Raw genomic sequence first — 57,034 nt, 5'->3', positions numbered from 1 at the left:
CGATACAGTGAATCAGATCGCCGAGATTCTGCGCGAATGCGGCCCCATCCGGATCGAAATTCAAGGCCATACAGACAGTCAGGGCCGCGAAGAGATGAACCAGCAGCTTAGCCAGGCGCGGGCTCAGTCGATCCTGAACGAGCTGCGCGGACGCCGCATTCCGACCTCAAGCTATTCGGCCGTGGGATATGGCGAAACGGAACCGATCGCAGACAACGATACCGAGGCTGGCCGAGAAGAAAACCGTCGCATTGAATTCCGCCTGATCCGGCCCGAGCCCATTGCCAATTCCGAGACCGGGCTTGAGGCGCTGGAGGCCGAGACAGAGACGCCAGAAGACGCCGCAGATACCGGCGCAGAGGATCAGTAAGTTGAACAGAATAGAATTCATCATTGCCACCGCCATCATCCTGTTCGCAGCCTTCTGCATGGGGTGGTTCGCCAACTGGCTGGCCCATCGTCTGTCTCGTGTTCGCCAAAGCGACGTCGCCGATCTGGATCGCATGAGCCAGGAATTGCATGAGGCCGAAGAAACCCGCGATCAGGCCATCACCTATCTGCAACAGCGCGAGGCCGAGCTAACCAATCAGCTCACCCAGACCGAGGCGGAACTGGGCGCTGCCATGGACGGGTTGCGCGCTGCGCGGCAGGAGGCCGAAGAATTACGCGGCCGGATCAACAACGCGGACTAAGAGAACTAGAGGAATCGGCAACTTGCGACACCCGCAAATATGGGGCGCCGTTGTGTGTTTCAGACACCTGCCAAACCGGGCCCGAAAATCCCCTCAGCTTGATGCAGCTTGGGCACAGTTCAATTCATGATCATGTCTCAGAGGTTGTTTCTGCCTCGTCCAGAACCTTGCGCGCGACACGAAAGCATTCCAGCGCCTGCGGCACGCCACAATAGATGCCGATCACGTGAATAATGGCCCGGATTTCTTCTTTGCTGACGCCGTTGCTGATGGCGCCGCGACAGTGGAGTTCCCATTCGTGCATCTTGCCCAGCGCGCCGATCATGGACAGGTTCATCATTGACCGGGTCTTGGCGTCAATCACATCGTCGCCCCAGCCGAAACCCCAGCACCAAGCGGTCATTGCCTCTTGAAACGGTCGGGTAAAATCGTCGGCGGCGGCCAGGTTTTTCTCAACATATTCCGCGCCCAGGGTGCTTTTGCGTTGCTCCAGCCCTCTGAGGAACAGATCTTCGTCGAAAGTATCGGCCATCTTGGTCTCCGGTAATCGTCACAATGAAGCGGTGCGCTGATGCACTCTACGCCTCTTACAGGTACTATCAACGCTTGCACTTTACGCCGGTTAAGAAAATGTGACGAATTTTCTAGCCCCTTGGCACGAGGATCATTCCACTGCCCCGCGCATCCAGTCTTGAAGCCAGGCAATTATATGTACTGACATCGCTTCACCAGCGGGCTGCGATTGTGCAAGCGGTTCAAGACGTCGCGGCGATTTAAGACACCCAAAAGTAAACGGGCCGCCGTCTTAATGAGACAGCGGCCCTTACTGACTGAATGTCGGGGTTTGGTCTCGCCCCCTCGAATACCACTTAAAAATGGACAGACTAACAAAAACTTTCGACTTCTTCGAGACCAACCCGATTTCTCAATCGGTGTGCATCCTTAATGCCTGATCTTTGGAAGCGCGACAGTGAACTAGTTCACATTAAATAAATTTTTCTTCAATTCTTCCAATCAAAGAACCCGGGGCCGGCCTTTGTCAGTAGTTTTTCGGCCATTGCGCGCGCCATTTCTGCACCATCACCAATCACGCCAGTGGCGTCTTCGGCGATAGAATCAGACCCGTCCGGGCGCAGGACTTCTCCGCGCAGGCGCAGAATGCCACCGCTGATATCAGCCAGCCCGGCAATCGGAGTCTCGCAGGACCCGTCAAGCGCGGCCAGCAAGGCGCGCTCGGCCAAAAGTCGATACCCGGTTTCGCTATGATGAATTGCCTCCAACATCCCTGCAGCACGGGGATCGTCACTGCGGCGTTCGATACCGATTGTACCTTGTGCAATAGCGGGCAGCATATCCTCGGGCGAGATAGCAGTTGCGGGAACGTCGTCCATATTCAGGCGCCGGATACCTGCCATCGCCAGAAACGTGCAATCCGCTACGCCATCGGTCAGTTTCTTCAGGCGCGTTTGCACGTTGCCTCGGAACTCGACCACATTCAGGTCAGGGCGCCGGTTCAACAGCTGAGCCCGGCGGCGCAAAGACGAGGTGCCAACCACCGCGCCATTGGGCAGGTCATGAATAGAGTTCAGGCTGGGCGAAATAAAAGCGTCGCGCACATCTTCGCGCGGCAGGAACGTGTCCAACACAAGACCCGCGGGCTGTTCGACCGGCATGTCCTTGGTCGAATGCACAGCGATGTCGATATCACCTCGCAGCATCGCTTCTTCGATTTCCTTGGTGAACAGGCCTTTGTTGCCGATCTCTTTCAGCGGGCGGTCGGCGTCGATCATCGCGCGATTGTCGCCGGTGGTCTTGATCACCACGATTTCGAATGCATCTTCGGGCAGATCAAAGGCTGTGCCTAACCGCTGCCGGGTTTCATAGGCTTGCGCCAGCGCCAGGGGCGAACCACGGGTGCCGATTTTCAGCGGTGAGGCGGGTGAAGGCAGGGTCAATGTCATGGACACAGCTTTAGTCGCGTCACATTGCCCTGACAATGGGGGCAGAGCTTGACAAATTGCCGCCGAAGGAAGACCCGTTGCCACAAACCAGACGATTGGGGGCACAGATGGCCGAAACAAAGAAACTGCTGCGGGCATTGGCAGGACAGGTGCAGGATGTGCCTCCGATCTGGATGATGCGCCAGGCCGGGCGGTATCTGCCAGAATATCGTGCAACGCGCGCGCAGGCCGGGGATTTCCTGTCTCTGTGCTACAATCCCGAGCTTGCGGCCGAGGTCACATTGCAGCCGATCCGTCGCTATGGGTTCGATGCAGCTATCCTGTTTGCGGATATCCTGCTGGTACCACAGGCGCTGGGTGCGGACCTTTGGTTTGTCACCGGTGAAGGCCCGCGTTTGTCGACCATCACGCAGCAATCCGAGTTCGATGCGCTGAAATCGGTCGAGGATATCCACGAAACACTCTCGCCAGTCTATGAGACAGTGCGCATCCTGTCACGGGAATTGCCATCCGAGACAACCTTGATCGGTTTTGCTGGCGCGCCGTGGACAGTGGCGACCTACATGATCGCCGGACGCGGCACCCCGGATCAAGGCCCCGCCCATGCGCTGCGCGAGGGGAATACTGCGCTGTTCGAAGCGCTGCTGGACCGGATCACGCTGGCCACGATCGAATATCTTTCAGCCCAGATCGAGGCCGGCGCCGAGGTAGTCAAGATATTCGACAGCTGGGCCGGATCGCTGAAGGGTGAGGCGTTCCGCAAATATGCGGTCGAGCCGTGCCGCGTAATCACCCAGGCCATCAAGGAACGTCACCCCGGCATCCCGGTGATCGGATTCCCGCGAGAGGCCGGAGATGGCTATATCGGGTTCGCCAAAACCACGGGGGTTGATTGCGTCGCGCTGGACAATTCGGTCTCGCCGGAATGGGGCGCCGAGCATGTCCAGGTGGATGGTTGCGTACAGGGCAATCTGGCGTCGTCGCATATGGTGACCGGCGGTCAAGCGCTGGTGGACGAGACCCGGCGGATTGTCGATGCATTCTCCAAAGGGCCGCATATCTTCAATCTGGGTCATGGCATCACGCCCGATGCCGATCCCGACAATGTTCAGCGTATGATCGACGCAGTGCGCAACCGCTAGGCTTTGGGTCGGGCGTCCAGCTCGGCCAGTATGTCTTGTGTATGATCTCCGCGGCGCGGGCTGGGTCTGGGCTTCCACTCCCGCTCGGAAAACCGCGGCGCGGCGGCGGCCTGTAGCATACCGTCGGGGGCAAGCCAGGTCTGGCGTGCAGTGTTCATGGCATGGTTCTGCGCCTCGGACGGGTTGAGCACCGGTGCAACACAGGCGTCACTTGCTGCAAACAGCGCCGCCCAATGATCACGTGGTTTGCCAGCAAAGATTTCAGCCAGTCGCCGGGTCAGCGCGGACCAGGTGGAAGCATCATATTGCTGCCGAAATTCGGGATCGCCAGACAGGTCCAATATCTGCAGGAACTCGGCATAGAATTTCGGCTCCAGGCACTGCACCGCCACAAATCCACCATCAGAGCAGGCATAGGTTCGGCTCCAATGGGGACCGTCCAGAAGGCTGTGTCCGCGAGTATCTGACAGGTTTCCGGTTTGGCGCAGGCTCATCAGCAGGTTCATCATATGGGCCGAGCCGTCATAAATAGCGGCGTCCACGACCTTGCCCTTTCCTGTGCGTGCCGCATTCAGCAATCCGGCCAGAATGCCCGCGACCAGATACATGGCACCGCCACCGATATCACCCACCAAAGTGGCCGGGGTTTGCGGCGGTTGGTCCGGTTGCGACGCATACCAAAGCGCCCCGGACAGTGCGATATAGTTCAGATCGTGCCCGGCATTCTTGGACAAGGGGCCGTCCTGTCCCCAACCCGTCATACGGCCATAAATCAGCTTTGGGTTCAGATCGCGACAGATATCAGGGCCAAGGCCCAGCTTTTCCATCACACCGGGTCGAAACCCTTCGATCAGTGCATCAGCCGTGGCGATCAGGCGCCGGGCCACATCCAGATCGGCCGGGTCTTTGAGGTTCAGGCTGATCGACCGCTTGCCCCGATCCAGAACTGACTGTTCGGGCATGCCCGGAGTCGCGGCCTGCCCCTTGCGGTGGATGGTGATCACATCTGCACCAAGATCGGCCAACAGCATGGCGGCAAAGGGACCGGGGCCCAAGCCCTCGATTTCGATGATCCGAATTCCACTTAACATACCAGTCCTCCTGCCCGCGCAGGGTTTCGAGGCCAGCCAGGAAATGCAAGCCCGGACTGGGACGGCCTTTTGGAAAGCTGAGCAAAATGTGTGAATTGGGCCTGTTCTGTGGCTAACTCGCAGGGTAGTGTCGCCGCCAGAACGGGGGAGGCGCATGACAACAATTCTGTCCATCAGGGATTTGCGAAAGTCCTATGCCGGAGGTTTTGAGGCGCTAAAGGGCGTGTCTCTGGACATCGAGCAGGGAGAAATCCTGGCTCTTCTGGGTCCCAACGGTGCAGGCAAGACCACGCTGATTTCGACGGTGTGTGGAATAACGACGCCAACCTCAGGAAACGTGACCGTCGGCGGCCACGATATCCAGACTGATTTTCGCGCAGCCCGCCGGATGATCGGTTTGGTTCCGCAGGAAATCGCGCTCGAACCCTTTGAAAAGGTCTGGAACACTGTGCGATTGTCGCGCGGGCTGTTCGGGCTTGGGCAGAACAACGCACGTATCGAAGAAATTCTGCGAAAATTGTCTTTGTGGGAAAAACGCAAAAACGCAATCAAAGAACTATCGGGCGGTATGAAACGTCGGGTTCTGATCGCAAAAGCGCTGGCACACGAGCCACGTGTTCTGTTTCTGGACGAGCCGACCGCAGGTGTTGATGTCGAACTGCGCAAAGACATGTGGGAAATCGTGGCCGAGTTGAAGCAGGCCGGTGTCACCATCATTCTAACCACCCACTACATCGAAGAGGCCGAGGCCATTGCCGACCGTGTCGGTGTCATCGACAAGGGTGAACTGCTACTGGTTCAGGACAAGGACACTTTGATGGCGCAGATGGGAAAGAAGCAGATCGAAGTCATGCTGACCCAGCCCATTCAAACCGTCCCCGACAGTCTGGCCGCACACAATCTCAAACTGAATGGCAAGGGTGACGCGCTGGTTTATACCTACGACACAAACGCCGACCGCACTGGCATCACCACCCTGTTGAACGATGTGGCCGAGGCCGGACTGATTCTACGCGATGTACAAACGCGTCAGTCCAGCCTTGAAGAGATCTTTGTCAATATGGTGTCGGGAGAAGCCACATGAACTGGTCCGCCATTACTGCCATCTACCGGTTCGAAATGGCCCGGTTCTTCCGCACCCTTGCGCAAAGCTTCATATCTCCGGTCCTGTCGACATCGCTGTATTTCGTTGTCTTTGGCACGGCGATTGGCAGCCGGATACAAGAGGTCGAAGGCGTATCCTATGGTGCGTTCATCGTTCCGGGGCTGGTCATGTTATCTGTTGTGACGCTGTCGATCTCGAACGCCTCTTTCGGGATCTATTTCCCAAAGTTTCTGGGAACGATATATGAGCTTCTTTCGGCGCCGGTGAATTTCATCGAGATCGTCATCGGCTATGTCGGAGCAGCGGCGACAAAGTCGCTGTTTGTGGGTGTCGTGATCCTTGTGACCTCTGCATTCTTTGTGGATTTGCGTATTGAACACCCGCTTGCCATGGTGACATTTCTGGTCCTGACCTGCCTCAGCTTTTCCTTGCTGGGCTTCATCATCGGCATCTGGGCCAGCAATTTCGAGCAGATGTCTTTGGTTCCGCAACTCGTGGTGACACCGCTGATCTTTCTGGGCGGTACCTTTTATTCGATTTCGATGCTGCCCCCGCTGTGGCAGACCATCACCCTGTTCAACCCGGTCGTCTATCTGATCTCGGGCTTTCGCTGGTCGTTTTACGGCCTGGCCGATGTGCCGATCATGTTCAGCCTTTTGGCCATACTGGCGTTTACCGGCGTGTGTCTGGGCATCATCGGATGGATCTTCAAAACTGGCTGGCGCATCCGGAGTTAGGCCATGCACGGCGTTGCATTTTTGCCCATCACCTTCAGTAAATACGTTCACGCGACCGATAACGGTCAGCCGCTCCCTTGTTTACCGCGTGGGCGCACTCTACATCGGCACCCATGAAGGTCAGCCTGCCGTTTCTCAAAAAACAGCCAACCGTTTCGGTCGTGCGCTTGTCGGGTGCAATCGGCATGTCCGGGCGCGGGTCGATGTCTGACACAACTCTGGCACCGGTTCTCGAAAAAGCATTTCGCAAAGGCAAACCTGCCGCCGTCGCGCTTGAGGTCAACTCGCCCGGCGGATCCCCGGTCCAAAGTTCATTGATCGGTGCGCGCATTCAGCGTCTGTCGAAGGAATTGGATGTTCCCGTCTTCGCATTTGTCGAGGATGTGGCAGCTTCGGGTGGCTATTGGTTGGCAGCGGCAGCTGATGAGATTTACGCCGATGACAGTTCGGTACTGGGTTCGATTGGCGTGATCTCTTCGGGGTTCGGCGCACATCTTTTCCTTGAGAGGCAGGGTTTCGAACGGCGAGTGCACACGGCGGGCCATTCGAAATCCATGTTGGATCCCTTTGCCCCGGAAAAACCCGAAGATGTCGCAAGGCTTGAAGGCCTGCTACGCGATATCCACGAAAACTTCACTGCTCATGTCAAAGCACGACGCGGGGCAAAGCTTGAAACGGGTGCTGATCTGTTCACTGGCGAAGTCTGGCTGGCACGCCGCGCGCATGAACTTGGCCTGATCGACGGCATCGCTCATCTCAAACCCAAAATGCAGGACCGGTTTGGCGATAAAGTAAAATTCCGCCGTTACGGGCTGCGCAAGCCATTCTGGTCACGGTTCGGCGCCTCCTTGGCACAGGACGCGGTTGCCGGACTTGAGGAGCGTGCCGCATACGCACGTTTCGGTTTGTAACGTGATTATCAAGATCGTGACCCTCTTTTTGATTGCCATGGGCGTCCTGGCAATGTTCGGCAAACTGCGGTTCCCGGGGCAGAAAAAACTGCAATCCGCAAGATGCCCGCGCTGTCATCGGTTCAGGATCGGCAAAGGTCCCTGTGCCTGCGAAAAAGGAGGCCGCGCATGACGGCATGGCTGTTATCCGGTCTCGGTTTGTTGATCCTGTTGCTGGCGGGGGATGCGCTGGTACGCGGTGCCGTAAACCTCAGCCTGCGGATTGGAGTACCGGCGTTGATCGTTAGTTTGACGATCGTGGCATTCGGCACCTCGGCGCCAGAACTTCTGATTGCAATCAGTGCAATTAAGGAAAACGCACCGGGCATCGCCCTGGGTAACGTTGTGGGGTCGAACACGGCCAATATCCTGCTGGTGCTGGGCCTGCCTGCGCTGCTTGCCACGTTGCACACCAGCGAATGTGACAGCCGCAAGAACTATGTGTTCATGTTGCTGGCAACCGTTCTGTTCATCGGCCTTGCCTTCTGCGGCGTGTTCAACCTGTTCAGCGGCGCGATTTTGCTGGCTGCTCTCAGCTTTGTTCTATGGACCGCCTTCCGAGAAGCCCATGCCCATCGCAAGGCCTGTGGCAAAGCCTGCGCCGAGGATGACGATTTTGATGGCCTGGAAGAAGCCGATCCAGACATGCCCTATTGGAAGATTTCAGTCTACCTGGTGCTCGGACTGATAGGCCTGCCGATGGGCGCACATCTTCTGGTCGACAACGCTACAATCATTGCCCGCACTTACGGCGTCAGCGAGACTGTAATCGGACTGACACTTATAGCGGTGGGAACTTCTCTGCCGGAACTGGCGACCACTGTTATGGCTGCACTGCGCCGACAAGCCGATGTCGCATTGGGCAATGTTATCGGGTCCAACATGTTCAATCTGTTGGCCATCGTCGGCATTGCAACCCTGTTTGGGCGCATTCCTGTTGATCCAGAATTCCTGCGATTTGATCTTTGGGTCATGCTGGGCGCATCACTCCTTTTGGTCCCCTTTGTATTTTTCAAACGGGATATCACCCGCGGATGGGGAATTCTGTTGACAAGTCTTTACGCGGTTTACGTTATTTCCTTGTTGGTGTGACACAAAGAGAGGCCGCATGACCCGAGCCCTAGTTACCGGTGCCGGAATTCGCCTTGGTAGGGCAATGGCCCTTTATCTGGCCGGGCGTGGGTACGACGTGGCGGTCCATTACGCCTCCTCTGAACAAGAGGCATCTAAGGTTGTCGCTGAAATCAGGGCCCTAGGCCGCAATGCGGTAGCTCTGCAGGCCGACCTGTTAGAAGAAGCAAGCGTGGCTGCCCTGCTGCCACGCGCATCCGAGGCGCTGGGCGGACCCATTACCTGCCTGGTCAACAACGCTTCGATATTTGAATACGACAACATCCACACGGCCACCCGGCAAAGCTGGGACCGCCACATGAACAGCAACCTGCGGGCGCCATTCGTTTTGACTCAGGCGATGGCTGAACAGGGTCTGGAACCTGAAACCGATGATGCAGGAGAGCCGCTGGCAACGGGCCTGATCGTAAATATGGTCGACATGCGAGTCCGCAAACTGACGCCCGAATTCATGTCCTACACCGTAGCCAAAATGGGGCTATGGGCGTTGACCCGTACTGCAGCTCAGGCGCTAACCCCGGCGATCCGCGTCAATGCCATCGGACCGGGACCGACGATGCAGGGTCACAGGCAATCCGAAGATCACTTCAAAGCACAGCGCGCCAACACCATTCTGGAACGTGGGTCAAACCCCTCTGACATCACCGCTGCACTTGGGTATTTCCTGGATGCTCATGCGGTCACCGGCCAGATTCTCTGCGTGGATGGCGGACAGCATTTGGGATGGCAGACACCGGATGTTCTGGGCGTGGAATAACGTTTGGTGCTGGAAGTTTTGCACCGCTCTCATTTCTGTTATCAATCCGTTACAAAAATGTCTTTTTTTTCATACACTTGTCATGTGTAGAAATTTTTACTGTTTAAATTCAATAGATTACATATGTGCCTATTTTTTAAGCAAATCAAGGAATCCTTAATGAAACAAGGGAAAATTCAAGCCCCACAAAAGTTATCTGCACAGTTATCCACAGAATACGTGGATTTGTTTTCCCTTGATCTGAAGCGCTCAAGATTGCAGCCATGGTCAAAGAATCACATATTTTGGCCATGACCTCTCAAGACGACACCAACAGCTCTCAGAATGACGCCCATTCGACGGCCCAGTCGACAGGATACGCCTGCATCCAGCGATATGCGAAAACGCTCGACAGTTCACCTGGCGTGTACAGGATGCTGGATGCGGACAGCCGGGTTCTCTACGTCGGCAAGGCGCGCAATCTGAAGGCACGGGTGTCGAACTATACAAGACCGGGACACTCTGGCCGGATCGAGCGGATGATTGCGGCCACGGCCTCGATGATGTTCCTGACGACCCGGACCGAGACCGAGGCGCTGCTGCTTGAACAGAACCTGATCAAGCAGCTCAAACCGAAATACAACGTGCTGCTGCGCGACGACAAAAGCTTTCCCAATATTCTGGTGGCAAAGGACCATGTCTTTCCACAGATCAAAAAGCATCGGGGAGCAAAAAAGGAAAAGGGCGCGTATTTCGGCCCCTTCGCCAGCGCGGGTGCCGTGAACCGAACCCTGAACCAGCTGCAAAAGGCCTTCCTGCTGCGCAACTGTTCTGACTCGATGTTCGAAAGCCGCACCCGTCCCTGCCTGCTCTATCAGATCAAGCGGTGTTCCGGGCCTTGTGTCGGGTTGATCTCGGATCAGGATTACCGTGAAAGCGTCAAGGATGCGGAACGATTCCTGTCAGGCCGGTCGACCAAAGTGCAAGAGGAGCTGGCCGAACAGATGATGGCCGCGTCTGAGGCGATGGAGTTTGAACGCGCCGCTGGCCTGCGCGATCGCATCCGGGCGCTGACGCAGGTGCAGACCTCGCAAGGCATTAACCCGCGCGGTGTGGCCGAGGCGGATGTAATCGGCCTGTATATGGACAGTGGGCAGGCTTGCGTTCAGGTGTTCTTCATCCGCGCCAACCAGAACTGGGGCAACAAAGACTTCTATCCCCGCGTCGGGGCAGATGTGTCAGCCGCCGAGGTGATGGAGGCGTTTCTGGGTCAGTTCTACGACAACAAGGAACCACCCCGTCGGTTGATCCTGTCAGATGCCATTGAAAACGCCGACCTGATGCAAGAGGCGCTGACAGAAAAAGCAGGTCGCAAGGTGGAAATCCTTGTGCCCCAGCGTGGTGAGAAACAAGAACTTGTCGCAGGGGCCATACGCAACGCGCGTGAATCCCTGGCCCGGCGGATGTCGGAAAGTGCCACCCAGGCCAAACTGTTGCGCGGGATCGCCGAGGCATTTGATCTGGATGCCCCGCCAAACCGGATCGAAGTCTACGACAACTCCCATATTCAAGGAACAAATGCCGTGGGCGGCATGATCGTGGCCGGCCCCGAAGGTTTCATGAAAAATGCCTATCGCAAGTTCAACATTCGTGGAGATGACCTGACCCCCGGTGACGACTTTGGCATGATGAAAGAGGTGCTGACCCGCCGCTTTACCCGCCTGCAAAAAGAAGACCCCGACCGTGACAAGGGAATGTGGCCCGATCTGCTGCTGATTGACGGTGGCGCCGGGCAAGTGAGCGCCGTCCATGAGATTATGGCGCAGCACGGGGTCGAGGAGATCCCCATGATAGGTGTCGCCAAAGGCGTTGATCGCGACCATGGTAAGGAAGAATTTCACCGCACCGGCCAAAGGCCCTTTGCACTGAAACGCAACGACCCGGTGCTCTATTTCATTCAGCGCCTAAGAGACGAGGCCCACCGGTTTGCCATCGGCACCCATCGAGCCAAGCGTGCCAAGGCCGTGGGGGCCACACCGCTGGATGAAATCCCCGGCGTGGGGGCCGCGCGCAAACGTGCCCTGTTGGCTCATTTCGGCAGCGCCAAAGCAGTTGGCCGGGCCAACCTGGCCGATCTGAAAGCGGTCGAAGGGATTTCGGCCGGCTTGGCGCAAAAGGTCTATGATTTCTTCCACGACAAGGGCTAGGCCCGCCGCCCGCGCCACAGGATGTACAGCCCCGAGGCCACAATCAGCGCGCTGCCGATCCACATAGTCTGGTCTAGTTGCTCGCCGAACAGGAACACGCCCAGACCGATACCGAACAGCAGACGCGTATAGCGGAACGGCGTCACGGCCGAGACCTCTCCGATCCGCATCGCCTTCATAAGTGAGGCATATGCCATCACACCCATAAGCACCGCACCGGTCAGAAACAGACCGTTGTACAGATCGAGCGGGACGATTGGCACGTCCTCCCACAGGCGATAGGCCAAACCGGCAACGATGATGCTGAGGAAGCCGTAAAAGCCCAAAACCTCGGTCCCCAGTGTCGCCGGGGCTGCGCGGCTGGCCAGATCGCGACCGGCAAAGCCCAACATGCCCAGCACCGCCAGAATGGACAGCGCCGAAAAGCTGTCTCCGGTCGGTTGCAGGATGACTACAACGCCAATCAGACCGATCAGAATCGCGCTCCACCGTCGCCAGCCAACTGTTTCACCAAAGATCAGCGCAGCGCCAGCGACAACGACCAACGGAGTGGCCTGCAAAATCACAGTAGCTGAGGACAAAGGCGTCAACACAATGGCCAAGACATAGAATAACCGTCCGAATACCTCGAAGAGCACGCGCACTTTCATCGGGCGCGACAGGACATCCGGCTGAAACAGTTGCGTGCCGCGCGCCAGTGCAACCGCCGCAAAGACCAGCGCCCCACCCACCCCGAACAGAACCATCACCTGCCAGATCGGTACGGCACCCGAAGCCGCTTTCAACAGCGCGTCTTCCAGCGCAAACCCCGCCATTGCGGCGATCATCCACAGGCTGCCGGTCAGATTTGACCGGGCATCGGTTTGTATATGAGCTGTCATGATGTGCCTTCTGTCCCGGATACGTGCGGTGAACCTGACCGCAAAAAGAACAAACTCCAAGGGGCATGGACGCACCACGCCCTGCCTGCGGCGCTTTGACCAAGTTCATGGGACAAGTACGGTTTTTTGACTGTCTATCTTTTCTGTTGGATTTTAGCGATGTAGGGTCCGCTGCATGAAGTGGAACCTACCCAATATTCTGACCGTCCTGCGTCTGCTGGCAGCCCCGGGGCTGGCCGTGATGTTTTTATATTTCACCCGGCCCTATGCCGACTGGTTCGCGTTGATCCTGTTTCTGACAGCCGCCTTAACCGACTGGTTCGATGGCTATCTGGCACGAGCGTGGAAGCAGGAAACAAAAATTGGCGCCATGCTGGACCCGATTGCCGATAAGGCGATGGTGGTGATCGCGCTGATGATCTTGGTCGGGTATTCGGCCGAACACTGGACGCCGTGGCTGGTCCTGCCTGCCACTGTGATCCTGTTTCGAGAGGTCTTTGTGTCAGGCCTGCGCGAATATCTGGGTGATACGGCTGGGACGCTGAAAGTTACCAAACTTGCCAAATGGAAAACCACGGCCCAGATGGTGGCGATAGCCGTCTTGTTTTCACAGGGCATCTTCGAGCATTACTTTGTGATGGCCAGCTTCGGCATGGACCCAACGCTGATCGACCAGATTCTGACCGGGCAAGAAGACGACCTGAACGGCCTGCGCTGGCATCTTGAAGGGATGTTCTGGTCCAGTCGGATCGGCCTGTGGCTGCTGTGGATCGCAGCAGCGCTGACATTGATCACCGGCTATGACTACCTACGTAAAGCCATGCCACACCTGAAGGAGAACTAAGGGATGGATGTGCTGTATTTCGCATGGGTCCGCGAACGGATTGGCCTGCCGAAAGAACGGGTTGAAACCGAGGCCGCCACCGTATCCGATCTGGTCGCAGAACTTAGCGCGCGCGAGGATCGCTATGCAGCGGCCTTTGCGGATCTGTCGGCCTTACGTGTTGCGCTGGATCAGGAATTGTCGGATTTTGACGCCCCGTTGGCGGGCGTTCGTGAGGTTGCCTTTTTCCCACCAATGACAGGTGGCTGAGGTCATGCGCATCGTGGTGCAGGAAGACCCGTTTGACCTAGGTACCGAGGCAAATGACTTTGCGGCGGGCGATGCTGCAAATGGCGCAATCGTGACCTTTACCGGTGTTGTGCGTGATCTGGCCACGGGCGATTTGGACGTGATGGAGATTGAGCATTATCCGGGCATGACGGAACGGGCCTTGACCCAGATTGCGCAAGAAGCAATGGACCGCTGGTCGCTGGGCAATGTGCTGGTGATCCATCGGCATGGCAGGCTCGCTCCGGGGGATCGGATCATGATGGTGGCCACTGCCGCACCGCATCGCAAGGATGCGTTCGAGGCGGCCGAATATCTGATGGACTACCTAAAATCCCGCGCCCCCTTCTGGAAGAAAGAAATCACCACCGCTGGTGCGGAGTGGGTTTCGGCCAAGGACGAAGACGAAGATGCGCTGACCCGGTGGTAAACACGGGTCCCTGGATATAAGCCTTTGCACCATGCTGTTCGTATTCGGTGCTCACATGCTTATCATCGCGTGCTGCAAATTTGGATCCGCCAAAACTATGCTGGATAAAGGTGTTGGTTTCAGGCAGCCGCTCAGCTTCGGTCAACTCTAGAACCGTAAACAAAACATCCCGCTTGTGGGCAAAGATGTTGAGACAATCTTCGTCCGTCGAAGTCGCAAAAGAAGTGACTATCGACAGGAAAGCGGTAATCAGCGCTGTCAGAATGCCGGTTCCGAATAGATAGTCGTTGAACGGATTTTTGACATCGAAGAAGCCCCTAAAGGTTAGAGTTTCCCATTCGATTTCAACCCTAAGTACAGACGGAAGATGCCGACTGGAACTTGACGGCATATCACCTCAGCTGCGTGGACCCAGCAAGCACCAAAACCAGCTTGTTTTGGAGTTCTGGATTACCTGACGTTGCACAAGGCCCTTATCCGGAAACAGGGAATCGTGTTCACGGGATCGATGCGCATGTCCTAGCCTGAATAAAGAAGCACGTTCTCGGGGCTCTTTGGCGCACCCGGCAAAGCACCGGCCAATAAATTCGGTCACTTTTCGGAGGGGTCACTTTCTGCATAGTCTCGCAGTACTTGAATGTCCGAGAGCAGGGCATGTGTCCGGTCAATTTTAACGCCAAACGGCTTTAGCCGGGAAAAGGCGCGGCTCAGGCTTTCGGGCTTCATGCCCAGCCGCCCGGCAATCAACATCTTGTCATAGGGCAGCTCGACAACGCAGTCCCCCATCTCGGCTTCGCAGAGAGTCACAAGAAATTCTGCCACCCGCTGTGCGCCGGTCTGGGCCTTAAGCTGCTCAAGCTGGGCGACCAGAGAATGCAGATGGGTAAAGGTAGCTGCCAGAATTGACACCCCAATTTCCGGGTCCTCTCGCATAAGGGACAAAAGGACCGGACTTGGAATGTGCATGATCTCACAGGCCGAAACTGCCTCGGCCGAAACCGGATAGGGAACGTTACGCAAGGCGACCGCTTCGCCAAAGCTTTCGCCGCGGGTGAAAACGCTGACAACTGCTTCGGCACCGGTAGGGGACATGCGAAACAGCTTTACCCAGCCCGACAGAACCACATGAATGGCCTGGGCTTTTTCTTCCTGTAGAAAAATCGTCTCTCCGCGATCATATTTCCGCCAGATCGCGTGACTTAACAGCGTGTCGATATGATGCTCGGGAAAGCTCTTGAGCAATAGTGACTGCTTGGCGATCGCTTTAAGTGCCTCATGCGCCACGAAGCTTTCCCCTCTTTTCTAGTTGCGTACCCGATCAGTACGTCCGTCCTCTTAAGGCTATGCCAAACCTTCGGCTTCCAAGCCAGCCTTTCCTTTCTGCGGCTTGACATTTGTCATGTTGCGTAGCGGGCCCGGCACATAGTCTTGCTGGAAAGCCAGTATTCCCGGGAGTGTTCGAGATGGACTACGAGCGATTTTTCAGCCAAAGCCTTGAGCATCTGCGCGACGAAGGCAACTACCGCATCTTCATTGATCTACAGCGCCGCTGTGGCGCGTTCCCGAATGCACGCCAGACGGACGGCGCTTTACAGCGCGACGTACGAATTTGGTGTTCCAACGACTATCTGGGAATGGGCCAGCATCCTGATGTAGTCGGGGCAATGCACAATGCACTCGACCGTTGCGGCGCGGGCGCAGGGGGCACACGCAATATCTCGGGCACGACACATGACCACGTTTTGCTGGAACAGGAACTGGCCGACCTCCACGGGAAAGAAGCCGCCCTTCTGTTCACCTCAGGCTATGTGTCGAACTGGGCCGCACTTGGGACGCTGGCTGCGAAGATCCCAGGTCTGATCGTATTCTCGGACGCTTTGAACCATGCCTCCATGATTGAAGGCATCCGCCATTCGCGGGCACAAAAAGTGATCTGGAAGCACAATGATCTGGCGGACCTCGAGGCAAAGCTGGCCGCAGCCGATCCAGATGCGCCCAAGATGATCGCCTTCGAATCTGTCTATTCGATGGATGGGGACATCGCTCCGATCAAAGAGATTTGCGACCTGGCAGATAGATATGGTGCGATGACCTATCTGGATGAGGTCCACGCCGTTGGCCTTTATGGCTCGCGCGGTGGTGGCATCGCCGAACGCGAAGGGTTGATGGATCGCCTGACCGTCATAGAAGGGACGCTGGGCAAGGCCTTCGGCGTGGTTGGAGGTTACATCGCGGCATCCGCTGCCTTGTGTGACTTTGTCCGCAGCTTTGCCAGCGGGTTCATATTTACCACCGCCCTCCCACCCGCAATAGCAGCAGGCGCTGCCGCCTCGATCCGACACCTCAAACAATCCAATACCGAGCGTGATCTGCAGAAAACCCGCGTTGCGCAGGTGCGCGCCAAACTGGACGCCGAAGGCATCCCGCATTTGCCCAATCCCAGCCACATCATCCCGGTGATGGTAGGTGACCCGGTGAAATGCAAATTCATCTCGGATACGCTGCTGGAAGAATTCGGGATCTATATTCAGCCGATCAACTATCCGACCGTTCCCAAAGGCACCGAACGCCTGAGAATTACCCCCTCTCCGGTTCATACAAACGAAGATATCGATCATCTGGTCGGTGCCTTATCGGCCCTGTGGCAACGGTGTCAGATCGCGAGAATGCCGATGGCCGCACAATAGCCGAGGCGTCCCCGCACTTGGAGAACTGCCGCCCCACGGGGGCGGCTTTTTTCATGTCAAAACAGTGAGAGGCCGAAGATCACCATCGCAAATCCGGTCAGTACATTGGTGAAACCGCTCAGCCAGGCCGGGCTGTGCGTCAGGTCCAGATATCGTGCAAGGATAATGCGGGCTTTGGACAGGGCCAGGATCAAAATGCCTGCGCTCAACACCGGTGAGGACAGGGGGAGTATCGTCAGCAGGGCCGAAGCGGTGCTCAGAACCAACAGGCTGAGCCATGCGCGGGTGAGCGGGTTTGAGAGCATCCAGCGGGAGCTGTTTTGATCCGGTGAGGTTTGGGTCATGCCCGTCATCCCAGCAGGTAGATCACGGGGAACAGCATGATCCAGACGAGATCGACCATGTGCCAAAACTGGGCGCCGGCCTCGATATTGCGGGGATTGTCCCGCCAGGCGACCAGCAGCAGGATAACAACCCCAGCCAACACATGTGCCGCGTGGAAGCCGGTGAGCAGATAGTAGAACAGGAAGAACGGATGGGTCTCGTAGGTAATTCCTTGTGCAGCCTTGTCCGCGTATTCCACGCCTTTGATAATCAGGAATACAACGCCCAGCGCGGCAGCTGCGATTAGCGCCAGGCGGGCAGCAGTCCGACGCGCAATCTGCCGCCAATGCAAGGCTTGCGCGGCCAGATAGCCAGAGGTGACCAGAACCGCAGTGTTCAGCGCGGCTCCGGTGCGGTGCAGATGCGATTGCGCCTCGGCAAAGCCCGCCGGATCGGTCAGGCGCACGCCCATGAAAGCGATCAGGCCCGCGCCAAAGACCAGCAGCTCCGAAATGATCAGAACCCACATCAGTAATTCGCCGGGCAACTCGTCGATAAGGGACGCGTCGCTCATGCGCCGACCAGTTGGCGGTAGATTTGCGGCAGCGCCATGGTCAGGCGATGCGGGTCCGGGATGACGGCAAAGCCGCCCTGCCCGAACATCCGCGGGAACCAGCTTTTACCTGTCTTGTCGATGGTGACGCCAAAGACCGATTGCCCGGCCCGGCGCGCCTCGCGCACGGCCATGTGGGTGTCTTCGATTCCGTGGCGGCCTTCGTAGTGATCAAGATCATTGGGTTTGCCATCGGTGATCACCAGTAACAACCGGCGCTTACGCGTTTGGGTGGCCAGATCTGCCGAGCAATGGCGGATCGCGGCACCCAGCCTTGTATAGTGCCCCGGGCGTAACGATGCGATGCGCTGTTCAACCTGGCTGCCCATCACCTCATCAAACCGTTTGCAGCGTTGCACATAGACCCGCTGTCGTTTCAGTGAACTGAAGGCGTGAATGGCGAAATCGTCACCACAGGCGTTCAGGCCCCAGGCCAGCGCTGCCAGCGCCTCGCGTTCGATGTCGATCACGGCGCGGCCAGTCACGGCACTTTCGGTCGAGCGGCTGACATCCAGCAGGATGGAAACCGCCAGATCGCGTGCCTCGGGGCGGGATTGTTGCCAGATGCGTTCGGTACCTTCACCGTTGGCACAGCGGTCAACCTGCGCCCGAACGGCGGCTTCTATGTCCAGTTGATCGCCGTCCAGATGGCCTCGGGTCATCACGCGGCCCGGGCGCAGCGCTTCGAACTGGCGTTTGACGGCGCGGATACGGCGGGCGGTGGCGGGGTCTTTTCCAAACTCGGCGGCATCCTCACGAATATCGGCGTCCGAGGTTAGAACGTTGACGTGATCGGGCAGGTATTGCCCGGTGCGCACGTCCCATTCCGGATAGAGAATACGGCCCGACAGACGTTCGCGATTCACATCCTCGGGTGCCAGGTCCAGATGCAATTTCAGCTTGGTCGGCGGCGCCTTGGAAATCTGGCCCAAACCGATCTCATCCTGATCATCGGCGGCCTTTTTGGCATTGTCGGGATCATCGTCATCAATGCGACGGTTGATGTTCAGAAACTCGGCCCAGCTGAGGATCGCTTCGAATTTATGAAGGATGAAACTGTCACTGCGTTCAGCCTGGTCGGATTTGCGCCGCCGGGCACGGTGGGTTTTCTCACCCGATTCCTCGGGCGGGCCTTCGGTATCGGGGTTTTCGACATCGTTATGCTCTGAAAAACCAACAGCGCGCAATTCCGGCCACAGAGGGACAGGGCGGAAATGTTGATATCCGCGTGGGGCAGTCAGGTCATCGTCAAATGACATGAATTGCCTGGCCTTCGGGGATAAAGACGCGGGGTCGCCCAGCCGATGGCGGATCAGTTCTTCAACCGCTGTTTCCACGGGCGGGAGGCCGGATTTGTTGCGGTCATGCAGAACACCTTTGCAAAGCTCGGTGTAAAGCGGTCGCAAGCCGGGGGCGTTGTCCAAGGTTGCATTAACCATCGTTTGTGCGGCGCTCAGCGCGTGCAGATCGGCGCGCAACGGATCATCTTCGACGATCCGGGTTCCCGCATGGGCCGCTGCGGCGGCCAGCCAAACATACAGCGCTCCGTTCGCCTCGCGCGCGGGAAACACCGCCAGACGGTCCGGGAGGCGCAGCACTTCGCCATCGAACGAAGCGCGCGGCATCAGTTCAACTTCGGTACCCAACCGACGGCGCCAGCTTAGGCGATGGTGTGAAACCTCGGGCGAGACCGGGCGCAATTCAACGCCCGGGCTGCCCCCAAGCCCGCGAAAAAGGACTGCCAGCCGCCCCGCGACCTCAGAAAGGTCGACCGCGGCTCCAACATGCACCTGGGGTGCATCGAGACGGCTGGCAAGGGAGTGCCACAGTTTCCCGATCGTTTCTTCGGGTTCCCATGGCTCAAAATCGATCCTGAGCATCGGCCGGCCTCACCCAAAGACAGCCGTGACAAGATCGAGGAGCCCGCGTTTGATGTCCTCGTCATCTGTCAGAGGTTCGATCATGGCGGCAAGGATCGCGCGGTCGGTGGACATGCCCTGCGCGATCAGCGTGGCGGCATAGACGACCAGACGGGTGGAAACGCCCTCTTCAAGATCCTGCCCCCTGAGCCCGCGCAGTTTACCTGCCAAGCGGATCAGCGGTTTGCAGCGTTCCAGCGCCAGCCCGCTTTCTTTAGCGACCACCTTTGCCTCCATCTCGGGCGACGGAAAGTCGAACTCCAGTGAGATGAACCGCTGCCGGGTCGAGGGTTTCAAGGTTTTCAGGATATTCTGATATCCCGGGTTATATGAGGCGACCAGCATGAAACCGGGCGCGGCCACAAGCTCCTCACCGGTGCGGTCGATCGGTAGGATGCGCCTGTCGTCAGTCAGCGGGTGCAGCACGACGGTCACGTCCTTGCGCGCCTCGACCACTTCATCCAGATAGCAGATCGCGCCTTCGCGCACCGCGCGGGTCAGGGGCCCATCGACCCAGATCGTTTCCCCGCCTTTCAGCAGGTAGCGCCCGATCAGGTCCGCAGCGGCAAGGTCATCGTGACAGGCCACTGTGTAAAGCGGGCGGCCAAGGCTGGCGGCCATATGCGCCACAAACCGGGTCTTGCCGCAACCTGTCGGGCCTTTCAGCAGGACCGGCAGGTTGTTGGTATAGGCAGCAGCGAACACGTCACATTCATCACCCTGTGGCAGGTAGAAGGGGGCGTCAGCCGCCCCCGTTCTCAGTTTCATGGAGCCATCCATATCCATCACTCCGCTGGGGTTTCGGCCGCGCCGGCTTCAATGATCTCTTTCCGGGGAACCCAGATCGAGTAGATGAACAGCAGCGCACCCAAGACCACGACGATGCCAGAGCCAAGGCGCATCCAATAGAAGATCGCGACCTGATCCTGCACATCCATGAAGTAGTCTCCGACCACCCGCTGCATGTGCGTCTGCACTGTTCCAGCAAAGGTCAGCACAAAGGTCATGAAAACCATACCGCTGGACATCAGCCAGAAGCTGCCCATGTTCAGAACCTGATTATAAGGATCACGGTTCTTCAGGATCGGCATTGCATAGCTGAAGATTGCCAGGTTGAGGCAGACATACGCTCCATAGAAAGCTAGGTGACCGTGAGCCGCAGTGATCTGCGTACCGTGGGTATAGTAGTTCACCCCATGCAGCGTGTGCAGGAAGCCCCAGACACCGGCACCGAAGAAGGCCAATGTGGCACAGCCCAGCGACCACAGCAGCGCCGCTTTGTTCGGGTGGTCCCGACGGCCCTTCCAGACCATCACAAAGGCAAAGGCCATCATCGCAAAGAAGGGGATCACTTCGAGGCTTGAGAAGATCGAGCCGATCCACTGCCAGTACCCTGGTGTGCCTATCCAATAGTAGTGGTGACCTGTACCAAGGATACCCGAAAACAACGCGGCGGCGACAATGACATAGAGCCATTTCTCGACAACCTCACGGTCTACCCCGGTCAGCTTCAGCATCAGATAGGCCAGGATCGAGGCCATGATCAGTTCCCAGACACCTTCGACCCACAGGTGGACAACATACCACCAGTATTGCTTATCCAAGGACAGGTTGCCCGGGTTGTAAAAGGCAAACAGGAACAGCAGCGCCAGACCCCAAAGACCCAGCAACAAGATGTTGGTGATCGCGGTCTTCTTGCCTTTCAGAACGGTCATCGACACGTTGTACAGGAAGATCAGTGCGGCCACGACGATGCCGGCCTTGACCCATTTGGGTTGCTCTAGGAACTCGCGCCCTTCTTTGCCCAGCAGCCAGTTGCCTTCAAACAGGTTGAACGTATAGGTCAAGACCACGCCCAGTGTACCGACCACCAGAATGATCAGCTGCAGATAGGCCAGCATGGGCGAATGGATCTCACGCTCGGCCTCTTCCGGGATCAGAAAATAGGCCGCACCAAAGAACCCGAGGATCAGCCACACGATCAGCGAGTTGGTGTGCAGCATCCGCACGATGTTGAACGGCAAAAGCTCGCTCAGGAAATTGGGTGATACATAGATAAAGCCGGCCAGAAGGCCGCCTAGAACCTGTATCGCGAACAGGGCCATTGCCACCGCAAAGTAGGCATAGGCGATTTTTTGGGATTCGTATTTCATTGCTCCGTTCCCTTCTCAGCCCGCCTCGTTGGGCGGCCAGTCCTGAGCGTCGATATTGTCCGTCCAGATCAAGAAGTTGGTCAGATCACGGATGTCTTCGTCGCTGAGGTTGAAATTGGGCATCTGACGACGACCGGGAATGTCTGTCGGCTGCGCCTCCATCCAGCCTTTGAGGGCTTCAAAGGCCGATTCCGGGTCGTCCAGCACGCCCCAACGTGTCATCACATTGCCAACCTCTGGTGCAAAGTATGCACCTTCGCCAAGGATGGTATGACAGTTGATGCAGGCGTGTTTTTCCCAGACGTGCTTGCCCCTGATAACACTTTCATCGAGCTTTGCTGCGTTCTCAGAGTTCACGATATACCAGTGAGAATGGGCCGACAGAGCCAGAAAGATGAGGATAAAGAACAGTGACCCGCCATAGAATATATTGCGTGCCATGCTCTTGGTCATGACTTCTCGCATTGCGCTCTCCTTTGCGCAGATTAGCTAGTCTGGCTAAAATGACGGGATGGGCACGGTATATCCTTAACGAAAGTCAAGACTTGCAAAAGGAAATGAAATCACGCTGACCGTTGCACCTTGGGACCCGTCAGCGCGGGCCACATCGCGATCAGGAAAAGCGCAAAGGCGCTGACCCACAACCCGTCCGACAGCAGCATCGCAACCATGTAACCTGCATTCAGATCTGCCCCAATCCACCGCGACAGGGCCGCCACCGCCATCAGACCATAGGCCACCGCCATTGGGCCGGGTGCCACCAGCGCGCGACCACTGTGGCCAAGCGCGGCGCGGCTCATGACCGCTAGGGTCATGCCGCCGACGCATCCGATGCCCAGGATGTGTAGGGCTGCGATCTCGTTTCCGAAACCCAGCACTGACAGCCCCCAGAGGATCAGTCCCAGCGCCAGCATTGCAAGCCCAAGATACAGTGCCAATAGGATCGGCTCCCGCGCAGCCCAGCCCGCGCGCCAGCGGGCCATTCGCGAAACCTGCGCCACCCCTAGAACCAGCGCCATCGATCCAGCCACAGCACCTGACCCCAGCACCAGAACGATTGGTGGCAGGGTCAGGGCAACCGCCATCGCTGATTTGTCCAGAATTGGCACAGATATTGGCCAGTCCGCCTCGGGAACGCCCGCGCGTCTCATGGCGTTTCGGGTAAAGGCCGGGGTGATCCGTCCGCCAAGAATGGCAATCATCGCGCAGAGCGCCAGCAACCCCGCGCGCAGCCCGGTATGCAATGTGTCATCTGTTATCCCCGTCCATTCAAGATGCGTGAACAGATCAGCAATCCAGATAAAGCTGAGCAACAGCAGAAAGAGCATGTTCTGAGGTTTCGGCCTCCGGATGAGCTGGGTTGCAATCTTGGCCGCCAGAATCGGTACAAAGGCCAGGTCGACCACCGCCACAAGCGCCGCAGGCAGCATCCCCGAAAACCACATCGCCATCCGACCAGCCAACCACAATCCGGCGGCCAACGTTATGAACTGCGCACGCGCATCTGGTGCGCCGGTCCAATTTGGCACTGCGGTCAGAAAGAACCCGCCCAGCGCGGCTGTTGCATAGCCGAAGATCATCTCATGCGCGTGCCACATGGGCGGGGCCATGCCATAATCCGGCACTGCATATGGCACCGTCAGCCACAGCCCCCAAACCACTCCGACAAAGAGGCCATAGAGGCCGGCGGACAGAAAGAATACACGAAACCCTTCACCAAACACGCGGGTGATGATTGCGGGCATGGCTGCTCTCCTTGGTGTTTTCCAAGCCCTAGCAAGCCGCCCGGCTGCGCGACTTAACAAAAATCAAACCGGCCGAAAAAGTGTGCCAAAGATACAGATTTTCCCAGCCGGAAAATTGACGTTTTTCCCTGCCCGCCACCTGAATTGCGCGACTGGTGTTGACTTTCGTCAAGGAGCACCCTTGCGCGATGCCCCACGCTTGGACCGCCTCACCAGCAAATGGAGAGTGATCATGTCACTTGGAATCAGCTATACCAAAACGGGCCGCGTCTTCGGGGTCGGTTTGGCGATGTTGCTGGGCAGTGTCGCTGCACCAGCTTTCGCCGAAGAGCCAACTTTGAACGAAGAAGCGTTTGAAGCGTCCAAACAACTTTACTTTGAACAATGCGCGGGGTGCCACGGTGTCTTGCGTAAAGGCGCCACTGGCAAGAACCTTGAACCGCATTGGAAGAAAACCGCAGCTGACGGCGCCGTGACCGAAGGCGGTACACTTGCGCTTGGGCAAGAGCGGCTTGAGAAGATCATCGCCTGGGGCACCGAAGGCGGGATGAACAACTTCTCGGACATCATGTCCGAGCAGGAAATCAAAGACATGGCGACTTACATCATGATGGAGCCGCCCAAACCACCTGAAATGTCGCTGGACCAGATGATGGCGACCCGCAAGATATATGTTGAAGAAGAGGACTACCCAACCGAGCCGATGCATGGCCGCAACTGGGAAAACTTCTTTGTTGTTATCGAGCGCGACGTCGGCAAAGTCGCTGTTATCGATGGCGACACCAAAGAGGTGCTGACACATATTCCGACCGGCTATGCGGTGCACGTTCTGAAAGCATCCGAACACCATTCGCTGGAAGAGCCGGAACAGCCCGGTCGTTTCTGGTACACCATGGGCCGCGACGGCAAGATGACCAAGATCGACCTCTGGCAGACGCCGGACAAGATGTTGGTGTCTGAGGTAAAGATTGCCTATGATGCCCGCGACGTTGCTGTTTCCGGCGATGGCAAATACGTCATCGGCGGGGGCTATTGGCCGCCGCACTTTGCAATCGTTGACGCCCAAACGATGGAGCCGGTCAAGGTTGTATCGACCCGCGGCGTGAACGTGGACGGGGACTATGTGGAAGAGGCTCGCGTGGCCGCTATCTACACAACTCCGAATGAGCCGACCTGGATCGTTGCCGTCAAAGAGCTGGGGCAACTGTGGCAAGTAGATTATACTGATCTAGACAATCTGCGGATCGACAAGATCGACAGCGCCAAATTCCTGCATGACGGATTCTTCGATCCGACGGGCCGGTATTTCCAGATCGCTGCAAACGCATCGAACAAGATGGTGGTTGTAGATACCGAGACCCACAAGCTTGAGGCGATGATCGACACGGCCGCGTTGCCGCATCCCGGTCCGGGCGCAAACTGGATTGACCCGAATTGCGGGCCGGTAGCTGGCACAACCCACCTCGGGGTTGGCACCGTGACGGTCTGGGGCAACGACCCCGAAAACCGACCCGATGACGCCTGGAAGATCTGCTACGAAGTGGAAACAGACGGCCCGGGCCTGTTCGTCCGTACGCATCCGGAATCGGACTATATTTGGGCTGACCAGACCAAACACCCGGAACCGGAAGTGCAGCAATCTGTGCAGGTCATCTCGAAAGAGACCGGCGAGATCGTGAAAACCATCCAGATCACCGAAGACGAAGGCAGCGCCGCTGTTCACTTTGAATTCAACGCGGATGGAACCGAGGTCTGGGTGTCCAAGTGGAACCTGTCGGATTCAAAAGAACCCAACGGTCAGATCGTGATCTTTGACGCCAAGACTTTGGAAGAGATCGGGCGCATCGAAGGGCTGTACGCCCCGACCGGCAAGTTCAACGTCTACAATCGGTCGAACCACGTCACCTGACGGGTTTCGATCAACTCGGAGCAGGGCGGGCCCCTCGCCCGCCCTGTCCTTGTTTCATCCATCAGCCGAATGCGCAGGCCTGACACGCCGCGCCAGTCAACACAGCCAAAACGGAGCCCGGACATGACCTCCGATCCAGATAAGAAACCACCGATCTGGCGTCGGTATTTCCTGTGGGGAATGCCTGTGGCCGGTATTGCCGCTGCCTTTGCCGCCGGGATCGTCTTTTGGGGTGGGTTCAACACCGCCATGGAAGCCACCAACACCAAAGAGTTCTGTATCTCGTGCCATGAGATGCGCGATTTCGTCTATGAAGAATACACCGGGACCATCCACGATGTGAACCGATCGGGGGTCGGGGCGGTCTGTTCCGACTGTCACGTACCCAAGGACTGGACCCACAAGATGATCCGCAAGATCAAGGCGTCCAAAGAACTGTATGGCAAGGTGGTTGGCTCGATCAGTACACCCGAGAAGTTCGAAGCTAAGCGTATCCATCTGGCGATGAATGAATGGGAAAGGATGAAGGCCACAGATTCGCGCGAGTGCCGCAACTGCCACGACTTTGAATCGATGATGCCCGAGTTCCAGCGCCCCCGCGCGCGCCAGCAACATTTGAACGCAATGGAGACAGGTCAAACCTGTATCGACTGCCACAAAGGGATTGCGCATTCGAACATCCGCGACAGGGCCACAGATGAATATCTGGAACAGATTGAAGCCCCGAATCCTGATTTCATTCGTGCAATTCCGCCAGAATACCTGGCCAGTCTCGACCGTGTAGAAGCCAAGGAGGCGGCTGAGGCCGAAGCCGAAAAATCGGCCAAGACAGCACAACAAGAGGCGGTGCAAGCCCAGATCGCAGCCGCTGTGGACGCTGCAGTCGCCGAAGAGCGCGCCAAATCAAGCGGTGAAGAATCTACAGCCCCGGCAGGCGGTGGCAGCGATATCGGAGGCGATATCGACTGGACCAGCATCGCAAGCGCGGATCTGAAGCTGTTTTATCCCGGTCAGGCTTCGTTTGAATGGGTTCAGAATGGCAAGTTCCACGGCGGCGCCCGGCCACTGACCAAAGGTGGCGACCAATGTTCGACTTGTCATGCCAAGGAATTGGACATGATTGGAAACAAGATCGTCGCAGGCGGCGAGCTGGAACCAACCCCGATCCCTGGAAAACGTGGTGTGATCGACGCAACTGTTCAGGCGGCCCATGATGCCGAAAACCTCTATATCCGCCTGCAATGGCCGGATGCAGGTCACAATCCTGCACCATTTGTGGATGGCGGGAAGATGGACCCGGACAACCAGATCAAGGTCGCCATGATGATCACCGGAACCGGGATCGAAATGGGGGATCAGGTGGGCTGCTGGGCCTCGTGCCACGCGGACAACACCTATATGCCGTTTGATCCGGGTGCAAATGCGATTGTCGCCAATGGCGATGTTGCAGGCCGCCTGGCCGCTCAGGACACTGTGACCAAATATATCAGCGAAAGCCGCACCGAGGTCGAAGTCAAAGGCCGGCGTGGGAAAGCTCTGGGTGGCTGGGACAAATTGCAGGCCGAAGCGCAGATCGCGCAATATCTGGATGACGGCACCTATCTGGATCTGATGCGCGTCTATGCCGATGGCAGCGCCAGCAACGGCTATCTTCTGGAACAACGCATAGTCAATGATGGCGAAATCGCCGCCTCGGCCAACTTGTCGGGTGGTATTTGGACCGTCACGTTCTCGCGGCCCTTAAACTCGGGCGCACCGGGTGATGTGCCATTGGAACCGGGCAAGACCTATACGGTCGGCTTTGCAATCCACGATGACTTTGCCGCAGCACGATTCCACCACGTAACGCTGAACACAAGCTTCGCGCTGGACGACGACAGTGCCAATATCAACGTGGTCGGGCAATGACTGATGGGGCCGGGTAAACCGGCCCCAAAGTATTAGGTATGGAGACTTGGACGATGAAGATCCGCCTACTTCTTCCTGCATTTCTGGCTTTGGCGTCACCTGCGGTGGCCGCTGACGAAGACACAGCTGAGATCTGCGCCGAGGCAGATACCCGCTACGTGGATCTGTTCGGTCAACCGTCTTCAGATGTGGAAGATGCAGAGGTTGTGCTGATGTACAAATACAATTTCTGCCCAGCCCAACTGACGGTCAAAGCGGGGACCACAGTGCGTTGGGTGAACGTAGACAAACGCACCAGCCATAGCGTCCTGCTGAAAGATGGCAGCAAAGCCGAGAGTGACCGCCTGTTCCCCGAGGAATTTGTTGATCTGACATTTCTTGTTCCCGGCGCCCAGGATTACCTGTGCGGACCACATTGGGAGACACAGAACATGTTCGGAATGGTCACCGTAGAGCCCTGATAAGCGGCAGGCTGAAAGATGCGCGGGCGCAATTCCCGTGCTCCTTAACTTAAGTCAAGGAGGTCGGTTTACCTGTGCGCCAACTTGTTTCCATGACACGCCCGGTTCCCCCAGCAACGTCCCATATTCGCGCATGGAAACGACCAAAACACCGGGTTCCGAAGGCATTCAGAACAAGCGAGTTTGCACATGAGCGGTAAGGTTTTTCTGATTGGTGCCGGCCCTGGTGATCCCGAACTGATCACCATGCGCGCCCTGCGTATGCTGCAGGAGGCGGACGTGGTGGTCTATGACCGCCTTGTTTCGGATGAAATTCTGGCCATGCACACCGAGGGCGCGCGGCTGATCGCCGTCGGCAAGGCCCCCAAGTGCCACACTGTTCCTCAGGATCGCATCAACGAAATCCTGCTGGAACACGCACGCGCAGGTCACGTTGTGGCCCGGCTGAAAGGCGGGGATCCGATGATCTTTGGTCGCGGCTCGGAAGAGGCCGCTTTTCTGATGGCACACGGTGTTACGGTCGAATACGCACCGGGCATCACGGCGGCACAAGGCGCATCCTGTTCGACCGGCGTGCCCCTGACCCATCGCGGACTGGCGACCTCGGTTCAATATGTCACCGGGCACAGGCAGTCCGACAAAGTTCTTGATCTGGATTGGAAACGACTGGCGGACCCGGATACGACGCTGGTCGTCTATATGGGCGTGGCCAATATCGGCCAGATCGCCATCGGCTTGATGACCGAGAACCTACCCGGATCCACCCCGGTCCTGGCTGTTGGGCAGGCCACCAGTGCCTCTGAACGCCGCCTTGTATCCCGACTGGACCAGATTGCCGCGGATGCGCGCAAGGCGGATCTGAAGGCTCCTACCTTATTCATTATCGGAAAGGTCGTTTCGCTTTATGCCAATCAGGCCCTGACCGAGATTTTGGAGCGGGCGCATGGGTAGCCTGGCGCATATGGACCGCAAGCAGCCGGGCTGGGCCGCGCATACTGTTCTGACTGCCGTCGTTCTGGTTGCCACTTCCGCTCTGGCCGCTGACGCCATCGACCCAACCGCCCTGAAACGGTTGGTCCACCAGGATTGCGGCTCGTGCCACGGATTGTCCCTGAAAGGCGGGCTTGGTCCTGATCTGCGACCGGAAACTCTGGAACATTACGAGGCGGACGTCCTGACGGGGGTCATACTGGACGGCATCCCCGACACGGCTATGCCCCCCTGGCGCCCCCTGATCAGCGAAGAAGAGGCCGAATGGATCGCCCGATACCTGCTGGAACAGGAGGCAAAATGAAACAACTTGCCCTTGGCATCGTTGCCCTAATGATGATGACACCTGCCAATGCAGACCCCACCGCCACCGGAGATCTGGGCCTTGTGATCGAACGGGCAAAAGGGTCGGTCTTATTGGTGGACCAGTCGGACCGGGCCGCATTGGCACGGATCGAAGGGTTGGGCGATCTGTCCCACGCCTCCCTGGTCTATTCACCCGACGAACGCTTTGCCTATGTTTTTGGCCGCGATGGCGGGCTGACCAAGGTTGATATAGTGACCCGTCAGATTGCAAATCGGGTCGTGCAGGCTGGCAATTCCATTGGCGGCGCGATTTCGGATGACGGCCAACTGGTTGCGGTGTCGAACTATGAGCCGGGTGGCGTACGCGTGTTCGACGCGGATACGCTGGAACTGGTTGCCGACATTCCCACCGACAGCAAAACCATAGGTCTTGTCGATGCGCCGGGCCGTCGGTTCGTGTTTTCCATGTGGGACACGGGCGAGACCTGGATTGCTGATTTCGCAAATGGCGCGCCCGAGATCACCAAGATCACCGATATGGGTAAGAACCCCTATGACGCGCTGATCACCGCCAATGGTCGCACTTATATCACCGGTCTGTTTGGTGAGGACGGGCTGACCGCGCTGGACCTATGGGCAGACAATCCAAAACCGATCCGCGTGCTTCCGGGCTATGGGCGCGGACAGGAAGAGATGCCGGTATACAAGATGCCTCATCTTGAGGGCTGGGCACTGACGGATCGCGAATTTGTCCTGCCCGCGGTCGGCCACCATGAAGTTCTTTGGATTGACGCCGAAACCTTGACAGAAACAGGCCGCACCCAAACCCATGGTCAGCCGGTCTTTGCCATGGCGCGCCCGGATGGGCGACAGGTCTGGGTGAATTTTGCCCATCCATTGAACGATACGATTCAGGTCATCGACAGCGTCAGCAAACAGGTCATCCACGAATTCTCTCCGGGCCCTGCCGTCCTGCATATGGAGTTCACGGCACGCGGGCATGAGGTCTGGATCAGTGTCCGCGACGCCAACAAGGTCGTGGTCTACGACACGCATAGCTTTGAAAAGCTGCGCGAGATCGCGGCGGACAGCCCCTCGGGTATCTTTTTCACCGCCCGCGCGCACAGAACAGGGTTGTAACCCATGCAACATATCACTGACCCGATCGACCGTCGCCTGCTGGACGATTTTCAGCGCGAATTTCCGATTGTCGACCGCCCGTTTCAGCCAGTGGCCAAGGCGCTGGGGCTGGACGAAGCTGAAGTGCTGAACCGTCTGGCGCGAATGCGTTCGACCGGCCGGATCACCCGGGTCGGGGCCACGATCACTCCGGGCGCGGTGACGGCCAGCACTCTGGCCGCGGTGGCCGCACCCGAGGAGCATCTGGAGGACATTGCCGCCCTGATCGACGCAGAGCCCGGTGTGAACCACAATTATCAACGTGAGGACAAATGGAACCTCTGGTTTGTAGCGACCGGCCCTGATCGCGCGCATGTGGACGCCACTCTGGCCCGGATTGGCCTGCAAACCGGTTTGCAGGTTTTGGACTTGCGTCTGGTTCGGCCGTTCAATGTTGATTTGGGCTTTCGAATGACAGGCAAGCAACGCAACGTACCAGCACCGCGCAAGGTGGACTGTTCCGTTCTGCAAAAGGGTGATCGCTCGTTGATGCAGGCGCTTAGTTCCGGCTTACCGCTGGTTTGCGAACCTTACGCAGCACTGGCCGCCTCTTTGGACCGTAAACCAGAGGACGCCATGACGCGGATCCGGATCTTACACGAGGCTGGAATTGTCTCGCGTCTTGGCGTGATCGTAAGACACCGGGCACTGGGCTGGTCGGCCAATGCGATGGTGGTCTGGGATATGCCAACTGATCAGGTCGATCGTGCCGGACCTGCGCTGGCAAAATACCCTGGCGTGACACTGTGTTATGAGCGTCGACCCGTTGAAAACATCTGGCCCTACCGCCTGTATTCCATGATCCACGCCCGCTCGCGCAGCGAAGCGCGAAACGTCCTGGCCGGGGCTGCGGCATTGCCTGAGCTGTTTGGCGCGCAGCACAAGGTGTTGTTTTCGACTCGCTGTTTCAAACAGACCGGCGCGCTGATCCAACCCAAGGAGACAGCGGCATGACCCTGGACGAAACTGATCGGGCAATCCTGAACCGAATGCAGGACGACTTACCTCTGACCTCACAACCCTATGCGATGGTGGCCCAAGAACTGGGGATTTCGGAACAGGATCTGTTGGTTCGCCTATCACGGATGAAGGATGAACGGGTCATCACGCGCTTTGGCCCGTTCTTTGACGCGGCCGCGATGGGCGGGGCTTTTTGCCTATGTGCCATGGCCATACCGACAGAGGCATTTGAATCCGTCCTGACCAAAGTCAATGCGCATCCCGAAGTTGCCCATAATTATGAACGTACGCACCGGCTGAACATGTGGTTCGTATTGGCCACCGAAACGCCCCAAGGGATTGAGGCCTGCGCCGATGCGATCGAACAAGAGACGGGGATCGAAGTTCTCAGATTTCCCAAGTTGCAGGAATTCTTCATCGGCTTCCGGGTGGCGGCATGATCGACGCAAAAGACAGACTGATTATCGAGGTTCTGCAGGGCGGATTGCCCCTGGTGCCTTCGCCCTACGCTCGGGTCGCTGAAAGCCTTGGAATGGACGAACAAGCGCTGCTGTATCGCCTCGCAGAACTTAAGGCGCGCGGCGTTATACGTCGTATCGCCGCAGCCCCGAACCACTACAAACTGGGCATGACTTCGAACGGCATGACAGTCTGGGACGTCGATGACAGTCAAATCGCTGATTTGGGGGCACATATTGGCGGTCTGCCTTTTGTCACCCATTGCTATGAACGTCCACGTGCCCTGCCCGACTGGCCTTACAACCTGTTCGCCATGGTCCATGGCAAAGACAGGGGTGAAGTCGAAGAAAAACGGGCCGAGATTGCCGGTATTCTGGGCAGTGCCTGCCGGGCCAAGGACATCCTGTATTCAACGCGCATCCTGAAAAAGACCGGGCTGCGCCTGAAACCGAAAGGCCAAACGCCATGTTCCGCCTGACTGAATACATGCAGCAACTGGTCACCCCGACCCCCGTGCGCAAGCGCCGCCCCGGCCCGGTTAAGCCGGTGGTCATCTGGAATCTGACCCGGCGCTGCAACCTGAAATGCCGCCATTGCTATACTGTTTCGGCGGATGTCGCGTTCCCGGGTGAGCTCAGCCACGAGCAAGCCATGGTAACCCTTGAGGATCTCGGCCAATTTCGCGTCCCGGCCCTGATCCTCTCGGGGGGGGAACCGCTGGATCGGTTCGATTTCTTTGATATCGCCAACCGGGCGCGCAAGTTGGTGCCGATGCTGGCGCTGTCGACGAATGGCACGCGGATTTACGATGAAACCGCTGATATGATCGCTGATGTCGGCTTTAACTATGTCGGCATATCACTTGACGGGATCGGGGCCACAAACGACTGGTTCCGAGGTGTCGAGGGCGCCTTTTCAGATGCCCTGCGCGGCGTGCGCGAGTGCAAGAAACGCGGCATCAAGGTCGGTTTGCGATTCTGTTTGACCGAGGGCACACAGCACCATCTGCCCGATCTCCTGCAGCTATGTGATGATGAGGGGGTCGACAAATTCTACCTGTCTCATCTGGTTTACGCCGGTCGCGGCGACAAGAACAGGGGCGAGGATGCCGAGCATCTGCGCACGCGCAAAGGTCTGGATCTGTTATTGGACCGTGCGTGGGAGGCTGCCTCGGGCGGGCGCCCGCTGGATATCGTCACCGGCAATAACGATGCCGACGCCGGATATTTTCTGAACTGGGTCAGGACGCATTTTGATGCCGAAAAGACCTCGCATATACGTGCGCATTTGGCGGCCTGGGGCGGGAACTCCAGCGGGTTGGGGGTGGCCAATATCGACAATCTTGGTCGGGTCCATCCCGACACCTACTGGTCAGATTACACGGTCGGGAATGTGAAAACGACGCCGTTTTCCGAGTTGTGGACCGGGGACGACAAGATGCTGGCCATGCTGCGCACTCGCCCACGTCCGCTGAAAGGGCGCTGTGGAGTTTGTCAGCTCAGGGATGTTTGCGGTGGCAACACGCGCATTCGGGCCCTGCAACTGACGGGCGATCCCTGGGCCGAGGACCCGGCCTGTTACCTGTCAAACGATGAAATTGGCGTGGATAAAGCGGGCAAACGCCTGCAGGTCACACCTTTCCGGGGGAAAAGCCATGATCCGGCGCATCAGTTCTTTTAGGGCTCGGACGCTTGGAACACTGTGTGCGCTTCTGCTGGCCAGCGCCGCATGGGCCGACGCCCAGTCCGACTATGCCGAACATTGCGCGTCCTGCCATGGTGACACCCGGCTGGGCGGAGTTGGTCCGGCCTTGATACCCGAAACGCTAAAACGCATGCGCGGGCCGCGGGTTGCCGCCGTGATCGCCGAAGGGCGCACCGCCACCCAGATGCCAGCCTTTGCGCATAATCTGAACACCCTGCAGATCGAGGAGTTGGCAGGTTGGCTGAAATCCCCGCTCGAGACCGCCCCGGACTGGGCCGAGGCGGGCATCATGGCCAGCCGAACGCTGGACGCAGACTATGTCGAGATTGATGCGCCCGTCTGGTCCAGTGATCCGATGAACATCACGTTGGTGGTGGAAACCGGAGACCACCATGTCAGCGTTCTGGACGGTGACACATTTGAGGTTTTGGACAGATTTGAAACTCCTTTTGCCGTTCATGGCGGCCCAAAGTTCAGCCCCGATGGACGTTACGTGTTCATCATGTCCCGCGATGGCTGGGTCCAGAAATATGACATCTGGGCGTTGCAACAGGTGGGTCGCGTGCGGGCGGGACTAAACAGCCGCAACATTGCCATGTCAGGCGATGGCAAATGGCTGGCGGTGGCGAATTACCTACCCAACAGCCTGACCCTTTTGTCCACCCGGGATCTTTCGGTGGCAAAAGTCATCGAGATTAAAAGCAGGAAAGGTAATCCCAGCCGCGTTTCGGCCGTTTATCAAGCTCCGCCACGGGAAAGCTTTGTGCTGGCCTTGAAGGATGTGCCAGAGATTTGGGAGGTCTTCTATGGCGCCAATCCACCCCAATCCGGGCTGGGACACGATTTTCGTATCGAAGGGCAGTTCAAGAACCCGAACCCTTTCCCAGTACGCAAGATCACTACGCCCGACTATCTGGACGATTTCTTTTTCGACCAGACTTATGAATACGTCATGGGCGCATCTCGCGACGGGAACGGCGGTCAGGTGATTGATCTGGTCATTGGCCAAAAAGTGGCTGACCTGGATCTGCCCGGCATGCCGCATCTGGGTTCCGGGATTACCTGGCGGCGCGGCGATACAACTGTGATGGCAACGCCGCACCTGACTGATGGCACCGTCTCGGTGATCGACATGGAGACATGGGAAACGGTCAAGCGGATCAAGACCGAAGGGCCGGGGTTTTTCATGCGCAGCCATGAAAACTCGCCATATGTCTGGGCCGATGTTTTCTTTGGGCCCAACAAGGATGTGATGCATGTGATCGACAAGCAAACCCTTGAGATCGTACGGACCCTGCGCCCAGCGCCGGGCAAAACCGTGGCCCATGTGGAATTCACCAAGGACGGAAGCCATGCGTTGGTTTCGATCTGGGAAGATGACGGCGCGGTGATCATCTATGATGCAAAAACACTGGAAGAGGTCCGCCGTCTGCCGATGCGCAAACCTTCGGGAAAGTACAATGTCTGGAACAAAATCACCTTCTCGGAAGGAACCAGCCACTGAGGGCAAATGGCCGGTGTGGAAACTGGCCATATTGCTGTATCCAGCGTCTGCGCTGACCGTGGCCATAAACCTTTTTCTGGCTGGCCTGATCGCCAACAGCGCCGGATTCGGAGTGATTGAGCCTGTCACCGCCATCCTGTGGTCAATCCCATTGGGTGTACCTGCCTGCTGGTTTGCAGGGCGCTGGGTACGCAGTTTGATGGACGAAGCAGACGGCTAGGTCGGATTCTCCAAAGGCCTAACCGAAGTCAAGTATCTGCTTTCGGGAATCTCTTAGGACTTGGGAAAGATCACCGAGTTGGATTCTCCATGCCCGCCCATAATCCTTTGCACATTTCAGCTGTTTGCGCGTCCCGCGCAGCTTGTGCGGTGGCAGGTATAATCCTTCTGCTTTTGCAGCTGCTTAGCCCGGCGCTGGCGAGTCCCGGGCAAAGCATGTGGGTTGAGATCTGCTCGGAGGGCGGCGCGGTCTGGGTCGAGGTTGATCTTGAAAAAGGCGATGCAGACCCGACCGCACCTTGCCCCAAATGCGCCGATTGCGCGCTGTGCGCCGTGACCGGTGCCGCACCTCTGCCCATGCCGCTGGAAGTGACGCAACGAGGAAGGGTTCAATTCTTATCTTGCCAAAACAACAGGTCCTTCGAGCTAAATGGCTCTGACCGGCTGTGGCCAGAAACCCGGGGTCCTCCCCCTGCACCAGAATTTAAAACCGAACGCGCCCCGCGCGCGTCCATGGCGTCCACCCCAATCATCGGAGGTGCGTCGTGGTCGTAAGTCGCGCAATCCATTTCCTGCTGGCCTTTTTTCTGTCCTGCCTGATGGCGATCAGCGCACATGCCGACAGCCTTGCCAGCTTTCTGCCAGAACTTGAGCCCGCGGACCTGATCCCCGGCGCCGAGGCATTTGGCCCGATCAGAAAAGACATTCCGGTTGCGCCGATCCTGAAAGGGGGCAAAACGATTGCCTGGGCCTTTCTGACCTCGGATTTCGTGGGCACCACAGGCTATTCCGGCAAACCCATTCACGTCGTTGCAGCGATCGACAATGATGCGGTGCTTACTGGCGTTAAGCTGGTCAAGCATTCGGAACCCATCGTACTGATCGGGATTCCGAACGCGCGTATGGTCGAACTGACCGAAGGCTATGCCGGCCTGGACCTTAGGGTTGAGGCTGAAACAGGCGGTGAGGGCCATGACCTCGACATTATCTCGGGCGCGACTGTCACAATTATGGTGATCGACGACAGTCTCGTGCGTGGCGGCATCAAGGTAGCGCGGGCGCTGGGGCTGGGTGGCTTGTCACCGCTGCAGGCCGACGGGCCGAAGCGCGAAGTCGATATGGCACAAGACGCCACTTATGACTGGACAACGCTTTCGGGTGACGGCTCGGTCCGACGCCTGACACTGGATGTCGGTCAGGTCAACGCTGCGTTCGAGGCCACCGGCGACCAGCGCGCCATCAGGCGCCGTGAACGGGGCGCGCCCGACGACACCTTCATCGACATGCATCTGGCGTTGGTTTCGGTCCCGTCGATCGGCAAGTCACTGCTGGGCGAGGCCGAGTATCAAAACCTGACCGAGTGGCTGGGCGAGGGCGAGCAAGCCATCCTGGTGCTGGGTCGTGGCGCCTATAGCTTCAAGGGGTCAGGCTATGTACGTGGCGGGATTTTCGACCGTATTCAGCTGATTCAAGGTGATAATTCGGTACGCTTCTTTGATAAACAGCAAGAGCGTCTGGGCAGAGTTGCGGCCGCCGATGCGCCCAGTTTCACCGAGCTGGATATCTTCAAAATCCCCGCTGAGGCAGAGTTTGATCCGGCCGAACCGTTCCGCCTGCAACTGTTGGTGCAACGCGCCGTCGGTGCGGTTGAAAAGACGTTCCTGACCTTCGATTTGGGCTACAAACTGCCTGAGCAGTACCTGTTGCCAGTCGTAGCCCCCACCGTTGTGGATGACGCCACAGGTGAAGCCGCCGCCAAAGCCGCTCTTTGGAAACGTATCTGGAAGGATCGCACAGTCGAGATTGCCGGTCTGGGCGTCATGCTGCTGATACTGACGGCGACCTTCTTTTTCCAGTTCCATGCCACGATGAACGCGCGGGTCTTTTACTGGTTCCGCATCGGCTATCTGACAATGACCCTGTTCTTCATCGGCTGGTACGCGAATGCCCAGTTGAGCGTGGTGAACCTGATGGCACTGGCGGGCAGTTTGCGCACGGGTTTCTCATGGGATGCCTTCCTACTGGACCCGCTGGTGTTCATCCAATGGTTCGCCGTGGCAGCCGCCCTGTTGTTCTGGGGACGCGGTGCCTATTGCGGCTGGCTGTGCCCGTTTGGTGCGCTGCAAGAACTGACCAACAAGATCGCGCGGGCTTTTCGCGTGCCGCAATGGACCCTGCCCTGGGGCCTGAATGAACGGCTGTGGCCCGCGAAATACATGATCTTCTTGGGTCTCTTCGGCCTCAGCTTTGTCTCCATCCCGCTGGCCGAGAAGTATGCCGAGATCGAGCCTTTCAAGACCGCGATCATTCTGAAATTCATGCGCGACTGGCCGTTTGTGGTTTTTGCGCTGGCCCTGTTGGGGATCGGCCTGTTCGTTGAGCGGTTCTATTGCCGCTATCTCTGCCCGTTGGGCGGAGCACTGGCGATCCCAGCCCGCATGCGCATGTTCGACTGGCTACGCCGTTACAAGGACTGCGGCACCCCCTGTCAGACCTGTGCCAATGAATGCCCCGTTCAGGCGATCCACCCCACAGGTGAGATCAATCCGAACGAGTGCGTCACCTGCCTGCATTGTCAGGTGCTCTACCAGTCCGAGGACAAATGTCCCGTCGTTATCCGTCAACTCAAACGGCGGGCCAAGACAGGGTCGGTCGATCTCAAGACCCCACTCGGACAACCACCGGCGAACCATCCAAACGCCAAACCGAAAACCGTTTCCTAAAAGGAGGAACGATCATGTCGGAACATGACAACAAACTAACCGTCACACGCCGCGGTATGCTGGGGGCGACCGCCACTGGCGCCGTGCTAGCCGGAACCGGTCTGGGATCAACCCTGATGACCGCAAAACAGGCCAGCGCCGCGGCCAATGCCAATCTCGAACCTGGTGAGTTGGACGAATACTACGGTTTCTGGTCCTCGGGTCAGACCGGTGAGCTGCGCATTCTGGGCTTCCCGTCCATGCGCGAGCTGATGCGGGTGCCGGTGTTCAACCGCTGTTCGGCCACCGGTTGGGGTCAGACCAATGAATCGCTGAAGATCATGACCGATGGCCTGCTGCCGGAAACCAAGGAATTCCTCGCCAAGCGCGGCATGAAAACCTACGATAACGGTGACCTGCACCACCCGCATATGTCGTTCACCGACGGCACCTACGATGGCCGTTACCTGTTCATGAACGACAAGGCCAACACGCGCGTTGCTCGCGTACGCTGCGACGTGATGAAATGCGACAAGATCACCGAAATCCCGAACGCCAAGGCGATCCATGGTCTGCGTCCGCAGAAATTCCCGCGCACTGGTTATGTCTTTGCCAATGGCGAAGATGAAACTCCATTGGTCAATGACGGCACTGTGCTGGACGATCCGTCGCAATACGTGAACATCTTCACCGCGCTGGACGGCGACACCATGGAAGTGGCATGGCAGGTGATCGTGTCGGGCAACCTCGACAACACTGACTGCGACTATCAGGGCAAATACGCCTATTCGACCTCGTACAACTCGGAAATGGGTATGAACCTGGCCGAGATGACCGAGAACGAGATGGACCATGTTGTTGTCTTCAACCTTGCGGAAATCGAAGCGGGGATTGAGGCGGGCGACTATCAGGAACTGAAAGGCGTCAAGGTTCTGGACGGCCGTAAGGGTCAAAACAAGAAATACACCCGTTACATCCCGATCCCGAACTCGCCGCACGGCATCAACACCGCGCCCGACGGCAAGCATGTCTGCATCAACGGTAAGCTGTCTCCGACCGTATCGATCATGGACGTCACCAAACTGGACGCCCTGTTCGAAAGCGATGCCGATCCGCGGTCCTGTATCGTGGGTGAACCGCAGCTGGGTCTTGGCCCGCTTCACACTGCTTATGACGGCCAGGGCAACGCGTTCACCACGCTATTCCTGGACAGTCAGATCGTGAAGTGGAACCTCGACAAGGCAATCGAGGCTTACGGCGGCGCCGATGTTGACCCGATCATCTCGAAGGTCGATGTGCATTATCAGCCGGGCCATAACTCGACCACCATGGGTGAAACCAAGGAGGCTGATGGCAAGTGGCTGATTTCGATGAACAAGTTCTCGAAAGACAGGTTCTTGAACACGGGTCCACTTAAGCCTGAGAACGAGCAGCTGATCGATATCTCAACCAACGAGATGAAGGTGGTTCACGACGGACCGACCTTTGCGGAGCCGCATGACTCGATCATGGTGCGCGCTGACATCGTCAACCCGGTCAACGTCTGGGACCGTAACGACATCACCTGGGAGGACGCCCGCAAACAGGCTGAGGCCGATGGCATCGATCTGGAAGAGGGTGCCGAGGAACCGATCCGGGACGGCAACAAGGTGCGGGTCTATATGACCTCGCAGGCCCCAACCTTCAGCCTTGAGAAGTTCACCGTCAAACAGGGTGATGAGGTAACAGTCTATATCACCAACCTGGATGACGTGGACGATGTGACCCACGGCTTCTGTCTGGGCAACTACGGCATCGCGATGGAAGTTGCGCCGATGGCGACCGCTTCGGTCACCTTCACTGCCGACCGTCCGGGCGTGCACTGGTTCTATTGTCAGTGGTTCTGCCACGCGCTGCACATGGAAATGCGCGGCCGGATGCTGGTCGAGCCGCAGGGAGCATAACCCATGCGTTGGCCCCTGCTCATAACGCTCCTGCTCGGCTCGCCCCTTTGGGCGGCGGATTGGGATGTGCCCAACCGGGCGGGGGCCATCAATGAAACACTGGCGCAGGCGGCGGATGGAGACACCCTTCGCCTGAGCCCCGGTGTCTACTCTGAGACATTGGTTCTGGACCGGCCCGTCATTATTGACGGGCAGGGGCAGGCCACCATTGACGGACAAGGCGTCGGCAGCGTCATCACCGTGACCGGACCGGGCGTGACCGTACGCGGTCTGACAGTGATTGGTTCGGGCTCGAGCCATGATGGGATCGACAGTGGCATTCAGCTGGTCAAAACGGCCCATGCGCCGGTGATCGAAGGCAATGTGTTGCTGGGCAATCTCTATGGCATCGACATCCACGGCGCCAAGGACAGCGTCGTGCGCGGCAACCGGATCGAAGGGCGTCAGGACAAGCGGATGAATGACCGCGGCAACGGCGTCTATGTCTGGAACGCACCGGGTGCGCGGGTCGAAGACAATGATATCCGGTACGGGCGCGATGGGATCTTTGTGAACTCGTCCAAGAAGAACACCTTTACTGGAAACCTGTTCCGCGATCTGCGGTTCGCGGTGCACTACATGTATGCCGACGACTCGGTGGTCAGCGATAACGTCTCGATCGGCAATGATCTGGGCTATGCGGTGATGTTCACGACCAATGTCAAAGTCACCGGCAATGTGTCGATTGATGATCGCGAACATGGTGTGATGCTGAACTACGCCAACAAGAGCGTGATTTCTGGGAACGTCGTTAAGGGTGCAAAGGAGAAATGCACCTTCCTGTATAACTCGAACAAGAACGAATTCACCGACAACTGGTTCGAGGGTTGCGGCATCGGCATTCACTTCACTGCTGGGTCAGAACGTAACCATATCGTCGGCAATGCCTTTGTCGGAAACCGGACTCAGGTGAAATACGTTTCGACCAAGTGGGTCGAGTGGTCTGAAGATGGGCGCGGCAATTACTGGTCCGATTTCGCCGCCTATGATGTGGATGGCAACGGCGTCGCTGATGCCCCTTATCGCCCCAATGACTCGATGGACCATGTGCTGTGGACCCAACCCGCAGCCAAACTGCTGCTCGGCTCCCCCGCCGTGCAACTGGTGCGCTGGTCACAATCGGCCTTCCCGGCGCTGTTGCCGGGGGGTGTGATGGACAGCAACCCATTGATGCAAGCCCCTGAACCCCCAGCTATGAAAAAGGTGCCTCATGACGGATAAGGCCCTGACGATAAACAACGTCTGTAAGGACCGAGGCAAAACCCGCGTTCTTGACGACATCACCCTGTCTCTTGCCCCTGGTCAGCGCGTGGCGCTACTGGGCCATAACGGCGCCGGCAAATCGACCCTGATCAAATCCATCCTTGGCCTGATCCCGATTGAGGGCGGAGCCATTCGGATCGGAAACGCCACTCCTGGCAGTGCGCAGGCGCGACGGGATACGGCGTATTTGCCCGAAGCGGTGTCCTTCCACCCGGCGCTTACGGGCCGGGAACAGCTGACTCTGTTCGCGCAGCTCTCGGGATCCAAGGCCGATGTGCCCGGCCTGCTGGAACGTGTTGGCCTCAGCGACGCGCTGGACCGACGGATCGGGACCTACTCCAAGGGGATGCGGCAACGTCTGGGATTGGCGCAAGTGCTGCTGGGCCAGCCGAAAGTGGCATTGCTGGACGAGCCGACAAGCGGACTGGACCCGATTTCTCGGCAGGATCTGTACGCCATCATCGACGAACTGGCCGCAAAAGGCACCGCCGTCCTGATCGCATCGCATGCCCTGACTGAGGTCGAGGCCCGCACAGACCGGATCGCAATCATGCGCGGGGGCCGGATGGTGGCCGATGACACGTTAAACAACCTTTCGGCGTTGGCGGGTCTGCCAATCCGCCTGAAGGTGCGCGCCAGCTCTAACCCTGACGCCTTGGCCGCCAAACTGGGCGGCAGCCGGATCAATGGCGCGTCCGTTGAGTTGCTCTGCACCGTCGACGACAAGATGGAGGCCCTGCGCCGGATCGCCGGATTGGGCGATGCGGTGGCAGATGTGGAAATGACACCTCCCAAGCTGGAAGATCTCTATCGCTACTATGCACAGGAGAAGAGGCCATGACCCGCTTCCTCGCCATCACCCGCACTGAAATGTTGATCTTGCGCCGCAACCGCTGGCTGCTGATGGCGACACTGATCATGGTGTTATTCGCGCTGGCACTTACCTTTGCAGGCAGTGCACCCACAGGCACGCTTGGCGTAGATATGCTGACTGTCTCGGTTGCCTCGATGACGACGCTGTCGGTCTATCTTGCCCCCCTACTGGCACTGATGATTGCCTTTGACGCCATCGCAGGCGATGTGGACCGGGGCAGCTTATCGCTGCTCTTGTCCTATCCCGCCGGGCGCGGAGAAATCCTGTTGGGAAAATTCACCGCCCATTTGTCGGCGCTTGCCTTTGCGATGACCATCGGCTTTGGCACGGCTGGCGCGGTGGCAGCATGGTTCGGTGGCGCCGGTCCAGAAAGCCTGTTGGCTCTGGTCCGTCTTATCCTCACTTCGATCGTGCTGGGCGCCGTGTTTCTGGCATTGGGATACTTGCTGTCCGCCCTGGCAAAGGGGGCCACGGCGGCAGCAGGTCTGTCGGCCGGGCTCTGGCTGGTTTTTGTCGTCCTCTATGATCTGGGCCTGTTGGGGGCCGTCGTCATGGACAAGGGCGGCACCTTCACTCAATCCGTCTTTCCATGGGTGATGGTGGCCAACCCGGCCGACGCTTTCCGTCTGTGGAATATCGCCGCAACCGAGGGCGTCGCGATGGCATCCGGCATGACCGGCGCTGCGCAGGCTCTGCCCGTCTGGGCCGCCCCGTTGTCTTTGCTGATCTGGCCCCTGCTAGGCCTTGCACTTGCCCGGCTCGCGTTCCGAAGGGTCGAGCCATGAAGCGTCTTTTCCTGATTGCTCTACTCGCCCTGACTGCCTGTAAGGAAGAACAGATTGCCGCGCCTGACCCGGTCGATCTGACGCCAGACGCACTCAGCTTTTTTTGCCAGATGAATATTGCTGAACATGGCGGTCCAAAAGGACAGATTCACCTCGACGGCTATCCCACACCACTGTTTTTTGCGCAGGTTCGCGACATGGTTGCCTATCTCAAAAGCCCCGAACGCGAGGCAGCCATTGTTGCAATCTATGTCAGCGATATGGGAACCGCCCCAAGTTGGCATCAACCAGGTCAATCCAACTGGATCAATGCCGAAGGTGCGACTTTCGTCGTCGGGGCCAATGTCGCCGGCGGCATGGGCGCGCGCGAGGTCGTGCCCTTTGCAGACCCGACCGATGCGGACAGCTTCATCATCCTGTACGGAGGGTCCGCTTTGCCCCTGACTGACATACCCGACGCCGAAGTGCTTGGCCCCGTCGATCTGGACCTGAAACTGGAGACACCAGCATGAGCCGTTTGTCCCGACGTCGTTTTCTGATCATGTCTGCGGCATGCGCCGCGCTACCGGCGGCCGCATCTGGCGCACCAGTCGCGCATTGGCGTGGCATCGCGCTGGGGGCCAGGGCCAGCCTTGACCTTGTTGGCCTTTCTGAGGCAGAGGCGGCGCCCCTGCTGACATCAATCGAAGCTGAACTGAACCGGCTGGAAGGTATCTTTAGTCTGTATCGATCGCAGTCACAGATTTCAGAGCTGAACCGAAGCGGATTGCTGCAGCAACCAGCCCCCGAACTGTTGAATGTACTGAGCCAGTGTTCGACCCTTCACAGTGCATCAGACGGGGCTTTTGACCCCACAATACAACCCGTCTGGAGGGCGATGGCCGCGCGCGCCAGCGCATCTGAATTGACTGCCGCCCAAGAAACTGTCGGCTGGCACCGAGTCCGATATGACGCTGATGCGATCCAGCTGCCGGAGCCCGGTGTCTCAGCCTTGACATTGAACGGTATCGCACAAGGCGCAATCACCGATCGCATTGCGGCGCTGTTACGGTCCTTTGGCTTACGCGATGTTCTGGTTAACATGGGAGAAATCGCGGCAATGGGTCAGCGAGGTGACGGGCAAGACTGGCGGGTCGGCCTTGCGGGTCACAATAATACAGTCCTCAAGAAGATCACTTTACGAGAACGCTCAGTAGCCACATCATCGGTTGCAGGCACGCTCTTGCCTGGCGACCACGGCCATATCCTGAACCCATTTGGCCCAAGCCCAAGCAACCACACTGTTTCCATTTCCGCACCCAATGCAGCCTTAGCTGACGGTCTGTCCACAGCCCTTTGCGCCGCCCCAAAGGAATGGACGGGTAGAATTCTGCAGAGTTTTCCATTGGCCAGTTTGGAGCTGAGCGGATAATCCGCAGTCTGTTCCAAGGCAGTCAAATCGGCAAATAGGACCTGTCCGCTGAATCAACTTTACCGGTGGTCAACCTTTCGAGCGCCAGCAGCCTCATACCGAACAGTCATCCGAATTCAGAAACACCCCGGTAGTGCCGGCTCTTGCAACACCAACGGTACCGGTTTCGGTGGTATAAGCGGATTTGCCAACAATCCAGGCACCAATGGTCGATCACGAGAGCAAGCTTCGCACCCACCGCGTCCCGCGTGTATTTCGAAGGGCCGGGTCATTGAGTGCTGGAAACGGAACACCCGACCTTCCGATCACGTTATTTCTTGGCGGATGTGGCGGGTAAAGCCTTCAAAACGTGTAAGCCATCACAAAAAACATCATATGAAGATTTGGTGGCGGAGACGAAGGGATTCGAACCCTCGAGACCCTTCCGGGCCTACTCCCTTAGCAGGGGAGCGCCTTCGACCACTCGGCCACGTCTCCGCTGGCCGGTGTATTCGATAAGCGCCAAGAAATACAAGGGACCTCGTGAAAAAATCTTCAAAAAGTCAAATCCATGATGTCTATGGCTTTCGGGCTTGATCAAAGGCAGCCGCGAAACGTCACCCGCAATGCGTGTCTGCCGGGCCTTCCATAAGGCGATCAGACCCAAGAGACGTCGGCTGGGAAAGCGAGCGACGGCCCAACGAAACACTGATTTGAAAAGGGCCCTGTCCAAGACGCCGGCAATGTACAAACAGAGAGTTACCGAAGCTCTGGGTCAGCCCAATTAGGTGGGAATTTTCTCCAGCTTCATAGAAAACTTGCCAAACACATAGGCATTAAGGCATATTTGCTTAGATTTTTTACAAATAATACAAAGAAATAAATTCCACGAGGCACAGACCGGGCAGCGGGCGCATTGCGCTCTGGAATAACCTTGGGGAAGGGATAATTAGTTTGGTCTGGTTAAGAGTGTTGTGTGTTTCCTGTTGTGTTTTGATACTGCCGTCGCAGATCCTGGCCAACATTGGTACTGTCGTAAGCGTCAAACAAGGCGCAGAAATTACCCGAGCCGGGAATTCCCGGCCACTGCTTGAAGGCATGGAAGTTGCCTCGGGTGATTCCATATCCACAGACAGCAGAGGGGTAGTTCAGCTGATCTTTGTTGACGAAACGAAGATCGCGATAGGGCCTAATGCAAAGATGGCGCTGGATGTGACCATGTTGCGAAACAAGAAGAAGGCCAAGAATTTTGCCGTTCAGGCCTTGGGTGGAAGCTTTCGTTTCATCTCGGGCAACAGCAGAAAACGTGCCTATTCCATCCAGACCCCCACTGCGACAATGGCTGTGCGTGGGACCATATTCGACATGTGGGTTGTGCCTGGCACCCAAAGCTCGATGCTGGTGCTGGAAGGCACCGTGCAGATGTGCGGCCTGAAAGGCGGCTGCAGATCAACTGGACGTCAATGCAGCCTGTTTGCCACCAGTCAAAAAGGCAAGGTGGGCCGCCCGGCCGATCAGGCACAGTACGACGAAGCAGTGAAAAATGGATTTCCGTTCATTCAATCTCAAGAACGGCTTCTGAGTCCGCTGCGCGTGAATATCGAAGGCTGCGCCGGAGAATCTGCACCAGTGCAGCCCATCGAAAAATCCGACGCTCCCGAGCCCCGCTCAGCGCCCCCGCAGCGGCAAGCGGTGAAGGCTTCGGTAGCATCTGCACCCGTCGAGGCGCCCAGTATTGAAGGCGGTGCAGCGCCGGATACGAAACCGAATAGACCTGTTAACTGAGCATCGGCTGATATGGGTAATCGGTAATGTCGGGCAGTGAAAGCGACCACTGTCTTCGGAGGCAACCGTGACGGTTAAGTCGAAAGAACGGAGCACTCGCCGCAGGGGTTTTCGCCTTGTGGGTTTGTGCCTGATCCTGTTTGGATGCTTTGTCAGGGTCATAGATCCGTTTCCCGTGCGCATGACTCGGCTGATATATTTCGACATCCTTCAGCGCATGGCCCCACGCGATTACACCCCCGACCTGCCAATCCGTGTTGTCGACATAGACGAACAGTCACTAGCCAACTGGGGGCAATGGCCGTGGCCGCGCAATCTCATGGCTCAGATGGTTGAAAACCTCGGCCAAAATGGCGCTGCGGTCATCGCTTTTGACATGCTGTTTGTCGAACCCGACCGCTATTCGCCTGCTCGATTATTGGAAGACCCTGCGTTGGCCAAGGTGCTCTCGGTAGATGAAGACGCCCAAAACCTGGACAACGATGTTTTTTTCGGAGCCGAAATCGCCAAATGGCCGGTTGTTCTGGGTGTAGCGGCCCGTGTAGCCGATGATGGTCAGCCCGTCATATCCAAGGCGGGGATCATCGAGATCGGTGAGTCTCCGACCTCAGGGCTCGTCCAGGTTCCGCATTGGACCCCTCCTGCTCCGCCACTTTATTCAGATGCAACAGGCATTGGGGGCGTGAATGTCTCACCACTTGGTGGGACCGGTGTGGTCCGCCGGGTCCCGGTACTTTGGGGGGGACCGGATGGCGCCCTGCCAAGCCTGGGAATTGAGGCCCTTAGGGTGGCCTTGGGGGAAACAGTCCTTTTCGCCGAGGGCGCGTCCGATGAATCCGGTGTCATGCTGGCGCTTGAACTGGGCGATTTTCGATTGCCAACAACTCAGAACGGCGAAGTCTGGATCCGGTACAGGCGAGACCGGCCTGAACTGTATGTTTCTGCCAATGACGTTATGACGAATCCGGATGATCCTGCGCTGCGGTCCCGGATCGAAAACCAGATTATTCTTGTTGGCACCTCTGCGGCGGGTCTGTTTGATATGCACCAGACCTCGCTCGGAGAATCCGTGCCCGGCGTCTCGATCCACGCGCAGTTACTTGAACAGGTCCTAACGGGCGAAATGCTCAGCCGATCCGATGTGACCGCTGCGCTTGAGTTGGTCTCATTCGTCTTACTGGGGTTAGTGGTCGTCGCCGTCATGTCCAGCTTTGGTGCGGTCGCATCCTTCATTGCGGGTGGCGTATCTGCAGCCGTAGTTGTGCTGATCAGCTGGATGGCCTTTCAAAATCAACTCGTATTATTTGACGCAACCTTCCCACTTGCTGGTGGGATGGCGAATTTCGGGCTGTTGGCCGGATATCTATTCATTTCGACCGAGCGAGAGAAAAGAGCGATCCGAAAGATCTTTTCTCACTATGTCGCTCCTGAAATTTTGGATGAAATGGAAGGCTCGGACCATCAGTTGGTCCTTGGTGGAGAAACACAAGAGATCACCGTCATGTTCGCCGACATCCGTGGATTTACCCCGTTATCCGAGTCGGTTTCGGCCACGGAGCTCGTCGCCATTCTGAATGAGCTGTTTTCACAGGTCGGAGATCAGATTTTGCACGAGCGAGGCACAATCGACAAATTCATCGGCGACGCAGTCATGGCGTTCTGGAACGCTCCGCTTCCGGTCGAAAATCATCCCTGTCGCGCTGCACGGGCAGCCTTGATGATGCGCGGTGCATTGGCACAGTTCAATAGGTCCGAAATCATGCGCGAACGGCCACCCATTGCGCTGGCTACTGGCTGCGCGACAGGACAGGCCTGTGTGGGCAATATCGGGTCGCGGCGGCGGTTCAATTATACTGTGATCGGAGATGTGGTGAACGTCGCCGCCAGGATCGAACAAAGCTGCCGACATGTCGACTATGACATCTTGGTTTCGAATTCAGTTTACATTCTAGGCAAACAAGAGTTGGCGATGTTGGAAGCTGGGTTTGTGGACCTGAAAGGAAAAAAGAACCTGGAGCCCGTTTACATATTGATTGGCGATCAGGACATGCTCGACAGCGAGGCATTCCAGAACTTACGCGATGCGCATGCTCAACTTTTGTCGGCCATACGTGCGCGTGAACCGCTGGAGCGCACCGATGAGCTGCGCCAAAACTGCATCGACATTGCCAAAGAAATCGAACCCGGTCTTCTGTCCTTTTATCGCGCGCTGTCTGGGCGCACTGCTGATTTTCTGTCCGATGTCCAATCAAACAAGCTGTTGTTCAGTCATCACGCCCGTGAAGGACAAAATCTGGCCTAGCGGGCCCAGAGCCATTGCAACTTTCAAGCGAGCATGTGAACCCCATAGAACCGCCCTGAAGCAGGCGCGGAAGTTGGGGAACCATATTGCTAAAGCCAAATCATCCATCCTGAACTTGGCTCCTTACTTCTGGCCTGAAGAAACTGGATCAGCACCTTACTGCACCGAACTGACCCTATTGGATGCTCATCGTGAAACAGACGCCATTATGGCCTATGTTCCGACTTTTCTGACCTTGTTTGGCGCCCGAACGCTTACCGAAGCAATCAAAATGGCACGTCGCCGAAAACGCGTTTTTCGCCCCCAAACACAGACCAGCCTGCGGTCTCCTGGCCATTTGCGGGTTCGGGCTTCTAAGCAACCTGTCCCGCGAGAAAGGGCTGTACGATTTTCTTGAAACAGCCGGATCTCTGCACTCTCTCTGGGTTGATGTCGAAATGATCCTGGCCGGACCGGCCCTCTGGAGCAAGACCTGACCGCGATCAAAGACGCCGTCGCCAAAGACAAAATCAGATGGGACGGCCCGCTATATGGCGAAAAAAAACAGCATTTTTATGGTGAGATTGACGTGTTTCTGTTTCCAACTCGATATAGTATCGAAGCTCAACCAACTGTAATCTACGATGCCTTCGCGTCGGACACAGCCGCGACCTCTTTCGCGCGCAGAGCTATCGAAGAACAGGTTCGGGTTTGCATTGCGACCGTCGCCGTCGATCAGAGCTTTTCCGAAACCGCCACCCAATTCCCCACGGGTTCCTAAGAAAGGCCGATCACGCGACCAACAGAATGACCACACCATTGGAGCATTTGGGCAAATCTATCTAATGCGAGGCCGCATTAGACGAATAGTAATACGCGATGGCCTGCGTCCTATTTTTAACCGATAGTTTTTCGTAAATGTTTGACAGGTGAAATTTCACGGTATTGGTCGATATCTGAAGCTCTTTGGACAACTCGCGGTTGGACATGCCCTTGGCTAGAGCTTCCAGAATCGCGCGCTCTTTCCGCGACAGGCTGTGGATCGGATTCTGTTGCATCTGGCGGACATCGATGAACGGAAACACCATCTTGCCAGCAGCCACGTCCGCGCAGGTTTCCAGCAACGCTTCAACTTCACCTGACCGGGATGAGAATCCCGCAGCTCCTGCCTGCATTGCAAGGCGCGGAACATCTCCGACATCATCGCCGTAAATGACAAAACGGGGCGCGCCTTCCTGTTCTCGCAAAACCTCGATCAATTTGGCCGCGCCAAGAACCGGCAAGCTCCAGGAGATCACACACACCTGGACCGGAACTCTCATGACCGCGCCCAGGAACCCTTCAGCAGTCGCCGATGTGGCGACCAAAGAGAATCGCGGATCACGTTCAAAAATCTCTGACATGGCCGATAAGACCAGCGGATTGTTGTCGGCAAGCATGACGTCAATCGGTTGTTGTGAAGGCTCTGTCATTGATTTTACATCCAAATCCTCAATAAACTACCCATTCGTATAGGGCAAAACTTGGTATACTTCGGTATTCTTGCCAATACGGGTAGGTTTTTCCCCATCCCATTAGAAGTCCTAAAGCAGTAGTAAGTTACGTTGCGCGATGACGCAAGCAAGGCTTTCCTGATCCACAACGAGATGTCTGGGCGTGGTTGACCACCCCAACGATCAAGGAGGATCGCAATGACTTTCCAGATTTATCCAACGCTCGAAATCCCCGAGACGCTGGCCGCAGGCCCCGGGCCGGGCAATACAGACGCGCGCGTTCTACAGGCCTTTTCCAGCGCCGGAGTTGCGGATCACATGCAGGGCGACGTTTTGCGCGGCATGATCGAATGCAAGCACATGCTGCGCGAAATCTGGGGCACCACGAACATATACACCTTTGCGGTCGCGGGCACTGGTTGGAGCGCTTTGGACACCATGTTCTCGGCTGTCATGCCCGGTGACACGGTTGTTGCGTTCAACAACGGGACCTTTTCGGGCATCGATACAATGACCCTTCGGATCAAGGCAGCGACACCGGACGAACATGCTGCCAACCCCTTGGATCCGCAGGCCGCCAGTGTCACGATCATCGACGTGCCGCATGGTCAGTCGGTGACCGGTGACTTGGTCGAAGCCGCACTGGCTGAACACAAGCCCAAATGGGCGTTTATGGCTCATTGGGAAACGGGATCAGGACGCATCAATGATTTGCGCGGCTTCTCGGATGCCTGCGAGCGCCATGGTGCAATGGGACTGATCGACGCCGTTTCGTCTTTGGGTGTCGAAGATTTCCGGGTTGATGATTATCCGGGCATCGCGGGCTGGGCCTCTTGTCCGCAAAAGGGCCTGTGCTGCTTGCCGCTTACCTATGCTCCCGTCAGCTTTACCGATGCATATATCGACAGCCTGAAAGCAACGGGTGCCTACAGCTATGTTCACAATCCCATTTTCGAGGCCCGCCACTGGGGCATCGTCGATGGCCAGGATGTTGAAAAAGGCACATATCACCGAACACATTCGGGCTATGCCGTCGCGGCCTTTCATGAATCGTTACGCCTGACCCTGCAGGAGGGGCTGGCGAAGCGCGCACATGCATACAAGACGCATGAGGCCGTGCTGCGCGATGCCGTCATTGCGATGGGCTGCGAGGTCACCTCGGACATGTCCAGCCTTGTGGTGCTGAACCTGCCCGCTGAACTTGCAGGCCGCGAAATGGAGCTGGTGCAGAATTGCCGGGCCCGCGGCTTTGGCATCTGGCCAACCCTCAGCGCCCCTGTTCAGGTCCGCATCGGCATCCTGAACCAACTGAATCATCAGTCGATCGGCCGCATCGTGCATTTGTTTACCGAAGCAATCCGCGAGATGGGTGGTTCGGTGAATCTCGAAGCGATCGAAGCGCTTCTGGAAAGCCGCTACGGCACATCTATCGCTGCATAAACGGGAGGAAATGCAGATGGATATCCACGAATATCAGGCGAAAGAACTTCTTTCGAATTTCGGCGTCGAGGTCCCTTCGGGGGCCTTGGCCTACAGCCCCGAACAAGCTGCCTATCGTGCACGTGAGCTGGGCGGCGACAAGTGGATTGTAAAGGCACAGGTTCACGCAGGTGGCCGCGGCAAAGCTGGGGGCGTAAAGCTGTGTAATTCGGAAAGCGAAATATACGCAGCCTGTGACGAGATGTTTGGCCGCAAGCTGGTGACGCATCAGACCGGACCCGATGGCAAAGGCATCTATCGCGTCTATGTCGAATCTGCCGTTCCGATCGATCGGGAAATCTATCTGGGTTTTGTGCTCGACCGCTCAAGCCAACGCGTGATGATCGTCGCCTCGTCCGAGGGCGGAATGGAGATCGAGGATATTTCCGCAGAACGCCCTGAAAGCATTGTCCGCTCCATCGTCGAACCTGCGGTAGGTCTGCAGGAGTTTCAGGCGCGCGAGATTGCCTTCAATCTGGGACTGGAGCCCCGTCTGATCCAAAACATGGTCCGCACCCTCCAAGGGTGTTACGCCGCTTTCAACAAGCTGGACGCGACCATGGTTGAAATCAATCCGCTCGTCATCACCGGTGACGATCGCGTGTTGGCGCTGGACGCCAAGATGAGCTTTGATGACAACGCCTTGTTCCGCCACCCGCAGGTCGCGGAGCTTCGCGACAAAAGCCAGGAAGACCCCCGTGAAAGCCGCGCGGCGGATCGTGGCCTGTCTTATGTCGGGCTGGACGGCAATATCGGCTGCATCGTGAATGGTGCCGGTCTGGCCATGGCGACGATGGACACGATCAAGCTGGCCGGGGGAGAGCCTGCAAACTTCCTCGATATCGGAGGCGGCGCGTCACCAGAACGTGTTGCCAAAGCTTTCCGATTGGTACTGTCCGACAAGAACGTCCAAGCGGTTCTGGTCAACATTTTCGCCGGCATCAACCGCTGCGACTGGGTTGCCGAAGGCGTCGTGCAGGCTCTGAAGGAACTGGATATCGACATCCCAGTCATCGTGCGCCTTGCCGGGACGAATGTTGAAGAAGGTCAGAAAATACTCGCCAAGTCCGGCCTGCCGATTATTCGTGCAACAACATTGATGGAAGCTGCCGAACGCGCCGTTGGTGCATGGCAAAACGATTTGACCCAAAACACCAAGATGAGGGCTGTGTAATGAGCATTCTTCTGGACCGCGACACCCGCGTTATTGTTCAGGGCATCACTGGACGTATGGCACGCTTTCACACCAAGGATATGTTGGAATACGGCACCAATGTTGTTGGCGGTGTCGTCCCTGGCAAGGGCGGCGAAATCGTAGAAGGCGTGCCTGTCTTCGACACTGTCAAACAAGCGGTCACAGCCACCGGCGCAGAGGCCAGCCTTGTCTTCGTGCCGCCCCCGTTTGCGGCGGATTCGATCATGGAGGCCGCAGATGCCGGTATCCGTTATTGCGTTTGCATAACCGACGGCATCCCGGCGCAGGACATGATCCGCGTCAAACGCTATATGTATCGCTATCCCAAGGACAATCGCATGGTGCTGACCGGCCCGAACTGTGCTGGAACCATCAGCCCTGGCAAGGCCCTGCTGGGGATTATGCCGGGCCATATCTACCTGCCGGGCAATGTCGGCATCATCGGTCGTTCGGGCACGCTGGGCTATGAAGCCGCGGCGCAGCTGAAGGAGCGTGGCATTGGCGTCTCAACCAGCGTCGGTATCGGTGGCGACCCGATCAACGGCTCGTCATTCCGCGATATCCTTGAGCGGTTCGAACAGGATGAGGACACCGAGGTCATCGCCATGATCGGCGAAATCGGCGGCCCTCAGGAAGCCGAGGCGGCCGAGTATATCCGAGACCACGTCACCAAACCCGTCGTGGCCTATGTCGCCGGTCTGACCGCACCTAAAGGCAGGACCATGGGTCATGCCGGGGCGATCATCTCGGCATTTGGCGAAAGCGCCTCGGAAAAGGTCGAAATCCTATCGGCGGCGGGTGTGACTGTTGCTGAAAACCCTGCGGTAATTGGCGAGACCATCGCCCGCGTCATGGGAGAGGCTGCGTGATGGTCAAACCTTCGGTCCTTGTCACCCGTCGCTGGCCCGCCGCCGTCGAGGCGCAACTGGCCGAAAACTACAACACCGTACTCAACATCGGGGACAAACCATTGTCCCCTGCCGAGATCCGCGATGCGTTGAAACGCTATGACGCGGTTCTGCCCACGGTCACCGACACGCTCAGCGCCGAGGCGCTGGACGTATCTGCGGCGCAAACCAAAATCCTCGCCAATTATGGAGTTGGTTACAGCCATATCTGTGAACCCGCTGCGCGCAGCCTTGGTATGACCGTAACCAATACGCCTGATGTCTTGTCCGAATGCACGGCTGATCTGGCCATGACATTGCTGCTGATGGTAGCCCGCCGCGCCGGCCAAGGCGAACGTGAGCTGCGCGCGGGCGGCTGGACCGGCTGGCGTCCGACCCATCTGGTCGGCACCAAGGTCAGCGGCAAGACTCTGGGCATCATCGGTTTTGGCCGCATCGGTCAGGAAATGGCCCGTCGCGCGCACCATGGGTTTGGCATGAAAATTCTTGTGCAGAACCGCAGCACTGTCTCGCCTGAGGTATTGAAACAGTTCAACGCAACTCAGGTCGATACCGTGGACGATCTGCTGCCGCACAGCGATTTCGTCTCACTGCACTGCCCGGGTGGGGCCGCAAACCGGCACCTGATCAACGGGCGCAGAATGGATCTGATGAAGCCCAACGCCTTCCTCATCAACACTGCGCGCGGTGAGGTCGTGGATGAGCATGCGCTTGTGCAGTCGCTGATGTTCGACACGATCGGTGGGGCTGCTTTGGACGTGTTCGATGGCGAACCTCGCATTAGCCCGGATCTGTTGCAATGCGACAACCTGGTGATGCTACCCCATCTGGGTAGCGCCACAAAAGAATCGCGCGAGGCCATGGGCTTTCGCGTACTCGACAATCTGGCCGACTTCTTCGCAGGTCGCACCCCGCGGGACCAGGTGATCTGATGCAAGCGCTGGCCCGCAATATTCCGTCCACCCCGGACCCTTCGGGCTATGCCGAGGAATTGCGCTCGGAACTGCGGGCGTTGTGGCGGAATATTCTGTCGAAGCGGGCGCCGCATGTGGCGACATGGGCCGAGGCCATGCCGTTGCAACCCATCCCTACAGGGCTCGAGGCAACTCCGTATCTGCAAGCCCTATCGATCTGGTTCCAACTGTTACGCATCATTGATGAAAACGCCCATGTCCGGGACCGGCGCCTTACCGAGACCCTAAGCGGCGCGGAAGCGGTCGAAGGCGGGTTTGCTGAGGTGTTGTCTGAACTGCAATTAACGGACAGCCAGACAAAAAAACTGACGGCTGACCTATGCGCCGGTCCCACCCTAACCGCGCACCCGACCGAGGCCAAGCGGGTCACCGTTTTGGAAATTCACCGGCGGATCTACCGCAATCTTGTCAGTCTTGAAGTGCAACGATGGACCCCGACCGAACGCACCGAATTGCTGAATGGTCTGGAAGGCGAGATTGATCTTTTGTGGCTGACAGGCGAACTTCGCCTGTCACGCCCAAGCTTGCGCGACGAGATCGAGTGGGGGTTGCAATTCTTCCGGGATGCAATCTTTGACGCCGTCCCGCAGGTCATGGATCGGTTCGATCAGGCCTGCCTGCATGTGTTGGGTCAGACTCTAGCCAAAACACCCAACATTCGCTTTCACAGCTGGATTGGCGGCGACCGGGATGGCAATCCGAATGTCACAACCGAGATGACCGCACTGGCCCTGCAACGCGGCCGTGAAACGGTTCAGGATCTTTATCGTCAGGCCATCGATCAAGCTGCAAGCCGGTTGAGCATCAGCGCGCTCATATTGCCGCTTCCTGAGCCAAACCGTGCACGTGTACAAGAAATTATCGACCGGACACCGGACGACGATCGCAATCGAAACGAACCGTTCCGGCAGGCTCTCAATGCCATTCGCTATCGGCTGACCGATGGCGGCTACGATCACATCTCACAATTCGTAAGCGATCTTGGGGCACTTGATGCGGCTTTGTGCGCGGTCAACGCCGACGTCCTGGCACAGAGGCATATCCGTCCGCTGTGCCGCGCCGCTGCGGTTTTCGGGTTCCGAACCACAACCCTGGATATTCGTCAGAATTCAACCGTCACGAATGACGTTCTGACGGAACTTTGGTCACAATCCGGACATGCTCCGGAATATGGCACGCCCGACTGGTCTGCCCGTCTGCGATCAGAGCTGGCAGATCAAAACCTGCCCTATCAAAACCGCGAGGCGCTGAGCGATCAGGCGCAGGAAATGCTGGCGCTTTTAGCGCTTGTTCATAGTGTTCGCTCGGGGCCGGACCCCAAGGCAATTGGGCCATTTATCCTGTCCATGACCCGGTCTGCCGATGATATTCTCGGTGTGTACCTGCTGGCCCGCTATTCCGGTTTCGGGTCCGAGACATTGGATATCTCGGTGGTGCCATTATTCGAAACGATTGCAGATCTTCGCAATGCCCCTGCGATCCTGCTGGACGTTTTGGCAGTGCCGCTTGCCCGCCGCAGCCTCAAAACCGTTGGAAATGAAATCGAAGTGATGCTGGGGTATTCGGACAGCGGCAAGGATGGCGGGTATTTCTGCTCAACATGGGAGCTGGAGCGCGCCCAACGTCGCATCGTGACGGCACTGGCTTCGCAAGGTTTCAAGGTCACGTTTTTCCATGGACGCGGCGGCTCAGTCAGTCGGGGCGGCGCTCCCACTGGGCGGGCGATTGCTGCGCAGCCCAGCGGAACAATTGCCGGGCGCTTGCGCGTAACTGAACAGGGCGAAGTTGTTTCGACCAGATACGCCAACCGCGGAACAGCCGCGGCCCATCTGGAATTGCTCCTCTCAAGCACGTTGCGTCATACCGCCAATCCCGGCGAAACCCTGGCCCGACCCGAGTTCGACGACGCGCTGGATGCTCTGTCGGAACTGTCACAGACAGCCTATGTCTCGCTTTTGAAGATGCCAGGCTTTCTGGACTATTTCCAGCAGGCCAGCCCGGTCGAGGAATTAGCCCGCCTGAAAATAGGATCTCGTCCGGCACGTCGCTTTGGCGCGGCCAGTCTGGATGATCTGCGCGCCATTCCATGGGTTTTTGCCTGGTCGCAGAACCGCCACCTGATCACGGGCTGGTATGGTTTTGGGGCCGCAATGGCCAGCTTCCGCAAATTTCGTGGCGCGCGCGGTGATGAAGTGCTGCAGGATATGTTTCAGCACTCCCGGCTGTTCCGCCTTGCCGTCGATGAGATGGAGAAATCGCTCTATCAGGCGGATATGGGCATCGCCGCACAATACGGCGAACTAGTGCACGGTGAGAACACCCGACAAATCGTCTTTCAGTCAATCAAAGCGGAATACGATAGCGCCTGCAGTGCAGTGCAATTTCTGACGGGAGGACAAACTATCGGACACCGTTTCCCTCGCCTGTGCGAGCGGTTTGATCGCAAACGGGCTGAACTGGCCCGCATTCACGCGCTGCAGGTCGAATTGCTGCGACAAGCTCGAACCGAGCCTCAGGCAGGATCGGTTCCTGTTCCCCTGCTGCAATCGATGAACGCTATTTCCGCTGGCCTTGGCTGGACCGGCTAACCCTTTTAGGAGGTTTCAAAGTGAACGCCCCGCAACGCACTCAAGGTTTTTTCACCCAGTCTCTCTCAGCGCGCGACCCAGAGCTGTTCGGCTCGATCACGTCCGAGCTGGGCCGTCAGCG

General features: G+C 57.6%; 52 protein-coding genes and 1 tRNA gene (1 of these 53 cut by a window edge). 39 read left to right on the top strand and 14 right to left on the bottom strand.

Features of this window, described 5'->3' with window-relative positions:
• Together AC2FJW_RS09745 and AC2FJW_RS09740 are read left to right on the top strand one after the other, a co-directional pair.
• Window positions 1-370 carry the final stretch of an OmpA family protein gene (locus AC2FJW_RS09745; protein WP_496696535.1) on the top strand. 1,529 nt of this gene lie to the left of the window's left edge, so the window shows 370 of its 1,899 coding nt (coding positions 1,530-1,899); its start codon lies beyond the left edge, outside the window; the stop codon is at window positions 368-370.
• 1 nt (window position 371) lies between these two features.
• On the top strand, window positions 372-692 hold the full coding sequence (locus AC2FJW_RS09740; RefSeq protein ID WP_142635291.1) for a hypothetical protein: 321 nt from the start codon (window positions 372-374) through the stop codon (window positions 690-692).
• Between the two features lie 130 nt (window positions 693-822).
• Here AC2FJW_RS09740 and AC2FJW_RS09735 read toward each other — a convergent pair whose 3' ends face one another.
• The gene (locus AC2FJW_RS09735; RefSeq protein WP_496749969.1) at window positions 823-1,224 is read right to left on the bottom strand and encodes a carboxymuconolactone decarboxylase family protein; all 402 of its coding nucleotides are present in this window, start codon (window positions 1,222-1,224) and stop codon (window positions 823-825) included.
• Between the two features lie 469 nt (window positions 1,225-1,693).
• Window positions 1,694-2,653 carry a hydroxymethylbilane synthase gene (hemC, locus tag AC2FJW_RS09730; RefSeq protein ID WP_271948580.1) on the bottom strand — a complete coding sequence of 320 codons (960 nt, stop codon included), beginning with the start codon at window positions 2,651-2,653 and terminating at the stop codon, window positions 1,694-1,696.
• A 107-nt stretch (window positions 2,654-2,760) separates the two neighbouring features.
• Here hemC and hemE point away from each other — a divergent pair, with 107 nt between their 5' ends.
• Complete coding sequence (gene hemE / locus AC2FJW_RS09725; RefSeq protein WP_142635288.1) at window positions 2,761-3,795, top strand: uroporphyrinogen decarboxylase; 1,035 nt, start codon at window positions 2,761-2,763, stop codon at window positions 3,793-3,795.
• On the opposite strand, the gene AC2FJW_RS09720 is transcribed toward hemE, so the two are convergent.
• On the bottom strand, window positions 3,792-4,886 hold the full coding sequence (locus AC2FJW_RS09720; RefSeq protein WP_496749968.1) for a CaiB/BaiF CoA transferase family protein: 1,095 nt from the start codon (window positions 4,884-4,886) through the stop codon (window positions 3,792-3,794). The two genes, hemE and AC2FJW_RS09720, sit on opposite strands and share 4 nt — an antisense overlap.
• A 154-nt stretch (window positions 4,887-5,040) precedes the next feature.
• Here AC2FJW_RS09720 and AC2FJW_RS09715 point away from each other — a divergent pair, with 154 nt between their 5' ends.
• The 6 genes from AC2FJW_RS09715 to uvrC all read left to right on the top strand — a co-directional run bounded on the left by AC2FJW_RS09715 (window position 5,041) and on the right by uvrC (window position 11,752).
• On the top strand, window positions 5,041-5,970 hold the full coding sequence (locus AC2FJW_RS09715) for an ABC transporter ATP-binding protein (RefSeq protein WP_496696542.1): 930 nt from the start codon (window positions 5,041-5,043) through the stop codon (window positions 5,968-5,970).
• Complete coding sequence (locus tag AC2FJW_RS09710; protein WP_271948588.1) at window positions 5,967-6,728, top strand: ABC transporter permease; 762 nt, start codon at window positions 5,967-5,969, stop codon at window positions 6,726-6,728. The genes AC2FJW_RS09715 and AC2FJW_RS09710 overlap by 4 nt, the downstream gene beginning before the upstream one ends.
• A gap of 113 nt (window positions 6,729-6,841) precedes the next feature.
• Window positions 6,842-7,639, top strand: a complete 798-nt coding sequence (locus AC2FJW_RS09705; RefSeq protein WP_142635281.1) for a S49 family peptidase — start codon at window positions 6,842-6,844, stop codon at window positions 7,637-7,639.
• 168 nt (window positions 7,640-7,807) lie between these two features.
• The gene (locus AC2FJW_RS09700; protein WP_142635277.1) at window positions 7,808-8,770 is read left to right on the top strand and encodes a calcium/sodium antiporter; all 963 of its coding nucleotides are present in this window, start codon (window positions 7,808-7,810) and stop codon (window positions 8,768-8,770) included.
• Between the two features lie 16 nt (window positions 8,771-8,786).
• Window positions 8,787-9,566 carry an SDR family oxidoreductase gene (locus AC2FJW_RS09695; protein ID WP_271948592.1) on the top strand — a complete coding sequence of 260 codons (780 nt, stop codon included), beginning with the start codon at window positions 8,787-8,789 and terminating at the stop codon, window positions 9,564-9,566.
• 290 nt (window positions 9,567-9,856) lie between these two features.
• Window positions 9,857-11,752, top strand: coding sequence for an excinuclease ABC subunit UvrC (uvrC, locus tag AC2FJW_RS09690; RefSeq protein ID WP_496749967.1), 1,896 nt, complete (start codon window positions 9,857-9,859; stop codon window positions 11,750-11,752).
• Here uvrC and AC2FJW_RS09685 read toward each other — a convergent pair.
• Window positions 11,749-12,633, bottom strand: a complete 885-nt coding sequence (locus AC2FJW_RS09685; protein ID WP_281995276.1) for a DMT family transporter — start codon at window positions 12,631-12,633, stop codon at window positions 11,749-11,751. The two genes, uvrC and AC2FJW_RS09685, sit on opposite strands and share 4 nt — an antisense overlap.
• 175 nt (window positions 12,634-12,808) lie before the next feature.
• On the opposite strand from AC2FJW_RS09685, the gene pgsA reads away from it, so the two are divergent.
• Genes pgsA through AC2FJW_RS09670 form a run of 3 tightly spaced genes read left to right on the top strand, consistent with a single transcriptional unit; the run spans window position 12,809 to window position 14,174 of the window.
• Complete coding sequence (gene pgsA, locus AC2FJW_RS09680) at window positions 12,809-13,477, top strand: CDP-diacylglycerol--glycerol-3-phosphate 3-phosphatidyltransferase (protein WP_142635269.1); 669 nt, start codon at window positions 12,809-12,811, stop codon at window positions 13,475-13,477.
• 3 nt (window positions 13,478-13,480) lie between these two features.
• Window positions 13,481-13,726, top strand: a complete 246-nt coding sequence (gene moaD / locus AC2FJW_RS09675) for a molybdopterin converting factor subunit 1 (protein ID WP_142635267.1) — start codon at window positions 13,481-13,483, stop codon at window positions 13,724-13,726.
• A 4-nt stretch (window positions 13,727-13,730) separates the two neighbouring features.
• Window positions 13,731-14,174 (top strand): molybdenum cofactor biosynthesis protein MoaE, encoded by a 444-nt coding sequence (locus tag AC2FJW_RS09670; protein WP_281995277.1) that lies wholly within the window; start codon window positions 13,731-13,733, stop codon window positions 14,172-14,174.
• 591 nt (window positions 14,175-14,765) lie between these two features.
• On the opposite strand, the gene AC2FJW_RS09665 is transcribed toward AC2FJW_RS09670, so the two are convergent.
• The gene (locus tag AC2FJW_RS09665; protein WP_496749966.1) at window positions 14,766-15,458 is read right to left on the bottom strand and encodes a Crp/Fnr family transcriptional regulator; all 693 of its coding nucleotides are present in this window, start codon (window positions 15,456-15,458) and stop codon (window positions 14,766-14,768) included.
• Between the two features lie 179 nt (window positions 15,459-15,637).
• Here AC2FJW_RS09665 and hemA point away from each other — a divergent pair, with 179 nt between their 5' ends.
• On the top strand, window positions 15,638-16,861 hold the full coding sequence (gene hemA, locus AC2FJW_RS09660; RefSeq protein WP_496749965.1) for a 5-aminolevulinate synthase: 1,224 nt from the start codon (window positions 15,638-15,640) through the stop codon (window positions 16,859-16,861).
• A gap of 56 nt (window positions 16,862-16,917) precedes the next feature.
• Here the strand turns inward: hemA and AC2FJW_RS09655 are convergent, their stop codons facing one another.
• From AC2FJW_RS09655 to AC2FJW_RS09625, 7 genes are all read right to left on the bottom strand, one after another.
• On the bottom strand, window positions 16,918-17,205 hold the full coding sequence (locus AC2FJW_RS09655) for a cytochrome C oxidase subunit IV family protein (RefSeq protein WP_496749964.1): 288 nt from the start codon (window positions 17,203-17,205) through the stop codon (window positions 16,918-16,920).
• 5 nt (window positions 17,206-17,210) lie between these two features.
• Window positions 17,211-17,759: a cytochrome c oxidase subunit 3 gene (locus AC2FJW_RS09650; protein WP_281972614.1), complete on the bottom strand. Its 549-nt coding sequence runs from the start codon at window positions 17,757-17,759 to the stop codon at window positions 17,211-17,213.
• The gene (locus AC2FJW_RS09645; protein WP_496749963.1) at window positions 17,756-19,678 is read right to left on the bottom strand and encodes a nitric oxide reductase activation protein NorD; all 1,923 of its coding nucleotides are present in this window, start codon (window positions 19,676-19,678) and stop codon (window positions 17,756-17,758) included. The genes AC2FJW_RS09650 and AC2FJW_RS09645 overlap by 4 nt, the downstream gene beginning before the upstream one ends.
• 9 nt (window positions 19,679-19,687) lie before the next feature.
• Window positions 19,688-20,497, bottom strand: coding sequence for a CbbQ/NirQ/NorQ/GpvN family protein (locus AC2FJW_RS09640; protein ID WP_416383916.1), 810 nt, complete (start codon window positions 20,495-20,497; stop codon window positions 19,688-19,690).
• 5 nt (window positions 20,498-20,502) lie between these two features.
• The gene (locus AC2FJW_RS09635; RefSeq protein WP_496676741.1) at window positions 20,503-21,870 is read right to left on the bottom strand and encodes a cbb3-type cytochrome c oxidase subunit I; all 1,368 of its coding nucleotides are present in this window, start codon (window positions 21,868-21,870) and stop codon (window positions 20,503-20,505) included.
• Between the two features lie 15 nt (window positions 21,871-21,885).
• Complete coding sequence (locus AC2FJW_RS09630; RefSeq protein WP_142635251.1) at window positions 21,886-22,335, bottom strand: c-type cytochrome; 450 nt, start codon at window positions 22,333-22,335, stop codon at window positions 21,886-21,888.
• Between the two features lie 98 nt (window positions 22,336-22,433).
• Window positions 22,434-23,615: an NnrS family protein gene (locus tag AC2FJW_RS09625; RefSeq protein ID WP_496749962.1), complete on the bottom strand. Its 1,182-nt coding sequence runs from the start codon at window positions 23,613-23,615 to the stop codon at window positions 22,434-22,436.
• Window positions 23,616-23,847: 232 nt separating this feature from the next.
• Between AC2FJW_RS09625 and AC2FJW_RS09620 the strand changes: the two genes are divergently transcribed.
• From AC2FJW_RS09620 to AC2FJW_RS09530, 19 genes are all read left to right on the top strand, one after another.
• Window positions 23,848-25,524: a cytochrome D1 domain-containing protein gene (locus AC2FJW_RS09620; protein ID WP_496691871.1), complete on the top strand. Its 1,677-nt coding sequence runs from the start codon at window positions 23,848-23,850 to the stop codon at window positions 25,522-25,524.
• A 123-nt stretch (window positions 25,525-25,647) separates the two neighbouring features.
• On the top strand, window positions 25,648-27,432 hold the full coding sequence (locus AC2FJW_RS09615) for a NapC/NirT family cytochrome c (RefSeq protein WP_496749961.1): 1,785 nt from the start codon (window positions 25,648-25,650) through the stop codon (window positions 27,430-27,432).
• Window positions 27,433-27,485: 53 nt separating this feature from the next.
• The gene (locus AC2FJW_RS09610; protein ID WP_496749960.1) at window positions 27,486-27,893 is read left to right on the top strand and encodes a cupredoxin domain-containing protein; all 408 of its coding nucleotides are present in this window, start codon (window positions 27,486-27,488) and stop codon (window positions 27,891-27,893) included.
• 189 nt (window positions 27,894-28,082) lie between these two features.
• Entirely contained in the window at window positions 28,083-28,844 is a 762-nt protein-coding gene (gene cobA / locus AC2FJW_RS09605) for a uroporphyrinogen-III C-methyltransferase (protein ID WP_271948622.1), read from the top strand.
• On the top strand, window positions 28,837-29,187 hold the full coding sequence (locus AC2FJW_RS09600) for a c-type cytochrome (RefSeq protein ID WP_271948625.1): 351 nt from the start codon (window positions 28,837-28,839) through the stop codon (window positions 29,185-29,187). The genes cobA and AC2FJW_RS09600 overlap by 8 nt, the downstream gene beginning before the upstream one ends.
• Entirely contained in the window at window positions 29,184-30,329 is a 1,146-nt protein-coding gene (locus AC2FJW_RS09595; protein WP_496691874.1) for a cytochrome D1 domain-containing protein, read from the top strand. Before AC2FJW_RS09600 ends, AC2FJW_RS09595 begins: the two co-directional genes overlap by 4 nt.
• A 3-nt stretch (window positions 30,330-30,332) precedes the next feature.
• Entirely contained in the window at window positions 30,333-31,322 is a 990-nt protein-coding gene (gene ahbB, locus AC2FJW_RS09590; protein ID WP_496696563.1) for a siroheme decarboxylase subunit beta, read from the top strand.
• A complete protein-coding gene (locus AC2FJW_RS09585; RefSeq protein ID WP_496696565.1) occupies window positions 31,319-31,768 on the top strand; it encodes an Lrp/AsnC family transcriptional regulator in 450 nt (149 codons plus the stop codon). Before ahbB (AC2FJW_RS09590) ends, AC2FJW_RS09585 begins: the two co-directional genes overlap by 4 nt.
• Complete coding sequence (ahbB, locus tag AC2FJW_RS09580) at window positions 31,765-32,265, top strand: siroheme decarboxylase subunit beta (protein WP_496691876.1); 501 nt, start codon at window positions 31,765-31,767, stop codon at window positions 32,263-32,265. The genes AC2FJW_RS09585 and ahbB (AC2FJW_RS09580) overlap by 4 nt, the downstream gene beginning before the upstream one ends.
• Window positions 32,253-33,467 carry a heme d1 biosynthesis radical SAM protein NirJ gene (gene nirJ / locus AC2FJW_RS09575; RefSeq protein ID WP_496691877.1) on the top strand — a complete coding sequence of 405 codons (1,215 nt, stop codon included), beginning with the start codon at window positions 32,253-32,255 and terminating at the stop codon, window positions 33,465-33,467. The genes ahbB (AC2FJW_RS09580) and nirJ overlap by 13 nt, the downstream gene beginning before the upstream one ends.
• Window positions 33,442-34,995 (top strand): cytochrome D1 domain-containing protein, encoded by a 1,554-nt coding sequence (locus AC2FJW_RS09570; protein WP_496749959.1) that lies wholly within the window; start codon window positions 33,442-33,444, stop codon window positions 34,993-34,995. The genes nirJ and AC2FJW_RS09570 overlap by 26 nt, the downstream gene beginning before the upstream one ends.
• Complete coding sequence (locus AC2FJW_RS09565) at window positions 34,952-35,215, top strand: hypothetical protein (protein ID WP_142635225.1); 264 nt, start codon at window positions 34,952-34,954, stop codon at window positions 35,213-35,215. Before AC2FJW_RS09570 ends, AC2FJW_RS09565 begins: the two co-directional genes overlap by 44 nt.
• Before the next feature lie 598 nt (window positions 35,216-35,813).
• The gene (locus tag AC2FJW_RS09560) at window positions 35,814-37,937 is read left to right on the top strand and encodes a 4Fe-4S binding protein (RefSeq protein ID WP_496691895.1); all 2,124 of its coding nucleotides are present in this window, start codon (window positions 35,814-35,816) and stop codon (window positions 37,935-37,937) included.
• 14 nt (window positions 37,938-37,951) lie between these two features.
• A complete protein-coding gene (nosZ, locus tag AC2FJW_RS09555; protein ID WP_496701847.1) occupies window positions 37,952-39,859 on the top strand; it encodes a TAT-dependent nitrous-oxide reductase in 1,908 nt (635 codons plus the stop codon).
• Between the two features lie 3 nt (window positions 39,860-39,862).
• Window positions 39,863-41,119, top strand: coding sequence for a nitrous oxide reductase family maturation protein NosD (locus AC2FJW_RS09550; protein ID WP_496749958.1), 1,257 nt, complete (start codon window positions 39,863-39,865; stop codon window positions 41,117-41,119).
• Window positions 41,109-42,002, top strand: coding sequence for an ABC transporter ATP-binding protein (locus tag AC2FJW_RS09545; RefSeq protein ID WP_271948641.1), 894 nt, complete (start codon window positions 41,109-41,111; stop codon window positions 42,000-42,002). Before AC2FJW_RS09550 ends, AC2FJW_RS09545 begins: the two co-directional genes overlap by 11 nt.
• Entirely contained in the window at window positions 41,999-42,820 is an 822-nt protein-coding gene (locus AC2FJW_RS09540) for an ABC transporter permease (protein WP_271948643.1), read from the top strand. Before AC2FJW_RS09545 ends, AC2FJW_RS09540 begins: the two co-directional genes overlap by 4 nt.
• Complete coding sequence (locus AC2FJW_RS09535) at window positions 42,817-43,332, top strand: nitrous oxide reductase accessory protein NosL (RefSeq protein ID WP_142635212.1); 516 nt, start codon at window positions 42,817-42,819, stop codon at window positions 43,330-43,332. Before AC2FJW_RS09540 ends, AC2FJW_RS09535 begins: the two co-directional genes overlap by 4 nt.
• Window positions 43,329-44,231 carry an FAD:protein FMN transferase gene (locus AC2FJW_RS09530; protein WP_496749957.1) on the top strand — a complete coding sequence of 301 codons (903 nt, stop codon included), beginning with the start codon at window positions 43,329-43,331 and terminating at the stop codon, window positions 44,229-44,231. The genes AC2FJW_RS09535 and AC2FJW_RS09530 overlap by 4 nt, the downstream gene beginning before the upstream one ends.
• A gap of 387 nt (window positions 44,232-44,618) precedes the next feature.
• Here AC2FJW_RS09530 and AC2FJW_RS09525 read toward each other — a convergent pair.
• Window positions 44,619-44,708, bottom strand: a tRNA-Ser gene (locus AC2FJW_RS09525).
• Window positions 44,709-45,308: 600 nt separating this feature from the next.
• On the opposite strand from AC2FJW_RS09525, the gene AC2FJW_RS09520 reads away from it, so the two are divergent.
• Together AC2FJW_RS09520 and AC2FJW_RS09515 are read left to right on the top strand one after the other, a co-directional pair.
• Window positions 45,309-45,995, top strand: coding sequence for a FecR family protein (locus AC2FJW_RS09520; protein ID WP_496750125.1), 687 nt, complete (start codon window positions 45,309-45,311; stop codon window positions 45,993-45,995).
• Window positions 45,996-46,176: 181 nt separating this feature from the next.
• Window positions 46,177-48,297, top strand: a complete 2,121-nt coding sequence (locus tag AC2FJW_RS09515; protein ID WP_496749956.1) for a CHASE2 domain-containing protein — start codon at window positions 46,177-46,179, stop codon at window positions 48,295-48,297.
• Between the two features lie 821 nt (window positions 48,298-49,118).
• Here AC2FJW_RS09515 and AC2FJW_RS09510 read toward each other — a convergent pair.
• Entirely contained in the window at window positions 49,119-49,748 is a 630-nt protein-coding gene (locus AC2FJW_RS09510; protein ID WP_246097171.1) for a response regulator transcription factor, read from the bottom strand.
• A 219-nt stretch (window positions 49,749-49,967) separates the two neighbouring features.
• Between AC2FJW_RS09510 and AC2FJW_RS09505 the strand changes: the two genes are divergently transcribed.
• Genes AC2FJW_RS09505 through AC2FJW_RS09485 form a run of 5 tightly spaced genes read left to right on the top strand, consistent with a single transcriptional unit; the run spans window position 49,968 to window position 56,913 of the window.
• Window positions 49,968-51,209, top strand: coding sequence for a pyridoxal-phosphate-dependent aminotransferase family protein (locus AC2FJW_RS09505; protein WP_496749955.1), 1,242 nt, complete (start codon window positions 49,968-49,970; stop codon window positions 51,207-51,209).
• A gap of 16 nt (window positions 51,210-51,225) precedes the next feature.
• Window positions 51,226-52,422: a malate--CoA ligase subunit beta gene (locus AC2FJW_RS09500; RefSeq protein WP_496693072.1), complete on the top strand. Its 1,197-nt coding sequence runs from the start codon at window positions 51,226-51,228 to the stop codon at window positions 52,420-52,422.
• Window positions 52,422-53,312: a succinate--CoA ligase subunit alpha gene (sucD, locus tag AC2FJW_RS09495; protein ID WP_281972634.1), complete on the top strand. Its 891-nt coding sequence runs from the start codon at window positions 52,422-52,424 to the stop codon at window positions 53,310-53,312. Before AC2FJW_RS09500 ends, sucD begins: the two co-directional genes overlap by 1 nt.
• Window positions 53,312-54,283, top strand: a complete 972-nt coding sequence (locus AC2FJW_RS09490) for a 2-hydroxyacid dehydrogenase (RefSeq protein ID WP_496749954.1) — start codon at window positions 53,312-53,314, stop codon at window positions 54,281-54,283. Before sucD ends, AC2FJW_RS09490 begins: the two co-directional genes overlap by 1 nt.
• A complete protein-coding gene (locus AC2FJW_RS09485) occupies window positions 54,283-56,913 on the top strand; it encodes a phosphoenolpyruvate carboxylase (RefSeq protein ID WP_496749953.1) in 2,631 nt (876 codons plus the stop codon). Before AC2FJW_RS09490 ends, AC2FJW_RS09485 begins: the two co-directional genes overlap by 1 nt.
• Window positions 56,914-57,034 lie beyond the last annotated feature (121 nt).

Source organism: Ruegeria sp. CDSA020, assembly GCF_059612345.1.
Note: the sequence above shows the minus strand (reverse complement) of the source record. Positions and strands in the feature narration are given on the sequence as shown.

Excerpts from the sequence above, each read along its gene's own strand:
- AC2FJW_RS09735 (WP_496749969.1), bottom strand. The coding sequence starts at position 1,224 with ATGGCCGATACTTTCGACGAAGATCTGTTCCTCAGAGGGCTGGAGCAA.
- hemC (WP_271948580.1), bottom strand. The coding sequence starts at position 2,653 with ATGACATTGACCCTGCCTTCACCCGCCTCACCGCTGAAAATCGGCACC.
- hemE (WP_142635288.1), top strand. The coding sequence starts at position 2,761 with ATGGCCGAAACAAAGAAACTGCTGCGGGCATTGGCAGGACAGGTGCAG.
- AC2FJW_RS09720 (WP_496749968.1), bottom strand. The coding sequence starts at position 4,886 with ATGTTAAGTGGAATTCGGATCATCGAAATCGAGGGCTTGGGCCCCGGT.
- AC2FJW_RS09715 (WP_496696542.1), top strand. The coding sequence starts at position 5,041 with ATGACAACAATTCTGTCCATCAGGGATTTGCGAAAGTCCTATGCCGGA.
- AC2FJW_RS09710 (WP_271948588.1), top strand. The coding sequence starts at position 5,967 with ATGAACTGGTCCGCCATTACTGCCATCTACCGGTTCGAAATGGCCCGG.
- AC2FJW_RS09705 (WP_142635281.1), top strand. The coding sequence starts at position 6,842 with ATGAAGGTCAGCCTGCCGTTTCTCAAAAAACAGCCAACCGTTTCGGTC.
- AC2FJW_RS09700 (WP_142635277.1), top strand. The coding sequence starts at position 7,808 with ATGACGGCATGGCTGTTATCCGGTCTCGGTTTGTTGATCCTGTTGCTG.
- AC2FJW_RS09695 (WP_271948592.1), top strand. The coding sequence starts at position 8,787 with ATGACCCGAGCCCTAGTTACCGGTGCCGGAATTCGCCTTGGTAGGGCA.
- uvrC (WP_496749967.1), top strand. The coding sequence starts at position 9,857 with ATGACCTCTCAAGACGACACCAACAGCTCTCAGAATGACGCCCATTCG.
- AC2FJW_RS09685 (WP_281995276.1), bottom strand. The coding sequence starts at position 12,633 with ATGACAGCTCATATACAAACCGATGCCCGGTCAAATCTGACCGGCAGC.
- pgsA (WP_142635269.1), top strand. The coding sequence starts at position 12,809 with ATGAAGTGGAACCTACCCAATATTCTGACCGTCCTGCGTCTGCTGGCA.
- moaD (WP_142635267.1), top strand. The coding sequence starts at position 13,481 with ATGGATGTGCTGTATTTCGCATGGGTCCGCGAACGGATTGGCCTGCCG.
- AC2FJW_RS09670 (WP_281995277.1), top strand. The coding sequence starts at position 13,731 with ATGCGCATCGTGGTGCAGGAAGACCCGTTTGACCTAGGTACCGAGGCA.
- hemA (WP_496749965.1), top strand. The coding sequence starts at position 15,638 with ATGGACTACGAGCGATTTTTCAGCCAAAGCCTTGAGCATCTGCGCGAC.
- AC2FJW_RS09655 (WP_496749964.1), bottom strand. The coding sequence starts at position 17,205 with ATGACCCAAACCTCACCGGATCAAAACAGCTCCCGCTGGATGCTCTCA.
- AC2FJW_RS09650 (WP_281972614.1), bottom strand. The coding sequence starts at position 17,759 with ATGAGCGACGCGTCCCTTATCGACGAGTTGCCCGGCGAATTACTGATG.
- AC2FJW_RS09645 (WP_496749963.1), bottom strand. The coding sequence starts at position 19,678 with ATGCTCAGGATCGATTTTGAGCCATGGGAACCCGAAGAAACGATCGGG.
- AC2FJW_RS09640 (WP_416383916.1), bottom strand. The coding sequence starts at position 20,497 with ATGGATGGCTCCATGAAACTGAGAACGGGGGCGGCTGACGCCCCCTTC.
- AC2FJW_RS09635 (WP_496676741.1), bottom strand. The coding sequence starts at position 21,870 with ATGAAATACGAATCCCAAAAAATCGCCTATGCCTACTTTGCGGTGGCA.
- AC2FJW_RS09630 (WP_142635251.1), bottom strand. The coding sequence starts at position 22,335 with ATGCGAGAAGTCATGACCAAGAGCATGGCACGCAATATATTCTATGGC.
- AC2FJW_RS09625 (WP_496749962.1), bottom strand. The coding sequence starts at position 23,615 with ATGCCCGCAATCATCACCCGCGTGTTTGGTGAAGGGTTTCGTGTATTC.
- AC2FJW_RS09620 (WP_496691871.1), top strand. The coding sequence starts at position 23,848 with ATGTCACTTGGAATCAGCTATACCAAAACGGGCCGCGTCTTCGGGGTC.
- AC2FJW_RS09615 (WP_496749961.1), top strand. The coding sequence starts at position 25,648 with ATGACCTCCGATCCAGATAAGAAACCACCGATCTGGCGTCGGTATTTC.
- AC2FJW_RS09610 (WP_496749960.1), top strand. The coding sequence starts at position 27,486 with ATGAAGATCCGCCTACTTCTTCCTGCATTTCTGGCTTTGGCGTCACCT.
- cobA (WP_271948622.1), top strand. The coding sequence starts at position 28,083 with ATGAGCGGTAAGGTTTTTCTGATTGGTGCCGGCCCTGGTGATCCCGAA.
- AC2FJW_RS09600 (WP_271948625.1), top strand. The coding sequence starts at position 28,837 with ATGGGTAGCCTGGCGCATATGGACCGCAAGCAGCCGGGCTGGGCCGCG.
- AC2FJW_RS09595 (WP_496691874.1), top strand. The coding sequence starts at position 29,184 with ATGAAACAACTTGCCCTTGGCATCGTTGCCCTAATGATGATGACACCT.
- ahbB (WP_496696563.1), top strand. The coding sequence starts at position 30,333 with ATGCAACATATCACTGACCCGATCGACCGTCGCCTGCTGGACGATTTT.
- AC2FJW_RS09585 (WP_496696565.1), top strand. The coding sequence starts at position 31,319 with ATGACCCTGGACGAAACTGATCGGGCAATCCTGAACCGAATGCAGGAC.
- ahbB (WP_496691876.1), top strand. The coding sequence starts at position 31,765 with ATGATCGACGCAAAAGACAGACTGATTATCGAGGTTCTGCAGGGCGGA.
- nirJ (WP_496691877.1), top strand. The coding sequence starts at position 32,253 with ATGTTCCGCCTGACTGAATACATGCAGCAACTGGTCACCCCGACCCCC.
- AC2FJW_RS09570 (WP_496749959.1), top strand. The coding sequence starts at position 33,442 with ATGATCCGGCGCATCAGTTCTTTTAGGGCTCGGACGCTTGGAACACTG.
- AC2FJW_RS09565 (WP_142635225.1), top strand. The coding sequence starts at position 34,952 with ATGTCTGGAACAAAATCACCTTCTCGGAAGGAACCAGCCACTGAGGGC.
- AC2FJW_RS09560 (WP_496691895.1), top strand. The coding sequence starts at position 35,814 with ATGGCGATCAGCGCACATGCCGACAGCCTTGCCAGCTTTCTGCCAGAA.
- nosZ (WP_496701847.1), top strand. The coding sequence starts at position 37,952 with ATGTCGGAACATGACAACAAACTAACCGTCACACGCCGCGGTATGCTG.
- AC2FJW_RS09550 (WP_496749958.1), top strand. The coding sequence starts at position 39,863 with ATGCGTTGGCCCCTGCTCATAACGCTCCTGCTCGGCTCGCCCCTTTGG.
- AC2FJW_RS09545 (WP_271948641.1), top strand. The coding sequence starts at position 41,109 with ATGACGGATAAGGCCCTGACGATAAACAACGTCTGTAAGGACCGAGGC.
- AC2FJW_RS09540 (WP_271948643.1), top strand. The coding sequence starts at position 41,999 with ATGACCCGCTTCCTCGCCATCACCCGCACTGAAATGTTGATCTTGCGC.
- AC2FJW_RS09535 (WP_142635212.1), top strand. The coding sequence starts at position 42,817 with ATGAAGCGTCTTTTCCTGATTGCTCTACTCGCCCTGACTGCCTGTAAG.
- AC2FJW_RS09530 (WP_496749957.1), top strand. The coding sequence starts at position 43,329 with ATGAGCCGTTTGTCCCGACGTCGTTTTCTGATCATGTCTGCGGCATGC.
- AC2FJW_RS09520 (WP_496750125.1), top strand. The coding sequence starts at position 45,309 with ATGGAAGTTGCCTCGGGTGATTCCATATCCACAGACAGCAGAGGGGTA.
- AC2FJW_RS09515 (WP_496749956.1), top strand. The coding sequence starts at position 46,177 with ATGACTCGGCTGATATATTTCGACATCCTTCAGCGCATGGCCCCACGC.
- AC2FJW_RS09510 (WP_246097171.1), bottom strand. The coding sequence starts at position 49,748 with ATGACAGAGCCTTCACAACAACCGATTGACGTCATGCTTGCCGACAAC.
- AC2FJW_RS09505 (WP_496749955.1), top strand. The coding sequence starts at position 49,968 with ATGACTTTCCAGATTTATCCAACGCTCGAAATCCCCGAGACGCTGGCC.
- AC2FJW_RS09500 (WP_496693072.1), top strand. The coding sequence starts at position 51,226 with ATGGATATCCACGAATATCAGGCGAAAGAACTTCTTTCGAATTTCGGC.
- sucD (WP_281972634.1), top strand. The coding sequence starts at position 52,422 with ATGAGCATTCTTCTGGACCGCGACACCCGCGTTATTGTTCAGGGCATC.
- AC2FJW_RS09490 (WP_496749954.1), top strand. The coding sequence starts at position 53,312 with ATGGTCAAACCTTCGGTCCTTGTCACCCGTCGCTGGCCCGCCGCCGTC.
- AC2FJW_RS09485 (WP_496749953.1), top strand. The coding sequence starts at position 54,283 with ATGCAAGCGCTGGCCCGCAATATTCCGTCCACCCCGGACCCTTCGGGC.